Consider the following 55547-nt stretch of genomic DNA (forward strand, 5'->3'; position numbering starts at 1 on the left):
AGCGTTAGGGAAACGCCCGGTTACATTCCGAACCCGGAAGCTAAGCCTTTCAGCGCCGATGGTACTGCAGGGGGGACCCTGTGGGAGAGTAGGACGCCGCCGAACTCCTTTTAGAGCTCTGGCTCTTGGGCACGCAGCCCAAGAGCCAGAGCTTTTTTGCGTTGAGGTAGGGTCGGGGAGCACCATTGGTTCCTTTCTTCCAGGAGGCCCCCGCGTGGAGGTCCAGGAGACCCGCGTGCAGACTGACCGGGTCCTCACCATCCCGAACATCCTCAGCATGGCACGCCTCGCCGGCGTGCCCCTCTTCCTGTGGCTGATCCTCCGGCCCGAGTTCGGCGGCCCGGAGAGCGACGGCTGGGCGCTGTTGGTGCTGGCCCTGAGCGGAGTCAGTGACTACCTGGACGGAAAGCTCGCGCGGCGTTGGAACCAGATCAGCAGCCTCGGCCGGCTCCTGGACCCCGCGGCCGACCGGCTCTACATCCTGTCGACTCTGGTAGGCCTCACCTGGCGGGAGATCCTTCCGCTCTGGTTGACCCTCGTACTGCTTGCCCGCGAAGCGGTCCTGCTGGTGATGGTGGGCATCCTCCGCCGCCACGGCTATCCGCCGCCGCAGGTGAACTTCCTGGGGAAGGCCGCCACCTTCAACCTCATGTACGCCTTCCCCCTGCTTCTGCTCAGCGACGGCAGCGGATGGATCGCGTCACTCGCCGCAGTTTTCGGATGGGCGTTCGCCGGATGGGGTACAACCCTGTACTGGTGGGCAGGTGTTCTCTACGTGGTTCAGGTCCGCCGCTTGGTCCGTGCGGACACCATGGCCGATTGAACTCGCCCTTTGCGCGGCCGCCGTGGCCGGATGGCCCGCGCTGCAAAAGTGCGGCACGCTGGACGGGTGAAGTCGGCTTAACCGTCATCTCTTAGAGGAGGACGCTTCCGACATGAAGGCCGTCGTGATGGCCGGAGGCGAAGGCACACGCCTTCGCCCGATGACCTCGAGCATGCCCAAGCCGCTCCTGCCGGTGGCCAACCGGCCGATCATGGAGCACGTTCTGAGGCTGCTCAAAAGGCATGGGCTCAACGAGACGGTCGTCACCGTGCAGTTCCTGGCCTCCCTGGTCAAGAACTACTTCGGTGACGGCGAAGAGCTCGGAATGGAGCTCACCTATGCCAATGAGGAGAAGCCACTCGGTACCGCCGGAAGCGTCAAGAACGCCGAGGAGGCGTTGAAGGACGATGCCTTCCTCGTTATTTCCGGCGATGCCCTGACCGACTTCGACCTCACCGACCTGATCAACTTCCACAAGGAAAAGGGCGCGCTCGTCACCGTCTGTCTGACGCGCGTGCCCAACCCGCTGGAATTCGGCATCACCATCGTCGACGAAGAGGGCAAGGTCGAGCGCTTCCTCGAGAAGCCGACCTGGGGACAGGTCTTCTCGGACACCGTGAACACCGGCATCTACGTCATGGAGCCCGAGGTCTTCGACTACGTCGACCCCGACGTGCCCGTCGACTGGTCCGGCGACGTCTTTCCGCAGCTGATGAAGGAAGGCAAGCCGGTCTACGGCTATGTCGCCGAAGGCTACTGGGAGGACGTCGGCACGCACGAGAGCTACGTCAAGGCCCAGGCCGACGTCCTCGAGGGCAAGGTCGACGTCGACATCGACGGCTTCGAGATCTCACCCGGCGTGTGGGTGGCGGAGGGCGCCGAGGTGCACCCCGACGCCGTGCTGCGCGGCCCGCTCTACATCGGTGACTACGCCAAGGTCGAAGCCGGCGCAGAGATCCGCGAGCACACGGTCGTGGGGTCCAACGTGGTCGTCAAGAGCGGCGCCTTCCTGCACAAGGCCGTCGTCCACGACAACGTGTACGTCGGGCCGCACAGCAATCTGCGGGGCTGCGTCGTCGGCAAGAACACCGACATCATGCGTGCCGCGCGGATCGAGGACGGCGCGGTCATCGGTGACGAATGCCTGGTCGGTGAAGAATCGATCATCCAGGGCAATGTGCGGGTGTACCCGTTCAAGACGATCGAGGCCGGCGCCTTCGTCAACACCTCGGTCATCTGGGAGTCGCGCGGGCAGGCCCATCTCTTCGGCGCCCGCGGGGTGTCCGGCATCCTCAACGTGGAGATCACGCCGGAGCTGGCCGTGAGACTGGCCGGCGCCTATGCGACCACGCTGAAGAAGGGCTCCACCGTCACCACGGCCCGCGACCACTCCCGCGGTGCCCGTGCGCTGAAGCGCGCGGTGATCTCCGCGCTGCAGGCCAGCGCCATCGACGTACGCGACCTGGAGAACGTACCGCTGCCCGTGGCGCGGCAGCAGACCGCGCGGGGCAGCGCCGGCGGCATCATGATCCGGACCACGCCCGGGGTGCCGGACTCCGTGGACATCATGTTCTTCGACGGGCAGGGCGCCGACCTCTCGCAGGGCAGCCAGCGGAAGCTGGACCGGGTGTTCGCGCGGCAGGAGTACCGGCGCGCGTTCCCCGGCGAGATCGGGGACCTGCACTTCCCGTCCAGCGTCTTCGACTCGTACACCGGGTCCTTGCTGCGGAACGTCGACACCACCGGGATCGCCGAATCCGGGCTCAAGGTCGTCGTGGACGCCTCCAACGGCAGCTCCGGGCTCGTCCTGCCCAGCCTGCTCGGCAAGCTCGGCGTCGACTCGCTGACCATCAACCCCGGTCTCGACGAGTCCCGGCCGACCGAGTCGGCGGACATGCGGCGGTCGGGGCTGGTGCGCCTCGGGGAGATCGTGGCGTCCTCGCGGGCCGCGTTCGGCGTGCGGTTCGACCCGGTCGGCGAGCGGCTCTCGCTCGTCGACGAGAAGGGCCGCATCATCGAGGACGACCGGGCGCTGCTCGTCATGCTCGACCTCATCGCCGCCGAGCGGCGCAGCGGCCGGGTCGCGCTGCCGGTGACGACCACCCGGATCGCCGAGCAGGTGGCGGCGTACCACGGCACCCAGGTCGAGTGGACGACGACCTCGCCGGACGACCTCACACGGGTCGGCGGTGAGGAAGGCGCGATCTTCGGCGGTGACGGCAAGGGCGGCTTCATCGTCCCGGAATTCAGCAGCGTCTACGACGGCACGGCGGCGTTCGTGCGGCTCATCGGCCTGGTGGCGCGGACGCAGCTCACGCTCAGCCAGATCGACGCGCGGATTCCGCGGGCGCACGTCCTCAAGCGGGACCTGGCCACCCCGTGGGCCGTCAAGGGACTCGTGATGCGGCGGGTCGTCGAGGCGGCCGGAGACCGCTTCGTGGACACCACGGACGGCGTTCGCGTGGTGGAGACGGACGGGCGCTGGGTGATGGTGCTGCCCGACCCGGCCGAAGCCGTCACCCACCTGTGGGCCGAGGGACCCGACGACGCCTCCGCGCAGGCGCTGCTCGACGAGTGGTCCGCGGTGGTGGACAGCGCGGGCCGGTAAAACCCACCGCACGCGCGCGTGCCGGACAAGTGTCCCCAAGGGGGCCTGTCCGGCACGCCGGTGGGGCCGTTCGGAGGTAGTGGCCGTGGCGTGCGACGATGTGCGGCATGCCGCAGCAACCCCCCGTTCGGAGCACATCCACGCGGCCCGCACGCCCGGACGCGTCCATGTCGTTGCTCACCAACGTCATGGACCACAGTCTCGACGACGGATACGCAGAGGCCGCCGCGCGGAAGAAGGCCGAGGGTGCCGGTGGTATGCCCAGGACACTCCGCGCCAAGCTCGCCCTGGCGGCAGGACTGGTGCTCGCCGCCCTGGTGGTCACCGTCGGAGCGGCGCAGGCACGCGTCGCGGCCCCCGTCGTCGCCAAGGAGCGCGAGGAGCTGATCGACCGCATCGAGGGGGAGACCTCGGCGGCCGACAAGCTGGAGGAGAACGTCGACGAGCTGCGCGACGAGGTGAGCGCGCGGCAGCGCGAGGCGCTGGAGAAGAGCGGCGACGGTGAGCGGGCCGACCTGGTGAGCGTCCTGGCCGGCGCGGTCGAAGTGCACGGTCCCGGGGTGAAGCTCGTGGTGAACGACGCCAAGGAGGTCGGCACCGGCAGCGACGGCCAGCCGCGCGGCACCTCCGGGTTCTCCGACACCGGCCGGGTGCGTGACCGGGACATGCAGCGCGTGGTCAACGGACTGTGGGAGTCGGGGGCCGAGGCGATCTCCATCAACGGGCAGCGGCTGACCGCACTGTCGGCGATCCGCGCCGCGGGCGACGCGATACTGGTCGACAACAGGCCGCTCGTGCCGCCGTACACGGTGCTGGCGGTGGGGGACGGCGAGCAGCTCAGCAGCAGGTTCCAGGACAGCGCGGACGGGCTGTATCTGCATGCCCTCCAGGAGAGCTACGGCATCCGGACCGCCCTCTCCAGGGAGGACGAGCTCCGGCTCCCCGCCGCACCGAGTGTGATCGTACGAACAGCACAACCGATATCCGAGAAGGGCACATCGTGATCGCCGTACTGGGCCTCGTCGTGGGAGTCGTGGCCGGCCTCTTGGTCCGGCCCGAGGTGCCGGCGGCCGTCGAGCCTTATCTGCCGATCGCCGTCGTCGCGGCGCTCGACGCCGTATTCGGCGGACTGCGCGCCATGCTCGACGGCATCTTCGACGACAAGGTCTTCGTGGTGTCGTTCCTGTCGAACGTGGTCGTGGCCGCACTGATCGTCTTCCTGGGCGACAAGCTGGGCGTGGGCGCCCAGCTGTCCACCGGTGTCGTGGTCGTCCTCGGCATCCGCATCTTCTCCAACGCCGCGGCGATCCGCCGGCACGTCTTCCGGGCGTGAAGCCGATGAGCGACCACGACGAGCAGCCCGCGAACACGCTGCGCAGGGAACTCCCCGAAGAGGTGCCCCCGGCGGACTCCCCGGCGGCGGACGTGCCCGCAGGCCACGCCCCGCAGGAGGAGCGGACGGAGACGCAGACCACCGGGCTCACAGGCCGGCAGCGGCTGGTGAAGGGGCTGTGGCCACCGCGCGTCACCCGGGCCCAACTCATCGTCGCGCTGCTGCTGTTCGGCCTGGGCTTCGGTCTCGCGGTCCAGGTCGCGTCGAACAGCGACAGCGACAGCGCGCTGCGCGGCGCCCGGCAGGAGGATCTCGTGCGCATCCTCGATGAACTGGACGACCGAACTCAGCGTCTTGAAGACGAGAAGCAGGGCCTCGAGAAGCAGCGCGACGAGCTGGAGAACAGCTCCGACCAGGCCGAGGAGGCCCGCAAGCAGACGCTGGAGAAGGAGCGGCAACTCGGCATCCTCGCGGGCACGGTGGCCGCGCAGGGGCCGGGCATCACGGTGACGATCGAGGACACGAAGGGAACGGTCGAGGCGGACATGCTGCTCGACGCGGTCCAGGAACTGCGCGCGGCGGGGGCGGAGGCGATTCAGGTGAACGGCGTCCGGGTCGTCGCGGGCACCTACCTCACCGATGCCGACAAGAGCGTGAGCGTCGACGGGAACAAGATCAACGCGCCCTATCGTTTTCAGGTCATCGGCAAGCCGCAGGACCTCGAACCGGCGCTGAACATCCCTGGGGGCGTGGTGCAGACTCTGGAGAAGGAACAGGCCACCGTTACTGTGGAGCGGTCGAGCAAGATCGTCGTGGACGCCTTGCGAGCGGCGAAGCGGCCTGACTACGCTCGGTCGTCCTCCCAGTGAACCGGCGGTGCATGGGGGGCGTCCGGCGAGGGCATGAGGTTGCGGGGGGTCGGCGCACCGATTGGGTGGTGCGTGGTGGAAACTGTCTGGTGGAGACGGACGTTGTGAAGGTGTCCGGGTCGGTCAGTAGGTTCAGTCAGGGTTCGTCCTGCCCCACGGGCGGGTCTGTTTCGGTCAAGGGGAATCGCCCGTGAAGTTGTTTGCGAAGTTGTTCGGCAAGAGCGCGCGAGAGGGCAGCGACAACGCGACCGCTCGCCATCGCGCACAGCCTGACGCGGAGGGCCCGCGCCCGATGTTCCGGGACCAGGTGGCTGGTCAGGGCGCGCCGTCTGTTGACCCTGCGCAGTCCGGCGGCATAGGTTTCGGCCAGCCCTCGGCCTCGGGCACGGGTGGAGGGTTCCACCCCGACCCGTACGCGTCGAACGCCCCGGCGGGGCAGCCGCGGCAGGAGGATCCGTCCATGTCGGCCCTGGTGTGTACGAGGTGCGGCAACCGCAACGCGGAGAACAGCCGCTTCTGCTCCAACTGTGGCGCCCCCCTGCGCCCCGGGGCGGTTCCGGAGCGTGCGTCCGAGACGACCTCGACGATCTCCATCTCCGGTCTGGAGGCGTACGACGCCGAAATGACCGGTCAGACGGCGGTGCCGGCGCTCTCTCCCGAGGCGCAGGCGGCCGTGGACGCGCTGCCGCTGGGTTCGGCGCTCCTGGTCGTGCGCCGTGGGCCGAACTCGGGCAGCCGCTTCCTGCTGGACGGCGAGCTGACCACGGCCGGGCGTCACCCGCAGAGCGACATCTTCCTGGACGACGTGACGGTCTCGCGCCGGCACGTGGAGTTCCGCCGCAGTCCGGACGGCTCGTTCACGGTGGCCGACGTCGGCAGCCTGAACGGCACGTACGTCAACCGCGAGCGGATCGACCAGGTCGCGCTGTCGAACGGCGACGAGGTGCAGATCGGCAAGTACCGGCTGGTCTTCTACGCGAGCCAGCGGGGCTACTGACCGTCCCCGGACTCGTTCCGGGGGAGTCCCAGGGAAGGTCCATGCTTCGAACACCGAGCGGCGGTGCCGTGCCCGGCACCGCCGCCACGGACAGTGGGCTGATGAGCATCGGCTCGGTACTGAACACGCTGCGTGACGAGTTCCCCGACATCACGATCTCCAAGATCCGCTTCCTGGAGTCGGAGGGCCTGGTCGAACCGCGGCGTACCCCGGCGGGGTACCGGAAGTTCAGTGCGAACGACGTCGAGCGTCTCGGCCATGTCCTGCGCATGCAGAGGGACCACTACCTGCCGCTCAAGGTGATCCGCGAGCATCTGGACGCCATGGAGCGCGGTGAGGCGGTGCGACTGCCGAGCGTGGGCCGGCAGCGCGACGGGGAGGCCGTGCAGGAGCCCGACGAGGGACCCACGGCGGCCCGGATCGGACGGGACGAGCTGCTCGCCGCCGCCGGTATCGGTGAGCAGGAGCTGACGGAGTGGGAGTCCTACGGGCTCGTCGCTCCACTGGCCGAGGGCGTGTACGACGCCGAGGCGGTCACCGTCGCCTCGCTCGTGGTCCAGCTGGGACGGTTCGGGATCGAACCACGGCACCTGCGGCTGATGAAGGCCGCCGCCGACCGTGAGGCCGGGCTGGTGGACCAGGTGGTGGCTCCGCTCAGGCGTCACCGCAACCCGCAGACCAGGGCTCATGCCGAGGCCCGCACCAAGGAGCTGGCCGGGCTGGCGGTGAAGCTGCACGCGGCGCTGGTGCAGACCGCCCTCGGGGTGCGGCTGCCCTGAAAGCGGGTGGCCGGGGACCCGGATCGCCCACCCGTTCCCGGCCCGACTACCCAAACGTCCCGAGCACGGCCTAGGGTTGCTGTGTGAACGAGCTCGATGTCGTAGGTGTCCGGGTCGAGATGCCCTCCAACCAACCGATCGTGCTGCTGCGCGAAGTGGGAGGCGACCGCTACCTCCCCATCTGGATCGGGCCGGGGGAGGCGACGGCGATCGCCTTCGCCCAGCAGGGCATGGCTCCCGCGCGGCCGCTGACCCACGACCTGTTCAAGGACGTGCTGGAGGCCGTCGGCCAGGAGCTCACGGAAGTACGCATCACGGATCTGCGTGAAGGGGTCTTCTACGCCGAGCTGGTCTTCGCCAGCGGCGTCGAGGTGAGCGCCCGGCCGTCCGACGCCATAGCGCTGGCGCTGCGTACCGGAACACCGATCTACGGCAGCGACACGGTGCTCGACGACGCGGGCATCGCCATTCCGGACGAGCAGGAGGACGAGGTGGAGAAGTTCCGCGAGTTCCTCGACCAGATCTCGCCCGAGGACTTCGGCAGCAGCAACCAGTAGGCCCGCACGGGCCGCGAACGGGTGGCATCGTCGGCCGACCCCGTCCGAGCGCATTCGGCTAGCCTTTCCCCGCGACGGGGCACGCGAAACCACTCTTAGGGTGATTATCACTCGGCGTGCCGAGTGTGGCGATCGTTGACGCACCCTTGGTGACTGCCTACCGTCGAGGAGGCAGGTCAAGGACGGAGGTCGGCGTGAGAATGAGCGGCGACGGTACGGCTGGGGGTGGCCCCGGACGCGGCCTCGGGGTGGGCGGCTCGTACCCTTCCCCGAGCTCTCGGCTCCGCTCGAGCGGGGGGTATCCCCAGCACGGCAGCGCGGCCGAACATGCTCTTCAGCGGCCCGCGGCCGTGCCGAGCAGCGGAGGGGCGACGTCCATGGCGTCCGAGCAGATCGGCTACCGCGGGCCGACGGCCTGCGCCGCCGCAGGCATCACCTACCGGCAGCTCGACTACTGGGCCCGTACGGGTCTCGTCGAGCCCAGTGTGCGGCCCGCCCACGGGTCCGGCACCCAGCGCCTCTACAGCTTCCGCGACGTCGTCGTGCTGAAGATCGTCAAGCGGTTCCTCGACACCGGGGTGTCGCTGCAGAACATCCGCACCGCCGTCCAGCACCTCAGGGAACGCGGCTTCCGTGACCTGGAGCGCATGACGCTGATGAGCGACGGCGCCACGGTCTACGAGTGCACCTCGCCCGACGAGGTCCACGCCCTGCTCCAGGGCGGCCAGGGCATCTTCGGGATCGCCGTCGGTGTGGTGTGGCGGGACGTCGAGAGCGCGCTGTCCCAACTGCACGGGGAGCGGATCGACACGGGCGAGACCCTGGTCGGGCCCAATCCCGCGGACGAACTGGCACGGCGCCGCAACCGGGCGGTCTGAACACCGCCCGGGCCCGCGCGGCAGCGACGGCGCATTGTCAGTGGCGTAGGGCAGCATCGGAGATGTGAGAACCGCGCCCACGATCCTGCATCTCGACATGGATGCCTTCTTCGCCTCGGTGGAGCAGGCGTCGAAGCCGAGCCTGCGCGGGAAGGCCGTCGTCGTCGGCGGGCTCGGACCGCGGGGAGTGGTCGCCACGGCCTCCTACGAGGCCCGGGTCTTCGGTGTCCACTCGGCGATGCCCATGGGCCAGGCCCGTCGGCTCGCGCCCAACGCCGCCTATCTCGTCCCGCGCTTCGAGCTGTACCGGTCGATCAGCGAGCAGGTGATGCGGCTGCTGCGGGAGCTGTCGCCGCTGGTGGAGCCGCTGAGCCTGGACGAGGCGTTCGTGGACCTGGAGGCCGGCGGAGCTGCCTGGGACGCGGACTCGGCGCGGCTGGTGGGGGCGAAGCTGCGCGCGGACATCCGGGCCGTCACCGGCCTCACCGGTTCGGTGGGGCTCGCCGCCTCCAAGATGCTTGCCAAGATCGCCTCGGAGGAGGCCAAGCCGGACGGGATGGTGCTCATCGAGCCCGGGTCCGAGCGGGCCATGCTCGGCCCGAAGTCCGTCCGGATCCTCCCCGGGGTGGGACCGGCGACGGGAGACCATCTGCGGAGGGCCGGGATCACGACGGTCGAGGAGCTCGCCGAGGCGGGCGAGGACGAGCTGGTGCGGCTGCTCGGCAAGGCGCATGGGCACGCCCTGTACGCCATGGCGCTGGCGCGTGACGACCGTTCCGTGGTCGCCGAGCGGGAGACCAAGTCGGTCTCGGTCGAGGACACGTACGACGTGGACATCCACGACCGGGTGCGGGTCGGTGTGGAGGTGGCGCGGCTTGCCGACCGGTGCGTGCGGCGGCTGCGCGGCTCCGGGCTGTCCGGCCGGACCATCGTGCTCAAGGTGCGGCGGTACGACTTCTCCACGCTGACGCGCTCGGAGACCCTGCGCGGGCCCACGGACGACCCGGGGGTGGTGCGGGAGGCGGCGGCGCGGCTGCTGGACTCCGTGGACACCACGGGCGGCGTGCGGCTGCTCGGGGTCGGCGTCAGCGGGCTCGCCGACTACACGCAGGAGGACCTGTTCGCGCAGGCCGCGGGGGAACGGGTCGAGGAGCTCGCACAGGAGCCGGGCGACGAGCCCGCCGAGGAGCACCCGCACGCGCCCGTCGAGCGCCGCTGGCCCTCCGGGCACGACGTGCGGCACACGGAGCTCGGACACGGCTGGGTGCAGGGCAGCGGTCTGGGGCGGGTCACGGTGCGCTTCGAGACGCCGTATTCCGGGCCCGGCAGGGTGCGGACCTTCCCCGTCGACGATCCGCGGCTTACACCGGCCGAGCCGCTGCCGCTGGTCGCGTCGGCGCAGCGAAGACCCGGGGAGGAGGGGATGACGGCGGCCTCCGCCGGAGAGGGCGCCGAAGTGGCCTCCTCGGACTCCGCAGTCCGTTCGGCCGCCGGGCTCGCCGACCCGGGGGGTGCCGGGGCGGCCCCGTGAGCTGCGGCCGTCGGGTCGTGGTGTGAGGCGCCCTGACGGGGCCGCGGTCGTCGGTGCCGTGGACGTGAAGGACGCCCGGGCGAGGGCCGGTCGGGGCGGTGCGCCCGGCGGCAGGTCCGCGGCCGGCGTCGGGATGCCGGGGTCTCAGCCCTCCTCGTTGCCCGTGCCCGCCAGCTTGCCGAAGTCGTGGTCGGGGAGCGGGGGAGCCGCGGCCACGTCGAGGCCGTAGTGGTGGTAGAGCTGGAGCTCCTGTTCCGGCGAGAGATGACGTCCGACCCCGAAGTCGGGCGCCTCCCTGATCAGGGACCGGTCGAAGGGCACGCGCAGGGTGCCGTCGACCAGCTCGCTCGGCTCCAGGGGCACGAAGGCGTCCCTGCTGAACAGGCCCGTGCGTATGGCGGCCCACTCGGGGACGCCGGTGGCATCGTCGAGGTAGACCTCGTCGACGGTGCCGATCCTGGTGCCGTTGCGGTCGAACGCCTTGCGGCCTATCAGATTGCGCGGATCGATGTCGGTACGCACGGGCCCTCCACTAGGTCGCACTCCGGTCGCAAACCATCCGGCGAATCATCCGCCAGTACTACAAAAAGGCACATTGGGGAGAGCGGCCACTCGAAGGTGCGCTCAGTCACTCGAAGACCTGTGCGTCCGCCTCGCTGGTAGGCTGGCAAACGGCTGCTGACCCCGTGCGGGAGAGTCCTCCAGACATCATCGGAGGCGCCGAAGGAGCAAATCCTCCCCGGAATCTCTCAGGCCCACGTACCGCACGGACGAGGTCACTCTGGAAAGCAGAGCGGGTGCCGACGGCCCCTGCTCTCACCGACGGTGAAAGCCGGCAACCCTCGGGCGGCCCGGTGAAGCTCTCAGGTCGAGATGACAGAGGGGGAGGCCGTCCGGGCACCCGCGCCGTGGTGCCCCTCGCAGGTCGTCAGACCAGGAGGCCTCCGCAATGACCGCCCCTCGCATTCCGCTCTCCGAGCTCGAACAGGCAGCGCCCTTCGAGCAGCGCCACATCGGCCCCGACCACGAGGCCCAGGCCAAGATGCTCGCGCAGGTCGGCTACGGCTCGCTCGACGAGCTGACGGCCGCCGCGGTACCGGATGTGATCAAGAACGCCGACGCGCTGGACCTGCCGGGCGCCCGCTCCGAGGCCGAGGTACTGGCCGAGCTGCGCTCGCTGGCCGACCGCAACCAGGTCCTCGACTCCATGATCGGCCTGGGCTACTACGGCACCTTCACCCCGCCGGTCATCCTGCGCAACGTCATGGAGAACCCGGCCTGGTACACCGCGTACACGCCGTACCAGCCGGAGATCTCCCAGGGCCGCCTGGAGGCCCTGCTGAACTTCCAGACCATGGTCGCCGACCTGACCGGCCTGCCGACCTCCGGCGCCTCGCTGCTCGACGAGGGCACCGCGGCCGCCGAGGCGATGGCCCTGTCCCGGCGCATGGGCAAGAACAAGAAGGGCCTCTTCCTGGTCGACGCGGACGCGCTGCCGCAGACCATCGCCGTGATCCAGACCCGCGCCGAGCCCACCGGTGTCGAGGTCGTCGTCGCCGACCTGAGCGACGGAATCCCGGCCGAGGTCGCCGAGCGGGAGATCAACGGCGTCCTGATCCAGTACCCGGGCGCCTCCGGTGCCGTCCGCGACATCAAGCCGGTCATCGACCAGGCGCACGAACGCGGCGCGCTCGTCACCGTCGCCGCCGACCTGCTCGCCCTCACCCTGCTCACCTCGCCCGGCGAGCTGGGTGCGGACATCGCCGTCGGCACCACCCAGCGCTTCGGCGTGCCGATGGGCTTCGGCGGGCCGCACGCCGGCTACATGGCCGTGCACGAGAAGTTCGCGCGCAGCCTGCCCGGCCGCCTCGTGGGCGTCTCCGTGGACGCCGACGGCAACAAGGCCTACCGCCTCGCCCTGCAGACCCGCGAGCAGCACATCCGCCGCGAGAAGGCGACCAGCAACATCTGTACCGCGCAGGTGCTGCTCGCCGTCATGGCCGGCATGTACGCCGTGTACCACGGGCCGGACGGGCTGCGGGCCATCGCGCGCCGCACCCACCGGTACGCCTCGGTCACCGCCGCGGGCCTCGCGGCCGGCGGCGTCGAGATCGTCCACGGCGCCTACTTCGACACGGTCACCGCGCGGGTGCCGGGCCGGGCCGGCCACATCGTGCAGGCCGCCCGCGAGAACGGCATCAACCTGCGCCTCGTCGACGCCGACCACGTGTCGTTCGCCTGCGACGAGACCACCACGCGCGCCCAGGTCGGCGGCGTGTGGAACGCGTTCGGCGTCGAGGGCGACGTCGAGGCCCTGGACGCGAGCGCCGAGGACACGCTGCCCGAGGCGCTGCTGCGCACGGACGACTTCCTGACCCACCCGGTCTTCCACGCGCACCGCTCCGAGACGGCGATGCTGCGCTACCTGCGCCGCCTCGCCGACCGCGACTACGCGCTGGACCGCGGCATGATCCCGCTGGGCTCCTGCACCATGAAGCTCAACGCGACCACCGAGATGGAGCCGGTCACCTGGTCCGAGTTCGGGCAGCTGCACCCGTTCGCGCCCGCCGAGCAGGCGCAGGGCTACCTCACGCTCATCCGTGAGCTGGAGGAGCGGCTCGCCGAGGTCACCGGGTACGACAAGGTGTCGCTCCAGCCGAACGCCGGGTCGCAGGGCGAGTTCGCCGGTCTGCTCGCCGTCCGTGGCTACCACCGCGCCAACGGCGACGACCAGCGCACCGTCTGCCTCATCCCGTCCTCCGCGCACGGCACCAACGCCGCGAGCGCGGTCATGGCCGGCATGAAGGTCGTCGTCGTCAAGACCGCCGAGGACGGCGAGATCGACGTCGAGGACCTGCGCGCCAAGATCGAGAAGCACCGCGACGAGCTGGCCGTGCTGATGATCACGTACCCCTCGACGCACGGCGTCTTCGAGGAGCACGTCGCCGACATCTGCGCCCAGGTGCACGACGCCGGCGGCCAGGTCTACGTGGACGGCGCCAACCTCAACGCCCTGGTCGGCCTCGCCAAGCCCGGTCACTTCGGCGGCGACGTCTCCCACCTCAATCTGCACAAGACGTTCTGCATCCCGCACGGCGGCGGCGGTCCCGGCGTCGGCCCGGTGGCCGTGCGGTCGCACCTCGCGCCGTACCTGCCCAACCACCCGCTGCAGCCCGCGGCCGGTCCGAAGACCGGCGTCGGCCCGATCTCGGCGGCGCCGTGGGGATCGGCCGGCATCCTGCCGATCTCGTGGTCGTACGTCCGGCTGATGGGCGGCGAGGGCCTCAAGCGCGCCACCCAGGTGGCCGTGCTGTCCGCCAACTACATCGCCAAGCGCCTGGAGCCGCACTTCCCGGTGCTGTACACCGGCCCGGCCGGGCTGGTCGCGCACGAGTGCATCATCGACCTGCGTCCGCTGATCAAGGCCACCGGCGTGAGCGTGGACGACGTCGCCAAGCGGCTGATCGACTACGGCTTCCACGCGCCGACGATGTCCTTCCCGGTGGCCGGCACGCTGATGATCGAGCCGACCGAGTCCGAGGACCTGACCGAGCTGGACCGGTTCTGCGACGCGATGATCGCCATCCGCGCGGAGATCGAGAAGGTCGGCGCCGGCGCCTGGCCCGCGGAGGACAACCCGCTGCGCGGCGCCCCGCACACCGCCGGTGCGCTGGGCGGTGACTGGGATCACGCGTACACGCGCGAGGAGGCCGTGTTCCCGGCCGGAGTGTCGGTGGCCGACAAGTACTGGCCGCCGGTCCGCCGCATCGACCAGGCCTTCGGCGACCGGAACCTCGTGTGCTCCTGCCCGCCGCTGGACGCCTACGAGGACTGAGCCGGTCCGTGGCGAAGGCCCCGCCCCCCTTTTCCGGGGACGGGGCCTTCGCCCTTGCTACGCCGTGGCGAGCGCGACCTCGGTCGCCTTGATCAGGGCGACGACGTCGGAACCCACGAAGAGGCCCAGATCCTCGGCCGCTTCCTTCGTGATCACCGCGGTGAGCTCGGTGTCGTCCATGGTGATGTGCACGGCCGCCATGGCCTCGCCGAGCGCGAGCCGGGTGACCGTGCCGGGTAGCCGGTTGCGGATCGACAGGCCGTCGGTCCGGCCGGTGGCGAGGGAGACCTCCGTCGACTTCACCAGGGCGCGGACGGCCGCTCCGGCGCTCAGACCGAGCTCGTCGGCGGCCTCCCGGGTGATGGCCGCGGTGAGGTCCTGGCCCCCGGTCAGGCGGACCCTGACCGTCGCCATGGCCTCGCCCGGGGTGACGCCGGTGACGGTGCCGGGGAGCTGGTTGCGGATGCTCAGGCTCATGGAGGCACCGTAGCCCGGGGACGCCGTCATGCCGGGTATGCGTGGGTCTGCGTCGCTTTGACCGTCGCCCACACCGGTGCGCCCGGGTGCAGGCCGAGCTCGGCCGCGGCGACCGTGGTGAGGTCGGCGGCGAGTGCGAGTTCGCCGGTCAGGTCCACGCGGATCTGGTCGCCGTGGGTCTCCAGGCCCGCGACCTCGCACCGCCACAGGTTGCGCGCGCTGGAGCCGGCGGGGCGTTCCCCGTACAGGGTCACGGCGCCCGGCGGGAACGCCACGAAGACCGGTCCGGAGAGGTCCTCGGTGGTCGTGATGGCCGGACCGGCGTCGAGCCGGACGGTGTGGCCCTCGGCCCGCCCCCGGTAGAGGTTCAGGCCGACCAGCTGGGCGATGTAGTCGGTGCGGGGCCGGCGGGCGATGTCGGCGGGGCTGCCCTCCTGGACGACGGTGCCGTGCTCGACGACCACCAGACGGTCGGCCAGCACCATGGCGTCCAGCGGATCATGGGTGACCAGGACCGCGACGGCCTCGAAGCCGGCCAGGTGACGGCGGAGCTGGGCGCGCACCTCGAGCCGCGTGCGGGCGTCCAGCGCGGCGAGCGGCTCGTCCAGGAGCAGCAGCCGGGGGTTGGTCGCCAGGGCGCGGGCGAGGGCGACGCGCTGCGCCTGGCCACCGGAGAGGCGGCGCGGCTTGGCGCCCGCGTGCTCGGCCAGGCCCATGCGGTCCAGCCACGTGGCGGCCAGGGCCCGGGCCTCGGCCTTGGTCGCGCCCCGGCAGCGCGGGCCGAAGGCCACGTTGTCGAGCGCGGTCAGGTGCGGGAAGAGCAGGTAGTCCTGGAAGACGACGCCGACCGGACGGGACTCGGGCGGCGTACGGTCCAGCGCGACCCCGTCGAGACGCAGATGACCACCGGTGGGCGCCAGCAGGCCGGCCAGGGCGCGCAGTGCGGTGGTTTTCCCGGCTCCGTTGGGGCCGAGCAGGGCGACGACCTCGCCGGGCGCAGCGGCCAGCGACACGTCCAGGCGGAAGCCGCCGCGGTCCACGACGAGCCGCGCGTCGAGGCCGTCGCCGGGCGCGGTGCCGGTGGCCGCGGTGGTGGGCTCCGGTTCGTTCATGCCGCCCTCATCCATCGGTCCCGCAGACCGGCCAGTACGGCGATGGAGACGGCCAGCAGCACCAGGCTGAGGGCGATCGCCGCCGCCGGATCGTTCTGCAGCGCGAGGTAGACCGCGAGCGGCATGGTCTGGGTCCGCCCGGGGAAGTTGCCCGCGAACGTGATCGTCGCCCCGAACTCTCCCAGCGCCCGCGCCCACGCCAGGACGGAGCCCGCCGCGATGCCCGGCGCGATCAGCGGCAGCGTGACCCGGCGGAACGCGGTGAAGCGGGAGGCACCGAGCGTCGTGGCGGCCTCCTCGTACCGCGGGTCGGCGGCCCGCAGGGTGCCCTCCACGCTGATGACCAGGAACGGCATCGCCACGAACGTCTCCGCGAGGACGACGCCGGTCGTGGTGAACGGCAGCGTGATCCCGAACCACGCGTCCAGCCACTGCCCGATCACGCCGTTGCGGCCGAAGGCGAGCAGCAGCGCCACGCCGCCCACCACCGGGGGCAGCACCAGCGGCAGCGTCACCAGCGCGCGCACGAGGCCGCGGCCGGGGAAGTCCGTGCGGGCCAGCAGCCAGGCCAGCGGGACGCCGATCAGCAGGCTCAGCGCGGTCGCCGAGGTGGCGCACACCAGCGACAGCCGCAGGGCCTGCCACACCTCGGCGCTGGTCAGCTGATCGGGCAGGCTCCGCCAGGGAGCTCGCACCAGCAGGGCGATCAGTGGGAGCAGCAGGAACGCCAGGCCGACCAGGGCGGGCACCAGCAGGGGCACCGGCACGCTACGGGTGCCCCTGCGGGAACGCTCCCGGCGCGATCCGCCCTCCACGGTGTCCGCCCCGGGCCCTGCGGACTTGGTCACCGTCGGCCTCGTCACGGCGTGCGGAACCCGGCCTCGGTGAGCACCTTCTGACCCTCGGCGGACTTCACGAGCTCGATGAAGGCCTTGCCCGCGTCCGCGTTGGGCGCCTGCTTCAGCAAGGCGATCGGGTAGTCGTTGACGGCCTTGGCCGACTCGGGGAAGTCCACGCCCTCCACCTTGTCGCCGGCCGCCCGCACGTCGGTCTTGTAGACGACGGCGGCGTCGGCCTCCTTCAGCTCGACCTTCGTCAGGGCGCTCTTGACGTCCTGCTCGTACGAGGCGGGGGTGAGCTCGACGCCGCTCGCGTCCAGGGCCTTCTGCGCGGCGGCGCCGCACGGCACGGTCCTGTCGCAGAGCACGACCTTCAGTCGGGAGCGGGTGAGGTCCTGGAGGGAGGAGATCTTGTCGGGGTTGCCGGGCAGCGTGGCGATCTCCAGCTGGTTGCGGACGAAGGTCGCCGGGGTGCCGGCCGCGTCCCCGGCGTCGGTCACCGTGGCCATCGTCCTGGGGCTGGCGGAGGCGAACACGTCCGCGGGCGCGCCGCTGGTGATGCTGGCGGCCAGGGTGTCGCTGCCGCCGAAGTTGAAGGTGACCCGGGTACCCGGGTGCTCCTTCTCGAACGTCCTCCCGAGCGCGGTGAAGCTCTCCTCGAGCGAGGCGGCGGCGAACACGGTGACGGTGCCGGAGACCTCCGTGGCCGAGGACGAGGAGGCACCGGCCGCGTCGGAGCCGGAGTCCGAACCGGAGGACGACGAGCAGGCGCTCAGGACCAGCAGCGCGGCGACTCCCGCACCGGTCACCGGCAAGGTCCGGATGATGCTGCGGGTCCTGCGCACGGAACGGGTCATCACGGGCCACTCCCTCTGTCACGGGGCGGGAGCCCGGCGGGCCCGGCGGCCGGGCGCACGTCGGCCTCCCCGATGCGCAGATCATACTTCCGCATCTGCGAGGGATAAGTCTCCTGTCTCATCGCATGAGCGAGCCCATGTGATCGAAAGGCTTGCATGTGCGTTCGTACGGGCGCCGGGGCGGCGCGTCTCGGAGACGGGTCACGTTCTGTCGATATGGACATTCGTCGACTTCACGCGGGCGGTGGCCTCCATCCCGACCTCCAGGCCGAGTTCCTCGACCGCCTCGCGGGTCAGCAGGGAGACGAGCCGGTGCGGGCCGGCCTGGATCTCGACCTGGGCCGCGACGTCGCCGAGCTTGATCGCGGTCACGATCCCGGGGAAGGCGTTGCGGACCGAGGTGTGGGGGGTGTCGTCGTCGGCGGCGCCCGACCGGGCCAGGTCGACCGAGAACGCTGCCAGGTCCCGCCCGTCGACGAGCCGCCGTCCGCCCTCGTCGCGGTGTGTGGTGATCCGGCCCGCGTCGGCCCAGCGGCGGGCGGTGTCCGGGCTGACGCCGAGCAGCCGCGCCGCCTGGCCGATCGTGTAGGACTGCATGCCGGTCACGATAGGTGGCGGCGACGGTCCGGTGGGCGCAGGGGCCGCGCGGACGCCCCGCTGGTATGGGGCAGGTGCGACGAACGTTCGCGGCCTCAGCCGAATGTTTCGGCCATCTCCTGCCCTTCTGGGGCTCGTCGTGGCCCCTCGAGCGGGGCCGATCACAGATTCCTTCGGTACAAGGGCTTGCCACCGTTTATGGGCTGTCTCTAGGGTGCGGCAACAACGCAGCTTTCTGAATTCCTTCCGAAACTTTCGGAATTACTCGAGGAGCGCAAGATGGGCGACCCGGCACTGTCCCGCCGCGGCTTCATGGCGGCCTCCGCCGCGGCCGGTCTGGGAATGACGGCACTGAGCGGCTGTGGCGGCGACTCCGAGGGAGGTTCGTCGGGAACCACCACGATCGAGTGGTGGAACATCTCCACCACCCAGCCGACCAAGGACGTCTGGGCAGCGCTCGCGAAGCAGTTCGAGGCGCAGAACCCCAAGGTGAAGGTGAAGATCGTCCAGCTGGAGAACGACGCCTACAAGTCCAAAATGACGGCGCTCACCGCCTCCGGGAAACTCCCCGACATCTTCCACACCTGGGGCGGCGGCGTCCTCAAGCAGCAGGTCGAGGCCGGTCTCGTCGAGGACCTCACGGACCGGACGAAGGAGTGGGGCGACGGCCTGCTGCCGGTCGCCAAGGAGCCGTACCTCATCGAGGACAAGGTGTACGGCATCCCGTTCGACATCGGCATGGTCGGCTTCTGGTACAACAAGGCGCACTTCAAGAAGGCGGGCATCGCCGCGCCGCCGACCACCTGGAGCGGCTTCCTCGACGCCGTGCGCGCGCTGAAGGCCGCGAGGATCACGCCCATCGCCCTGGCCGGCAAGGAGAAGTGGCCCGGGATGTACTACTGGGCGTACCTGGCGATGCGCACCGCCGGAGCCGGTGCCCTGGAGAAGGCCAACGACGACAAGGACTTCACCGGGGACGAGTTCGTCCAGGCCGGGCAGCACCTGCAGGAGCTGGCGGACCTCCAGCCGTTCCAGAAGGGCTTCCTCGGGGCCGCCTACTCCACTCCCAGCGGCCAGGCCGCGGCCGTCGGCAACGGCAAGGCCGCGATGGAACTGATGGGTCAGTGGGCCCCGGTGGTGGAGGCCGACTCGGGCAAGGGCCTGGGGAAGGACCTCGGCTTCTTCCCGTTCCCGGCCGTCGAGGGCGGCAAGGGCGCGATCACCGAGGTGTTCGGCGGCGGCGGAGGACACGCGCTGCGCCAGGGCGCCCCGCAGGCCGCCGTCGACTTCCTGAAGTTCTTCGCCTCGGCCGCCACCGACCGCGAACTGGTCAAGAAGACCGGAGTCCTCCCGGTGGTACCGGCCGCCGAGGACGTCCTGACCGACCCCAACCTCCAGGCCGTGCAGAAGCAGCTCAAGGGAACCACCGGCTTCCAGCTCTACCTCGACCAGGCCTACGCGCCCGCCCTCGGCCAGGAGATCAACGACAGCGTCGCCGCGCTCATCGCCGGCTCCAAGTCGCCGCAACAGGTCGCCGAGTCGATCACGAAGACCGCGAAGGAAGAGCAGTAGGCCCGATGACCTCCACGTTCCTGCCGGACAAGCGGACCGGCCCCGACGCCGACCGCCCGCCCCCGCCCGCCGACGCGGGCCGGGGCCGGGCCCGGCGCCGTACGTACCACTGGCTCACCGCGGTCGGCTTCCAGGTGCCCGCGCTGGTGCTGTTCATCGTCCTGGTGCTGCTGCCCATCCTGTTCGCGCTGTACGCCGCCTTCTTCCGCTGGGGCGGCTTCGGGATGCCCTCGGAGTACATCGGCACCGAGAACTTCACCCGCGCGTTCGACGACCCGGTCTTCCTCGGCGACCTGTGGCGCTGCCTGCTCCTGGTCGTGCTCAGCCTCGTGCTGCAACTGCCGTTCGCGCTCGCCATGGCGGTGCTGCTGAACCAGAGGATGCGCGGCCGGGCCGTGTACCGGATGCTCTTCTTCGCACCGTACGTGCTCTCCGAGGCCATCACCGGCGTGCTGTTCGCCATGATCTTCGCTCCGGGCGACGGCCTCGCCGACCACATCCTGGGCCGCATCGGCCTGGAAGGACTCGGCGGTGAGTGGTTCGCCGACCCGTCGATGGTCATGGCGACCCTCTTCCTGGCGATGACCTGGAAGTACTTCGGCTTCCACATGATGCTCTACCTGGCCGGTCTCCAGTCGATCCCCAAGGAGCTGAACGAGGCGGCGCTCATCGACGGCGCGAACGCCTGGCAGCGCTTCCGCGGCGTGACCCTGCCGCTGCTCGCGCCCACCCTGCGCATCAGCGTCTTCCTGTCGGTCATCGGCGCGATCCAGCTGTTCGACCTGGTCTGGGTGATCACCCAGGGCGGCCCCGACCACCACTCCGAGACCATGGCCGTGACCATGTTCCAGTTCGGCTTCAAGCGCTACCAGGTCGGCTACGCCAGCGCGATCAGCGTGGTCATGTTCGGCATCAGCCTCGTCTTCGCCCTCGCCTACCAGCGATTCGTGCTCCGGCGCGACCTGGAGGGAGCCACCACGACCATGCGAGGAGGCGGGAAGTGACCGTGCGTTCCAAGTCCCGTGCGAGGCGGGTCCTTCCCGTGCACGTCGTCCTGATCGTCGTCGGCGCCGTGATGGCCGTACCGCTGCTGTACGCGGTGCTGTCCGGCTTCAAGTCCACCGACCAGCTCTCCAGCAACCCCGTCGGGCTGCCCGACCCGTGGGTGACCTCCAACTACACCGACATCCTGGCGTCGGGCTCCTTCTGGCGGCTCGTCGGCAGCAGCACGCTGATCGCGGTGGCGACCACCGTCCTCGTGGTCGTGGTGTCCGCGCTGGCCGCGTTCTCCTTCGCCCGGTTCGCCTTCCGCGGGCGGGAGTTGCTGTTCACCCTGTTCACCATGGGGTTGATGTTCCCCTTCGCGGTAGCCGCCCTGCCGCTGTTCCTGCTGCTGCGCTCCCTGGGCCTGCTGGACAACCCGCTGGGCGTCATCCTGCCGCAGGCGGCCTTCGGACTGCCGATGACGATCATCATCCTGCGCGGCTTCTTCCGGGAGATCCCCGGGGAGCTGGAGGAGGCGGCCACGCTCGACGGCTGCGGTCCGCTCGGCTTCTTCTGGCGGGTGCTGCTGCCCATGGCCCGGCCCGCGCTCGGCACCGTCTCGGTCCTGGCGGTGGTCACCAGCTGGAACAACTTCTTCCTGCCGCTGCTGGTGTTCACCGACTCCACGTGGTGGACGATCCCGATCGGCGTCCAGCAGTTCCAGGGGCAGTACTCGGCCGACACGGCCCGCGTCTTCGCCTACCTGGTCCTGGCGATGGTGCCGGCCCTCGCCTTCTACTCCGTCGCCGAGCGCCAGCTCGTCGGCGGTCTGACCGCGGGCGCCACGAAGGGATGACCCGCGCCGCGGACGCGAACGTGTCACACCCGCACCCGAACGTGAGGAGTCGCAGCATGCGTACGTCCCGCACGACCATCCGCTCCCGTACCCGGCTCAGACTCGCCGGCGCGCTGGCCGTCGCGCTGGTCGCGGCCGGCGTCGCCACCGGGCCCGCGGCCAGTGCCGGTGAGGAGCGGCACGGCAAGGACCGCGGTACGCTCGCCGACCTGGCCCAGCGGCACGGCCGGTACTTCGGCAGCGCCACCGACAACCCCGAGCTCACCGACGGCCCCTACACCGCGCTGCTGGCCAGCGAGTTCGACCAGATCACGCCCGGCAACGGGATGAAGTGGTACGCCACCGAGCCGCAGCAGGGAGTCTTCGACTGGTCGGCGGGCGACGAGATCGTCGACCTCGCCCGCGCCGGCCACCAGAAGGTGCGCGGCCACACCCTGGTCTGGCACAGCCAGCTGCCGGGCTGGATCACGGACCGTGACTGGACGGCCGACGAGCTCAGGGCGGTACTGAAGAAGCACATCCAGGCCGAGGTACGGCACTACCGGGGCAAGGTCTTCGCCTGGGACGTCGTCAACGAGGCCTTCAACGAGGACGGCACCTACCGGGAGACCGTCTTCTACAGAACACTCGGCCCCGGCTACATCGCCGACGCGCTGCGCTGGGCCCACCAGGCCGACCCGCACGTCAAGCTCTACCTGAACGACTACAACATCGAGGCCGTCGGCCCGAAGAGCGACGCCTACCTGCGGCTGGCGAAGGAGCTGAGGGCCGAGGGCGTGCCGCTGCACGGCATCGGTCTGCAGACCCACCTGGCCCTGCAGTACGGCTACCCGACCAGCTTGGAGGAGAACCTCCGCCGCTTCGCGCGGCTGGGTCTGGACACCGCCCTGACCGAGGTCGACATCCGCATGGAGCTCCCCGCGGACGAGGCGAAGCTCGCCACGCAGGCCGACTGGTACCGGCAGCTCACCGAGGACTGCCTGGCCGTGCGGCGGTGCGTGGGCATCACGCTGTGGGACTACACGGACAAGTACTCGTGGATCCCGGCGTTCTTCGAGGGCGAGGGTGCGGCCCTGCCCTGGGACGAGAGCCTGCGTCCGAAGCCGGCGTACTACGCGATCAGGGAGGCACTCGGCGGGAGGTGAGCGCCCCGTACGCGCCGGGGCCGGCCCGCGGGAGCATCCGCGGGCCGGCCCCGGAGTGCCGGGCGGAGCGGCGCCGTACCGCCCGGCGGGTGCTCAGGCGGCGGTCATCAGCCCGGTGCCGAGCGGACGGTGCGGAGCGATGATCCGGCCGTCCGGCAGAAGCTCACCGGTGTCCTCGAAGAGGACGACGCCGTTGCACAGCAGGCTCCATCCCTGTTCCGGGTGGTGCGCCACGAGACGGGCGGATTCCCGGTCGGCGGAGTCGGCTGGAGGACACGGTGGCTGGTGCTGACACATGAGTGGGGTCTCTCGGTCCGTCGTGATGGATGAGTACGCTGTCTGGTCTGTCCCGCGGCGTGAAACGTCGTCCATGGCCGCCCCCCCGTTTGATAGGTCGGTCCGAACCCAGTGTTGCCCCACGGGCGCCGTTCCGCAGGTATTTCGCAGCACCGCTTCTCACGGGTTTCAGACGCGTCACCCACGCGGGCGGTTCATCGCAACTGCATTGTCACTTCGGATGATTCAGCATGGCCGGATAGGACTAGTCCGCCCGGGACGGCCCGGACGGACGAGCGGTCAGGCGGGGGAGCGCAGCAGCCGCGTCGGCGTCACCCGGTGGGTCAGGAGGGGGAGCAACTCGGCTACCCGGTGCGGCCGGTGGGCCGCGATACCGGGCGGTGCCGGCGCGAGCGGCACCAGCAGGTCGGTGCCGGCGGGGTACCCCTCGGCCGGGTCGGCGGCGCAGTCGCCGTGCAGCCACAGCGTCAGCATGTAGAGGCCCGGCACCGACAGCAGACGCGGCTGGTAGGGCTGCGGCAGCGTCTCCGCCTGGCGCAGTGCCCGTTCGGTCGACGCGATGTAGGGGCCCTCGAAGAAGCGGGAGAAGGCCCACCCGTCCGGGGTCGGCATGGTCTCCGCCGCCGCCACCGCCCGGTCGCCGGAGCGGATCAGGAACCGCCAGCCGGTCAGCCGGGTGGCCGTCACGCCCTCGGCGGAGACCCCGTCCAGGACGTGCACGGGCAGGGGCAGTTCGGGGGTGGTCGGCCCCTGGGCGCCGAGCAGGGACGGGGTCCGGGCCTCGCGGACCGCGGTGGGAGACGAGAGTGCGGTCAGGACGGAGCGCAGGGCGGGCGCGGGAGCCGGGGGGACATGCAGCGGCATGGTGGGTCGCCTCTCATTCGAAGGCACGGTGGCGCGAGGGCGGTGCGTGACAGGGCGGGGTGGGGCGTGCGGGGCGGACGACGCTGTCAGCTCACGGGGTGGAGAGGCAGGGGCCGGGGTCCGAGAACCGAGAAGTGGGGTGAGGCCTGCCGTGCGTCAGCTCGGCGGCAGGATCCATCGACCGTGGACGCCGGTCTTCTGCCTTGTTCGCGGAGTTTATACGACATGTGTTCAGACTGTGTTTCGTCTAGCCGTCCGCGGCAAGCAGAACAAGGGCACATTCGGTCGTGGAAATGCGGTAATCCTCCGGATTTCACGCCCGGCGCACGACGCTGACCTCGGGGAATCCTCACCGAGCGGTCGGCCCGTTCTCGTCGGCGTTTTTCACGAGTTGGCGGGCCCTGAAACTGCGGGGTGCGCCATGCCCGGCGAATGTGCCACCGGTCACATCGGTTCAGCGTAGCGGGTGCCGGGGCCGTGCGGGGACGTTATCGATCGCTTCGGCTGGGCATCATCCCACCTGACCGGCACACCGGCGGCCGGATCTTCAACCCACCGCTCCGAGAAGGGACTCTTCCATGGGGGAGAAGGTCGTGGCAGGTCAGTTCGACCTGTCCGATCGCCAGCGCTACCGCGACAAGCTCCAGCGGTGCCTGACGGGCCTGGAGCGACTGCTGGCGGAGAAGCGGTTCGACCGTCCGAAGAACCTGATGGGGCTGGAGATCGAATTGAATCTCGTCGGTTCCGACGGGATGCCGAAAATGTTGAATGCGCAAGTCCTCGAGCGCATCGCGAGCCGCGACTTCCAAACAGAGCTCGCCATGTTCAACCTGGAAGTCAACATCGCACCGCACCGATTGGGCGGCCGGGTATTCGACCGGCTCGCCGAGGAGATCCGCACGTCACTGGCGTATGCGGACCGGAAGGCCGGCGAGGTCGACGCGGGAATCGCGATGATCGGAATTCTGCCGACCCTCGACCGGGACGACCTGGTCTCGTCCAACCTCTCGGCCGTCGACCGCTACGCGCTGCTCAACGAACAGATCGTGGCGGCCCGCGGCGAGGACTTCACGCTCGACATCGAGGGCGTCGAGCGCCTCACCTGCACGTCCAAGTCGATCGCCCCGGAGGCCGCCTGCACCTCGGTGCAGCTGCATCTCCAGGTCACCCCGGACCGCTTCGCCGACGTGTGGAACGCGGCCCAGGCGGTCACGGCCGCGCAGATCGCCCTCGGCGCCAACGCGCCCTTCCTGTTCGGCCGCGAGCTGTGGCGCGAGTCGCGGCCCCCGCTGTTCCAGCAGTCCACCGACACCCGCCCGCCCGAGCTCCAGGCCCAGGGGGTGCGTCCGCGCACCTGGTTCGGGGAACGGTGGGTGACCTCGGCGTACGACCTGTTCGAGGAGAACCGGCGCTACTACCCGGCACTGCTGCCGATCTGCGACGACGAGGACCCGCTGGAGGTCCTGGACGCGGGCGGCGTGCCCAAGCTCGCGGAACTCGTCCTGCACAACGGCACGGTCTACCGCTGGAACCGCCCCGTCTACGACATCGCCGACGGCGTCCCGCACCTGCGGGTGGAGAACCGCGTCCTGCCCGCCGGCCCCACCGTCACCGACGTCATCGCCAACGCGGCCTTCTACTACGGCGTCGTCCGCGCGCTCGCCGATGAGCCCCGGCCGGTGTGGACCCGGCTGCCGTTCGAGGCCGCCGCCGCCAACTTCGAGGCCGCGTGCCGCCACGGCATCGACGCCCGCTTCGAGTGGCCCCGGCGCGGCAGGCTCGGCGGCACCACCGAGGTCGACGCCGCCGTCCTCGTACGCGAGGAACTGCTGCCGCTCGCCGAGGCGGGGCTGGACGCGTGGGGCGTGGAGCCCGCCGACCGGGACCTGTACCTCGGGGTGATCGAGGAGCGGTGCCGGCGCCGGGTCAACGGCGCGTCCTGGCAGGCGGCCACGTTCCACCAGGCGCTGGAGGCGGGTCTGTCCCGGGACGCGGCGCTGGCCGCGACGACCAGGCGCTACGTCGAGCTCATGCACCAGGGCGATCCCGTGCACCTGTGGCCGGTGGGCCTGCCGGAGCCGGCACCGCTGGGCTGACGGCCACCGGGGCCCGCCCCCGCCGCGCGCCGCCTCATACTGATCGGGCAAGCTGTGACGTCCCAGCTGGAGGCAGGTGTGCATGGCGGAGGCGGGCCCGGTGGACGATGCGTTCCCTCAGCAGCCACTCGACGAGGAACCCCCTCGCGAGGGGCGGCTCTCGCGGCGGATCCTGCGTGACGAGACGCTGCTCGTCCTGGCGCTGTCGCTCGGCGCGAGCGGAGTGTCCGCCCTCATCAGCTTCATCGGCTCGCTCACCCGGCCCGGCGGTCTCAAGGACCAGGCGGCCACCCTCAACGCCTCGGCCGCGCCCGGCCGCCCCTGGCTGGACCTGGCCTGGCAGCTCTTCGGGATCACCACCGCACTGGTCCCGGTCGCCCTGGTCGCGCACTTCCTGCTGCGCGAGGGCCGCAGTCTGCGCGCCCTCGGCTTCGACCGCACCCGCCCGTGGCCGGACCTGGCTCGCGGGGCCGCCGTGGCCGCCGTCATCGGCAGTACCGGCATCGCCTTCTACCTGGCCGCCCGGGGTCTCGGATTCAACCTGACCGTGGTGCCCGAGGCGCTGCCCGAGGTGTGGTGGAAGTACCCCGTGCTCATCCTCTCGGCGGTGCAGAACTCCGTCCTGGAGGAGGTCATCGTCGTCGGCTATCTGCTGCGCCGGCTCGACCAGCTGGGCTGGAGCCGGGGCGCCTCGATGGCGGCCAGTTCGGTGCTGCGCGGGTCGTACCACCTCTACCAGGGCGTCGGCGGCTTCGTCGGGAACATGGTGATGGGCGTGGTGTTCGTGTATCTGTACCGCCGCTGGGGCCGGGTGGGTCCGCTGGTGGTGGCGCACTCGCTGCTCGACATCGGGGCCTTCGTGGGCTACGCGCTGCTGGCCGGAAAGGTCGACTGGCTGCCGACGGCGTGACGGGGACCCGGGAGCCTCCCGCGCCCCCGTCACGCGGGGCCTAGGCCAGCAGCTCGCCCTCGATCACCGTCACCGCGCGTCCGCTCAGCAGCGTGCGGTCGCCGCGCACCTCCGTGCGGACGCGGCCGGAGCGGGGCGAGGCCTGGAGCCCGGTGAGGACGGGGCGGCCCAGGCGCTCGGCCCAGTAGGGCGCGAGCGCCGTGTGGGCGCTGCCGGTTACCGGGTCCTCGTCGATGCCGACGTTCGGGAAGAAGCAGCGGGAGACGTAGTCGTAGCCGCGGGAGGGGTCCTCCGCGCGGGCCGTGGCGATGATGCCGCGCCGGGAGTGGGCGGCCAGGGCCTTGTGGTCCGGGGTCAGTCCCCGGACGGTCTTCTCGTCGGCGACCTCCACCAGCAGGTCACCGACGTCCGGACCGGTGTCGAGGGCCGCGTGCGGCTGCGCGCCCAGCGCTTCGGCGACGCCCGCGGGGACGTCGACCGGCGTGAGCGGCGCGGTCGGGAAGTCGAGGGTGATCGAGCCGTCCTCGCGGGGCGTGGCGATCAGGACGCCGCTGCGGGTGGCGAACCGCACCGGACCCTCGTGGGCCCCCGTGGTGTGCAGGACGTGGGCCGTGGCGAGGGTCGCGTGGCCGCACATCGCGACCTCGGTGGCGGGCGTGAACCAGCGCAGCGCCCAGTCGGCCGCACCGCCCGCGGGCAGCGGGTGGGCGAACGCGGTCTCGGCGTGGTTGACCTCCAGGGCGACCTCCTGGAGCCGGTCGTCCTCCGGGAACGCGTCGAGGAGGAGTACCCCGGCGGGGTTGCCGGCGAAGGGCCGGTCGGTGAAGGCGTCGACGATTCGGATGCGCATGCGCTGACGCTAGATGCCCGGCCGAGCAGCGGGCCAAGGCCAATTCGCGAGTTCTGGCCCGACTTCCGGGGTGCCGGGCTGTCGGCAGGGGCTTGTCGAACGACAGCTTCCGATATATCGTTGAAGCATCGCGACAGATCAACGACTGAATGGAGTGATGGCGATGCGTACCCACGGATACGAGCGTGGACACGGTGGACACGGGCGTGGAGAGGGCGGTCCCTTCGGCCGTGGCGGCTTCGACGGCCGGCGCGCGGCGTTCGGCCCCTTCGGGCCGGGCGGTCCCGGCGGCCCCGGCGGTCCCTTCGGACCGGGCTTCGGTCCCGGCCCGTGGGGTGGCCGAGGGCGGGGCGGACCCAGGGGGAGGGCGCGGCGCGGCGACGTACGGGCGTCGATCCTCGCCCTGCTCAAGGAGCGTCCGATGCACGGCTACGAGATGATCCAGGAGATCGCCGAGCGCAGCGGCGGGGCGTGGAAGCCCAGCCCCGGTTCGGTGTACCCCACCCTCCAGCTGCTGGAGGACGAGGGCCTGATCGCCAGCGAGAGCGAGGGCGGCAAGAAGCTCTTCTCGCTCACCGAGGCGGGCCGCACCGCGGCCGAGGACGGCCCCGAGGCGCCCTGGGAGGAGGCCTCCCGCGGCGTCGACTGGGAGGCGCTGAACGACATCCGGCAGGCCGGCTTCGGTCTGATGGAGGCCTTCGGGCAGGTCTGGAAGACCGGCAGCAAGGAGCAGCGGGAGAAGGCGCTCGCCGTCATCGGCGACGCCCGCAAGAAGCTGTACCTGATCCTCGCCGACGAGGACTGACGGGACAGACCGGTACGGCACGGCCGGGCGCCCCGCGGAGTGATCCGCGGGGCGCCTTCGTGCGCGTGCCGACGCGCCGCGTTCAGTCCATCCGCCGTATCACCGCCGCGTCGAAGAGATCCCACGCGCGCGGGAGGGCGCTCTCGTCGTGACAGTGCCAGGCCTCCCAGAACAGATCGGCGGCCAGCGCGTCCTCGGGGGCGTACACCCGGTACACGTACTGCCGGCCGTCGACCGCCGGCAGTCCCACCAGCCAGCACTCGCACCTGCTCCTCATGCCCCTGTCGGACTCCCGACGGCACGCCGGGGTTGTACCCGGAGACGTTCCGCAAGGCGGCGCGCGTCCGACGGGGAGGAACGGCGTGATCTCATCCGTAAGGAGGAGATTCCGGCACCCCGGGTCCACTCTGTGTGGGACGCGGAAATGCTCCCCTTCGGGGATGACCCGCGTCGCAGGGGCTGATGTGCTGGGTGTTGTGCAACCCCGTATCCCCCGGCAGTCGGCCGGTGAGCAAGGCGACCGGCGCCCGGACGGTGTCGACGCCGACGCCCGGTTCAGCGCGGAACTGGCGCCGGTGGTCTCCGGTGCCCGCCGCAGAGCGGTGCGGGACGGGGACCGGCAGATCGACACGGCCCATCTGCTGCACTCGCTCCTGGAGTACGACCCCGAGGCGCGGGCCGTCCTCGGCGAGGGGCCGCGGCTCGCCCGCCTGCTCGGCTACCTCGTGCAGCGCAGCATCGGATACGGCCTGCGCTGGCAGAGCACCGTCGAGGACTCCGGCTCCGTGCCCGTGGTGGGCGGGGCCGCCGGGTTCTCGCCCCTGGCCGCGGCGGCCATGGAGGACGCCCGCGCCCGCGCCGCGCGGCGGGGGGCGGCCGAGGCGTGCGGCATCGACCTGCTCGCCGCCCTCGTCGCGGATCCGCAGGCGCGGGCCGTCGAGGTGCTCGGCCGTGCCGCCGTCGATCCCCGTGCGGTCCTCGCCCGGGTGGACAACCACTTCGAGCCGACGCCCTGACCCAGGCCCCGGCCCCGTGACCGGTGCCGCGCCGGATGTCCAGCCGGTGAGACAGGTGTCATCGGGGGTGACGGTCATGTCGTCCCCTGTCATCATGTGCCGGTGCAGACGACTGACAGCCCTCGCGCCGGCCATGGAAAGGGCGCCGGACTCGGACTCGCGCTCGCCTCGGCGGTCGCCTTCGGAGGATCCGGCGTCGCGGCCAAGCCGCTGATCGAGGCGGGCCTCGACCCGCTCCACGTGGTCTGGCTGCGGGTGGCCGGCGCGGCGCTGGTGATGCTGCCGCTCGCCGTGCGCCACCGCGGGCTGCTGCGCCGCCGCCCGGGGCTGCTGGCCGGCTTCGGCCTCTTCGCCGTCGCGGGCGTACAGGCCTGCTACTTCGCCGCGCTCTCCCGGATCCCCGTCGGCGTCGCCCTGCTCGTCGAGTACCTGGCCCCGGCCCTGGTCCTCGGCTGGGTGCGGTTCGTGCAGCGCCGGCCGGTGACGCGGGCGGCCGCGCTCGGCGTGGTCCTCGCGGTCGGCGGGCTCGCCTGCGTCGTGGAGGTCTGGTCCGGCCTCGGCTTCGACGCCCTCGGGCTGCTGCTCGCGCTGGGCGCGGCCTGCTGCCAGGTCGGCTACTTCGTCCTGTCCGACCAGGGCAGCGACGCGGGCGACGACGCGCCCGACCCGCTGGGCGTCATCGCCTACGGGCTGCTCGTAGGGGCGGCCGTGCTCACCGTGATCGCCCGTCCCTGGACCATGGACTGGTCCCTCCTCGCGGACACCGCGCCCATGAACGGCACGCCCGTCGCCGCCGCGCTGCTGCTCGCCTGGATCGTCCTCGTCGCCACGGTCCTCGCCTACGTCACCGGCGTGCTCTCCGTGCGCCGCCTGTCACCGCAGGTCGCGGGCGTCGTGGCGTGCCTGGAGGCGGTCATCGCGACCGTCCTGGCCTGGGTCCTGCTCGGCGAACACCTCTCGGCGCCGCAGATCGTCGGGGGCGTGGTGGTCCTCGTGGGCGCCTTCATCGCCCAGTCGTCGGCGCCCGCCAAGGGCTCCGCGGACCCGGTGGCCAGCGGCGGGCCCGAAAGGGAGTTGTCCAGCCGCGGGACGGCGACCTAGAGTGCCGATCATGCACGCGACCGCACTCGTCCTCCCGCCTCCGGCCGCCTGAGGCGGGCCCTCCGCAAGCCGCCCGGCCCGTAGTGGCCGGGCCGGTCGGTGCTGCCCGCAGACGCCAGTCCACCCACCCCCGCCCGAGGGGTGGACCCCGACGTCCGCGCCCCGTGCGCGTCTGCGGAGAGAACTCGTGTCGAATGCCGTCTCCGGCCTGCCCGTAGGGCGTGGCCTCCTCTATCTGATCGTCGCCGGTGCCGCGTGGGGCACTGCCGGTGCCGCCGCCTCGCTGGTCTACCGGACCAGTGACATGGGGCCCGTGACCCTGTCCTTCTGGCGCTGCGCCGCCGGTCTCGTGCTGCTGCTCGCCGCCCGCCCGCTGCGCCCGCGGGTGCGGCCCGCCGTACCGGAGCCGCGGCGCCGCAAGGTGCTGCGGGCCGTCCTCACCGGCCTCGGTCTCGCCGTGTTCCAGACCGCCTACTTCGCCGCGGTGCAGGCGACCGGGCTCGCCGTGGCCACCGTCGTCACCCTCGGCGCCGGCCCGGTGCTCATCGCGCTCGGCGCGCGCCAGGCCCTCGGGGAGCGGCTGGGCGGGGGTGGGGCGGCCGCGGTCGTCGGCGCCCTCGCCGGGCTCGGGGTGCTCGTCCTCGGCGACGGCAGGACGTCCGTCGAACCCCGGGGTGTACTCCTCGCCCTGGTGTCGGCAGCCGGGTACTCCGCGATGACGCTCCTCACCCGCTGGTGGGGGCGCGACGGTTCGGCGGACGCGGCCAGTACGTCCGTCGGGGCGTTCGCCGTCACGAGCCTGTGCCTGCTGCCCTTCGCCCTCGCCGAGGGGCTGGTGCCGCACAGCGCCGAACCGGTCCGGCTGCTGTGGCTCCTGGCGTACGTCGCGGCCGTCCCGACCGCCCTCGCCTACGGCCTCTACTTCGCCGGCGCGGCCGTCGTCCGGTCGGCCACCGTGTCCGTGATCATGCTGCTCGAACCGGTCAGCGCGGCGGCGCTGGCCGTCGTCCTGCTCGGTGAGCACCTCACCGCGGCGACCCTGGCCGGCACCGTGCTGATGCTCGGCTCGGTCGCGGGACTCGCGGTGGCGGAGGCGCGGCAGGCGCGGACGCCCACGGCGCTCGCCTGACGACGGTCCCTTCCGCGCGGGGGCTCCACCCGGCGCCCTCGCGCGGGCGTCCTATCGGTGGACCGGCATCACGGCGCGGTCAGGTAGGCGGGCAGCCCGGTGCCCGGCTCCAGGCCCGGGTCGGCGACCGGGGCGTCGTAGCCCTTGCGCAGCGGGACGAGGCCGGCCCAGTGGGGGAGGGCGAGGTCCTCCGGCTCGTCGTTCACGCCGCCGGTGCGGAGCTTGGCGGAGACCTCGTCCAGGTCGAGGCGGATCACGGCGGTGGCGGCCAGCTCCTTCTTGTTGGCCGGCCGGGAGTCGTGCGAGCGGCCGGGTACGACATGGTCGACCAGGGCGTCCAGAGCGGTGCGCTTCTCCTCCGGGTCCGTCACGTCGTAGGCCGTGCCGTGCACCACGACCGACCGGTAGTTGATCGAGTGGTGGAAGGCCGAGCGGGCCAGCACCAGCGCGTCCACGTGCGTCACCGTCAGGCACACGGGCAGGCCCGGGTCCGCCTGGCCCGTCATTCGCAGCGGGCGCGAGCCCGTGGAGCCGTGCACGTAGAGGCGCTCGCCGACCCGGCCGTACAGCGTGGGCAGGACGACGGGGGCGCCGTCGCGGACGAAACCGAGGTGGCAGACGTAGCCCTCGTCGAGTATCGCGTGCACCAGCTCCTTGTCGTAGGAGGCCCGGTCGGCGGAGCGGGTGGGGACGGTGCGGTCGGTGGGCGAGTAGGCGGTGGCGGGCTGCGACGGCGTCTGCGTGGTCCCCTGCATGGCGCTCTCCATTGCACTAGTGCATAATCGGGTTTGTGCTAGGAGAGTATCGGATCACGGGACGTGGTGCAGCGGAGATTTCCGCGAGCGTCGAACGCGCGGTGGGCGCGGGCGAGCTGGTGCCGGGGCAGCCCCTGCCGCCGATGCGGGAGTTGGCCGAGCGGCTGGGGGTGAATCCCAACACCGTCGCCGCCGCCTACCGCACCCTGCGGGAGCGCGGGGTCATCGAGACCGCCGGACGCCGGGGCAGCCGGGTGCGCGCGAAACCGGCCACCACGGGGCGCGAGTTCATCCGCGTCGAGGTGCCCGAGGGCGTGCGCGACATGTCCGAGGGCAATCCGGATCCGGCGCTGCTGCCCGCCCTCGGCCCGGTGTTCGCCGCGGCCGCCGGGCAGGGCGACCGGGAGCCGGTGCTGTACGGGCACGCGCCCGTCGAGCCGGAGCTGGCGCGGCTGGCGCGGGCCGGAATGGACGCCGACGGGGTGCCGGACGGACCCCTGGCCGTCACGTCCGGCTCCCTGGACGCGATGGAACGCGTGCTCGCGGCACACCTGCGGCCCGGCGACGCCGTCGCCGTCGAGGACCCGGGCTGGGGCAGCCTGCTCGACCTCGTGCCCGCGCTCGGCCTGCGCACGGTCCCCGTCGGCGTCGACGACGAGGGGCCGCTGCCCGACGACGTGCACCGGGCCCTGGCCGCCGGTGCCCGCGCGCTGGTCGTCACGGACCGCGCGCAGAACCCGACGGGCGCCGCACTCAGCGCCACGCGCGCGCGTGCCCTGCGGTCCGTCCTGCGGGACCACCCGGAGACACTGCTGATCGAGGACGACCACGGCCACCGCATCGTCGACCTGCCGCTGCACCCGCTCGCCGGTACGACGCACAGCTGGGCCTTCGTCCGCTCGGCGGCCAAGGCCTACGGGCCCGACCTGCGGCTCGCCGTGCTCACCGGCGACGCGGTCACGCTCGACCGGGTGCGCGGCCGGCAGCGCCTGGGCCCCGGCTGGGTCAGCCGCATCACCCAGCGGGCGGTGGCGCTGCTGTGGGCCGAGGGCGCGGTGGACGCGCGCGCGGTGGCGGCGGCGTACGGGCGGCGCCGGGACGCGCTGCTCGGCGCGCTCGGACAGTGCGGCGTCGAGGCGCACGGACGCAGCGGCATGAACGTGTGGATCCCCGTGCCGGACGAGACCGGCGCCGTCGCCCGCCTGCTGCACGCCGGCTGGGCCGTGGCACCCGGCGCCCGCTTCAGGATCGGCGCCCCGCCCGGCATCCGCATCACCGTCTCGACCCTGGCCGACGGAGAGGAACGGCCCCTGGCGGACGCGGTCGCGAGGGCGCTGGGGCCGGGGCAGGGGCGGCGCTACGCCTGACGCGTCCAGGGCGGCGGCGGTACGCGGTACGCGGTACGGGCTACGCGGCCGGACCGGGCCGGGCGGCGCTCCACCGGACCGTTTCTGATCGGACCGGTCCGGGAACAGTGCCGGATACCGCGTGGCCGGGCCGTGCCGGCGTATACCGACGGTGCAGGGGGTCCCGCTCGGCCGGGGCGGCGCCGCGTCCGCCGCGGGCGGCCGGCGCGTGGTCAGACCGTCGCCTTCCGGGGTTCCCGGGCCGGACGCGCCGGCTCGGCGGGGCGAGGTGTCCTGGGCCGTGCCTGGGTCAGTGCCGCGCCCGCGAGGACGACGACCGCGCCGACCGGGGTCGACCAGGACAGCGACTCGCCCAGCAGGGCGACGCCCGCGGCCGTGGCGATGACCGGGGTGAAGTACGTGACCATCTGGGCCGTCGTCGGGCCCACTTCGGCCACCAGGTCGTACTGGATCAGGAAGGCGAGCCCGGTGCCGAGCGCGCCCAGCGCCGCGACCGCCAGCACGGGCAGCACCGGAAAGTGCGTCGGCGCCGACGTGACCAGCGGCGTCACGACCGCCAGTTGCAGCGTCGCGAGCAACAGCTGCGCTCCCGTCAGGGACAGGTGCGAGTGGCTCGAGCCGGCCAGGGTGCGGCGGACGTAGATCCAGCCGACCGGATAGCTCAGCGAGGCGAGCAGAGCCAGCGCCGTGCCCGTGACGTCCAGGCCGTGGAAGCCCTGCCAGACACCCAGCACCGTCAGGACACCCAGGAAGCCGATGCCGAGGCCGGCCACCCGCAGCCGGGTCGGCCGGTCCTCGGACAGGGCGACCAGCGACAGGGCCATGCCCCACAGGGGCGAGGTCGCGTTGCAGATGCCCGCCAGGGACGACGGGATCGTCAGCTCGGAGTAGGCGAAGAGGGAGAACGGCAGCGCGTTGAGCAGGAGACCGGCGACCGCCAGATGCGCCCACGTCCGCGCCCCGCGCGGCAGCCGCTCCCGCTTCACCGCCATCACCACGGCGAGGACCGCCGTACCGAACACCAGCCGGCCCAGCGTGACCTGGAACGGGGCGAAGCTCTCCGTGCCCACCTTCATGAAGAGGAAGCTGAAGCCCCAGATCAGGGCGAGGACCCCGAAGCGCAGGCGCCAGTCGAGGACGCGGCGGACCCGGCGGGGTGCGGGGGAGGACGTGACGCTGCTCATGGAGGCAACGATGCGGCAGCTTTTCTCGTAGCACAATCGATATTTCACGCCCGGTATCTCGTAGCATCGCTTATATGTTGAACCTGGAGCGCCTGCGCACCCTCGACGCCCTCGCCCGGCACGGATCGGTCAGCGGCGCCGCCGAGGGCCTGCACATCACCACCTCGGCCGTCTCCCAGCAGATGTCCAAGCTGGAGCGCGAGGTCGGCCAGCAGCTCCTGGCCAAGAACGGCCGGGGCGTGCGGCTGACGGACGCGGGCCGCCTCCTCGCCGAGCACGCGGCGCGCATCCTCTCGCAGGTCGAGCTCGCCCAGTCCGACCTCGAGGCGCACCGCGGGCAGGTGGTGGGCGAGCTCCGGCTGTCGGCGTTCCCGACCGCCGCCCGCGGGCTGTTCCCCGCCGCACTGTCCGCCCTGCGCGCCGGGCATCCCGCCCTGCGCATCCGCTCCAGCGAACTGGAACCGGAACGCGGCATCCGGGGGGTGGTGCGCGGCGACCTCGACCTGGCCGTCGTGCTCGACTGGTACAACAAGCCGATGCCGCTGCCCGACGGCCTGGTCAAGGCTCCGCTCCTGGACGATCCCGCCGACGTGGCCATGCCGGCCGGCCACCGGCTCGCCGGACGGGACGAGGTGGACCTCACCGAGTTCGCCGAGGACGAGTGGATCACGTGGGCCGAGGGCGAGTTCTGCCACGAGTGGCTGATGTTCACGCTGCGCTCGAAGGGCATCGAACCGATCATCGGCCACCGTGCCGCCGAGACCCACACCCAGCTCGGCCTGGTCGCCGCGGGGCTCGGCGTGTGCATCGCCCCGCTGCTCGGACGCCATCCGATGCCCTCCGGCGTCGTCACCGTGCCGCTGCGGCAGCGGGCGCGCCGGCACGTGTACGTCGTCTGGCGCGCGGACGCCGACCGCCGCCCGTCGATCCGGGCGGCGGTGGAGGCGCTGCGGGCGGCGGCGGGACGGCTCGGCTGACCCTTCCGGCCTACCGGGACGACAGTTTGCGGAAATCCCAGGTGACGATCTTCTCGGGCGTCAGCCGCAGCCAGGCGTGGCGGCCGTCGTGCGGCATCTCGTCCAGGCCGAAGTTCTTCCGCGCGAACAGCGTCTCGGGAAGGTCCAGTTCGGCACAGAGCTCGCCGGTGCGCGGTGCCTCGCCCACGAACTCGGCGCGGCCGGACAGCTCCGCGCCCCGCAGCTCGTTGTACTCCTCCCCGGTGTCGACCACGATCGCCACCCGCGGGTCGCGCCGCAGGTCCGCCCAGCGCCTGCTGCGCACGACCGAGTACAGCCACATCGAGGAGCCGTCCCAGGCGAACCAGAGCGTGCTCACGTGGGGCGCGCCGTCCGCCGAGACCGTGGCGACCCGGCAGGTGCGCTGGGCGGTGAGGAACGCGTCCAGCTCACCGGACGTCATCATGATCTTCCGGCCCCGGCGTTGCGCGACGGTCATGCGATCCCTTCTTCACACGTCGTGTCGGTCGACCGTGTCTCCGCTGTCCCCTTCACGCCGGCGTGATCGAGTCCCCGCTGACCGTGATCTGCACGGCGGGCAGCGGCTTGGTGGCCGGGCCGCCCTGCACACTGCCGTCCGTGATGGAGAACCTGCTGTTGTGGCAGGGGCAGTTGATGACGCCGTCGGAGACGTCCTTCACGGCGCACCCCTGATGGGTGCAGACGGCCGAGAAGGCCTTGAACTCGCCCGCCGTGGGCTGGGTGACCACGATCTTCCGGTCGGCGAAGACCTTCCCGCCCCCTTCGGGGATGTCCGCGGTCGCCGCGAGCGCGCCACCGGCTCCGGCGTTCTCGCCCCCGCCGGTCGCGGACTCGCTCGACGCGTCGTCGTCCGAACCGCCGCACGCGGTCAGGGCGACGGCGAGTCCCGCGGCCCCGGCCGCCGCCACGACCGTACGACGAGCCGGTCCGGACGCGGGGTGAAACGATGCGCTGGTCATGCTGATGACGTTCCCTTCCGGGGCTGGATGCGTGATCTGCCGAGAGGTACGGCCGTGGAGCACGTGCTGTTCAGTCCTGTCGTGATGCCGTCGGGTCCGTTGTCACCGGCCGTTTCGCGGGGCCGTGCCGGCCGGTACGGAGGGCAGGTACCGGGGGGCCCGCCAGGCGTCCAGCCGGTGCTCCACCGCCGCACCCAGCGACAGCAGTTCGGCGTCCTGACGGTCGCCGGCCATCAGCAGCAGTCCGACCGGCAACTCGTCCACGAATCCGGCGGGCACGGACAGCGAGGGGTACCCGGCCACGGCGGCCGGGGTGGAGGACGGGATCACGTCGTTGTCGCCGCGCGCGCAGTCGGTCGTCCAGGCGGGCGGGTTCGCCGGGGAAGCGATGGCGTCCAGGCCGTGCGCGTCCATGGTCTCGTCGATGGACCGCCGGGACAGGTCCCGCAGCTCGGCGCGCATGGCCCGGTATCGCGGGTCGGTGGTCGACGGCGCGACCAGGGCCTGCTCGAACAGTTCCTGGCCGGCGAAGCACGTCTGCTCGGCCGGGTGCGTGCGGTTGAACGCGATCAGCTCGGCGAGGTCCCGGGGCCCGCCGCGGGTGGCGAGGTTGCGTCGATGTCCCGGTGGAACTCGCTCAGCAGCGCTGGGAATTCGAGTGCGGCGAGTCGGTCCTGGTACGGCGGCGTCACCTCGACGACCTGGGCGCCCGCGGCACGCAGGTCCGCCGCGGTACGGGTCATCAGGGCGTCCACCGCGGTGCCGAGGGACGGCAGCCGCCACAGGCCGATCCGCTTGCCGCGCAGGGCGCCGGGGCGGGTGGCCGCGTCCACGAGGCCGGAGGTGCCGGCGGTGCGCCGCCCGCTGAGCACCGAGAAGGTGAGCGCGGCATCGACCACGTTGCGTGCCATGGGACCCGCCGTGTCCTGCTCGGCGGAGATCGGGACGACGCCCGACTGGCTGACCAGGCCGAGACTCGGCTTGTGGCCGACCACTCCGTTCATCCCGGCCGGGCACACGATGGAGCCGTCCGTCTCGGTGCCGATCGCCACCTGCGTCAACGACGCGGCGAGCGCGGCAGCCGAGCCGGAGGACGATCCGCACGGATTCCGGTCCAGGACGTACGGGTTGTTCGTCTGGCCGCCCACCGCCGACCAGCCCGAGGTCGGCTTCGCCGCGCGGAAGTTGGCCCACTCGGACAGATTGGCCTTGCCGAGGACCACCGCGCCCGCCTCCCGCAGCCTGCGCACCAGCTGCGCGTCCTTGTCCGGCGGACTGCCGGCGAGAGCCGTCGACCCGGCCGTCGTCGGCATGTCGCGGGTGTTCACATTGTCCTTCAGCAGCACGGGGATGCCGTCGAGCGGGCCGCGGGTCCTGCCGAGCCGGTGCCGGACGTCGCTCGCAGCGGCCTGTCGCAGGGCCGTCGGACTGGTGCGCAGGACCGCGTTGATCTTCGGGTCGATGGCCTTGATCCGTCGGAGGTACTCCATGGTCAGCGCCGACGAGGTGAGGGACCCGCGGTTCATGCGCGCCTGTAACTCGGGGATGGTGACCGTGTCGAGGTCCACCCCCCGCGGCAGGGGCGATGCGGAAGGTCTCGGGGAGCCGCCGGCACCCGGTTCGGCGGCTTCGGCGCGGTGGCCGGGCGCGCCCGCCAGAAGGGCGGGCATCACCAGGGCAGTGGTCAGTAGCGCGAGGCTTCTTCTGCTCATGGGGGCCAGCCCACTGCATGGGTTCGTTCCGGCGCAAGAGGCCGCCACTTCGCCGCCGTCGGACCGATGACGCCCCTGCCGCTTCCCGCGAGCGCTCCGTGGCCGACACCGGCAGGCTGGAGGCGTGAGCGGAAACGGAGACGGCCCGGACGGTCTGCGTCTGGCGTCGGCGCGCGGGCGCTGGGTCATGGCCTGTGTCGTGCTCGCGTCCGGCATGGCCATGCTCGACGGCACGGTCGTCAACGTGGCCCTGCCCAGGATGGGGCGTGACCTCGGCGCTTCGCTGTCCGTGCTCCAGTGGGTCGTCAACGCCTACATGCTGACGCTGTCCGCCCTGATCCTCTGGGGCGGCGCGCTCGGCGACCGGATGGGCAGACGGCGCACCCTGCTGCTGGGCGTCGCCTGGTTCGCCGGGGCCTCGGCACTGTGCGGCCTCGCGCCCAACGAGTACGTGCTGATCTGCGCCCGTGCCCTCCAGGGGGTGGGCGGCGCGTTGCTCACACCCGGCTCGCTGGCGCTGGTACGGGCGTCCTTCCACCCCGACGACCAGTCGCGCGCGGTGGGAGCCTGGTCCGGCCTGACCGGTGTGGCGGGCGCCCTCGGGCCGTTCCTCGGGGGCTGGCTGATCGACGGGCCGGGGTGGCGGTGGATCTTCCTCATCAACGTGCCCCTCGCGGTCGCCGTCGTGCTGATCGCCGTCGCCTTCGTACCGGAGAGCCGCGACCCCGCCGCGGCCGGACGCCCCTTCGACACGCTGGGCGCGTGTCTCGCGGCAGTGGCGTTGGGCGGCGTGAGCTATGCGCTGATCAGTGCCTCGTCGGGCAGTCCGGTCGTCCGCGTCGTGCTTCCGGCGGTGGTCGCCGTAGCCGCCGGGGCGGCCTTCCTCGGGGTCGAACGCCGGGCGAGGAACCCGATGATGCCGCTCTCCCTGTTCTCCTCCCGGCTCTTCTCGGCGACCAACGGGATGACGGTGTACCTGTACGCGGCCATCGGCGGAGTCCTGTTCCTGCTGCCTGTCCAACTGCAGACGGCGCTCGGGTACGACGCGCTGGAGGCCGGTCTCGCGACGATGCCCATCACCGTGCTGATGCTCCTGCTCTCCGCCCGGGCGGGCGCCCTGGCCAAACGCATCGGGCCCGCGGTTCCGCTGATCACGGGGCCACTGGTGGCCGCGGCCGGAGCGTCGCTGCTGCTCCGGGTCGGGCCCGACTCCGCCTACGTACCGGACGTTCTCCCCGCGGTACTGGTGATGGGCCTGGGCATGAGCCTGTTCGTGGCGCCGCTCACGGCGACCGTCCTGGCCTCCGTCGACGCCGAGCACGCCGGGCTGGCGAGCGGGGTGAACAACACCGCGGCACGGGTGGCCCAACTGCTGATCGTCGCCGCGCTGCCGCTCCTGGTGGGCCTCTCCGGCGACGCCTACACCTCCGGTGCCGCGGTGAACCGCTCCTTCCACCGCGCCGCCGTCGTGACCGTCGTGCTCTTCCTCGCCGCCTCGGCGACGGCTGCCCTGTTCGTCCGGCCCCGGCGCGTACGCCACCGGGTCGAGACCGCCCCGCCTCCCGTCTGCCGCTCCCACCTCTCCCTCACCTGCCCGCCCCTGGAACCCGGGCCGGACGCCTCCCGGCAGCATCCACGCCGGTGATCACCCTCGGTTACTATGCTCACTTCATGCCCGAGGCCGGAAGCAAGGGGCCGACGGCCCGTGACGGCTGCACGGCTGAAGAGACGGATGGCCCGGGAGAATGCTGAAAGAGGTCACCGCGACCCGCTACATCACGCCCCTGCGTGAGGGGGGTTCGCTGCCGGGACTCGTCGAGGCCGACGACCTCGGGACGTACGTCCTCAAGTTCACCGGCGCGGGGCAGGGCCGCAAGACGCTCGTCGCCGAGGTGGTCTGCGGCGAACTCGCCCGCCGCCTCGGCTTCCGGGTGCCGCGGCTGGTGACCGTCGACCTCGACCCGGTGCTGGGGCTCGGCGAGCCGGACCAGCAGGTGCAGGAACTCCTCAAGTCCAGCGGCGGCACCAACCTCGGCATGGACTTCCTCTCCGGCGCGCTCGGTTTCGACCCGCTGGCCTTCGAGGTGAGCCGGGAGGAGGCCGGGCGGATCGTGTGGTTCGACGCGCTGGTGAACAACGTCGACCGCTCCTGGCGCAACCCGAACCTGCTGCGGTGGCGGGGCGACGTGTGGCTCGTCGACCACGGCGCCACCATGATCTGGCACCACAACTGGCCCGGCGCCGAGGCCTCGGCCGCCCGTCCGTACGACGCCCGCGACCACGCCCTCGCGCCGTTCGCGCCCGACGTCCGCTCGGCCGCCGCCGCGCTCGCGCCCCTCGTCACCGAGGACCTCCTCGCCGAGGTCACCGCCGAGATCCCGGACGTCTGGCTGGCGGACGAGCCCGGCTTCGCGACGCCCGACGACCTGAGGCGGGCCTACGCCCGGCCGCTGCTCGCGCGGGCCGCCACGATCCACGACCGCATCGAGGGGGGCCGGTGAACGACCGTCACGTCTACGAGTACGCGCTGCTGCGCGTCGTGCCGCGGATCGAGCGCGGCGAGTGCGTCAACGCGGGCGTGCTCGTGTACTGCCGGGCCGAGTCCTACGTCGGTGCCCGCACCCATCTCGACGAGGGCCGATTGCTCGCCCTCGACCCGCACGTGGACCTGCCCGGCGTGCGCGCCGCGCTGCGCGCCGTCGAGGGCGTGTGCGCCGGCGGGACCGCCGCGGGGCAGGCGGCCCCCGACGATCCCGGCCGCCGCTTCCGCTGGCTGATCGCCCCCCGCTCCACGATCGTCCAGCCGGGCCCCGTGCACACCGGCCTCACGACCGACCCGGCCGCCGAGACGGAACGGCTCCTCGGCCTGCTGGTGCGGTAGGCGTCCCGCGTGCCCGGGGGTCAGGCGCGCCGGCGGCGCTTCAGCACGTAGGCCGAGGCGAGCGCGGCGCTCGCGACGCAGCCCACGCCGATGCCGACGTCCCAGCCGGTCGGCCCGGTACCGGAGGCGCCGCCCAGTCCGCCCCGGGTGCCGAGCGTCGGCGTGACGGCCGGGGAGGTCGCGGGACCCGGTACGGCGGTGGTGACCGGAGCCGGTGTGGTGCGGGCGGGACGCGGTGTGGAGGTCGCGGAGACCGTCGGGAACGAGTCCCGCCGCGGCGACACCCCACCGGCCGCCCCGCCGTCGGCCTCCCTGGCAGCGTCGATCCGGCCGATGCCGTTTCCGCCTTGGCCGTTGCCACCCTGGCCGTGTCCGCCTTGGCCGTTGCCACCCTGGCCGTGTCCGCCTTGGCCGTTGCCACCCTGACCGTTTCCGCCTTGGCCATTTCCACCTGGGTCGTTTCCCCCCAGGCCGTTTCCGCCCTGGTCGAGACGCCCCTCGTCGGGGCTGCCCGGGTCGAATCCGCCCTGGCCGGTCCCGCCCTGGTCGAGCCGTCCCCCGTCGGGGCTGCCCTGGTCCGGGCGGTACTCGTCGAATCCGCCCTGCTCGGGCCGGTACTCCTCGAATCCGCCGGCGTCGGGACGGCCGGGATCGGCTCCGCTTCCGTCGGGCCGTCCCTCGCCGGACGGGCCGTCGCCGAGCGCGTCCGCAGAGAGCCCGTCCGGGGAGAGCGGTTCAGGGGTGAACGGGCCAGGGGCGAACGGGTCCTGGTCGCCCGGATCGCTGTCGAAGACGGACTGGGCCGCCCTCTGGTGGGTGAGAGTCCAGGAGTCCAGCTCCTGGGGGTGTGCGGGGTCGGCCAGCGGCACGATCGCGGCGATCGCGACGGCTATGCCTGCGGCACCGGTACGACGGCGCATGGACGCCTCCTTTCCGGCCACGAAGGGCTCGGCCTCCGACGCTAGGGGCCCAGCGCCGCGCGGGCCCGCAGCGCTGGGCCGTCCGGGGGAGTCCGGCGCGGCCGGTGCGCCGGGGAACGAGGTAATGGATCACACCGGCCCGGTGTCCCGTTGACACCGGGTGCCAGGGCTTCTAGCGTCACGTCTGCGGAAGGTACTAAGCGGTCGCTCACCCATGGGCGTGCCGAGGGGCCCCGCACGGGCCGCATCCCCAGGACGAGGAGAAGCAGCAATGTCCACCAATGAGCAGCGGGTCGCCGTCGTCACCGGAGCCGCGCGCGGCATCGGTGCCGCCACCGCCGTACGACTGGCCGCCGAAGGCCGCGCCGTCGCCGTGATCGACCTCGACGAGGCCGCCTGCAAGGACACCGTGGAGAAGATCACCGCGGCTGGCGGCAAGGCGATCGCGGTCGGCTGCGACGTCTCCGACGAGGCGCAGGTCGAGGCGGCCGTCGCCCGGATCGCCGAGGAGCTGGGCGCGCCCACGATCCTCGTCAACAACGCGGGCGTGCTGCGCGACAACCTGCTGTTCAAGATGAGCGTCTCCGACTGGGACACCGTCATGAACGTGCACCTGCGCGGCGCCTTCCTGATGTCGAAGGCGTGCCAGAAGCACATGGTGGACGCCGGCTTCGGCCGCATCGTCAACCTCTCCTCCTCCTCCGCGCTCGGCAACCGCGGCCAGGTCAACTACTCCGCCGCCAAGGCCGGTCTGCAGGGCTTCACCAAGACCCTCGCCAAGGAGCTCGGCAAGTTCGGCGTCACCGCCAACGCCGTCGCCCCCGGCTTCATCGCCACCGAGATGACCAAGGCCACCGCCGACCGCGTCGGCATGGGCTTCGACGACTTCAAGGCCGCCGCCGCCACCCAGATCCCGGTCGCGCGCGTCGGCGAGCCCGAGGACATCGCCAACGCCATCGCCTTCTTCACCGGCGAGGCCGCCGGCTTCGTCTCCGGCCAGGTGCTGTACGTGGCCGGCGGACCGCTCGACTAGGGAACACGGACATGACTGAACTCCCCGCACTCTCCGGCAAGGTCGCGCTCGTCACGGGCGCCAGCCGCGGCATCGGCTACGGCGTCGCCGAGGCGCTCGTCGCGCGCGGCGACCGCGTCTGCATCACCGGCCGCAACGAGGACGCCCTGAAGGAGGCCGTCGAGAAGCTCGGCGCCGACCGCGTCATCGGCGTCGCCGGCAAGGCGCACGACGAGGCCCACCAGGCCGCCGCCGTCGACCGCACGATGGAGGCCTTCGGCCGCGTCGACCACCTGGTCAACAACGCCGGCACCAACCCGGTGTTCGGGCCGATCGCCGACCTCGACCTGAACGTCGCGCGCAAGGTCTTCGAGACCAACGTGATCTCGGCGCTCGGCTTCGCCCAGCGCACCTGGCACGCCTGGCAGAAGGACAACGGCGGCACGATCGTCAACATCGCCTCCGTCGCGGGCCTGTCGCCCTCGCCCTTCATCGCCGCCTACGGCGTCAGCAAGGCCGCGCTGATCAACCTCACCGCGCAGCTGGCGCACGAGTTCGCGCCCGGGGTCCGGGTCAACGCGATCGCCCCGGCCGTCGTGAAGACCAAGTTCGCCGCCGCCCTGTACGAGGGCCGTGAGGAGGAGGCCGCCGCGGCCTACCCGCTGGGCCGGCTCGGCGTGCCCTCCGACATCGGCGGCGCCACCGCGTTCCTCACCTCGGAGCAGTCCGCCTGGGTCACCGGCCAGACCCTCGTGGTCGACGGCGGCATCTTCCTGAACGCCGGCGTGGCCTGACACGACCCCCGCGGCACGTCACCGCGGCACGGGCGCCATGGACAGTGATGGCGCCCGTGTCCGCGTGGTGAGATCATCCGGGCCATGACAACGTAGTCATCGCGAAAATGATCAAAACCCCTGTTCACAGGGGAGTTCAGGGAGCCCGGTGCTGCGGTATGGTCTGCCGACCCTTGGTACGGCGGATCGAGGAGCGTGCGCGTGTTCAACCGGAACCGATGCCTGCGGAGTGCCGCGGCCATCGCGTCCATATCGTCGCTGATCACCGGATGCGGCATCCTGTCGTCCGACAGCTCCGAGGACGAGGGACCGATCGTCGTGGGTACGACCAGCGCGCCCAGCACGCTGGATCCGGCGGCCTCGTGGGACGGCTCCTGGGAGCTGTTCCGCAACATCTACCAGACGCTGCTCAGCTACCCCAACGGCGCGACCGCGCCCCAGCCCGACGCCGCCAAGAGCTGCGCGTTCACCGACGCGGCGAACCAGGTCTACCGCTGTGAGCTGCGCGACGGCCTGACCTTCTCCAACGGGCACGCGCTGGACTCGCAAGCGGTCAAGCACTCCATCGACCGGATCAAGCAGATCAACGTCAACGGCGGTCCCGCCGGTCTGCTGGGCAGCCTCGACCGGGTCCAGGCGCCCAGCGAGCACGAGGTGGTCTTCCACCTCAACAAGCCCGACGCCACCTTCCCGTTCGTGCTCGCCACGCCGGCGATGTCCATCGTCGACCCCGCCGGGTATCCGGCGGACGCGCTGCGCGAGGGCGACGGGATCGTCGGCTCCGGTCCGTACACGCTCCAGTCGTACCAGGACGGGGAGCGGGCCGAACTCGTCCGCAACGACCGCTACCGGGGTTACGCGGAGCGCCACAACGACGCGGTGACCATCCGGTACTTCAAGGACTCCGCCGGCATGGTGAAGGCGCTGCGCGACCATGAGATCCAGGCCACCTACCGGGGTCTGGCGGCCGACGACATCATCACGCTCCAGGGCAAGGCCGCCAAGGAGGAGGACCTCCAGCTGGTCGAGGGCACCGGTGCGGAGATCAGCTACCTGGTGTTCAACCCGAAGGACCCATGGGCGAGCCGCAAGCCCGTGCGCCAGGCCGTCGCCCAGGTGATCGACCGCGCGGCGATCGCGCACAAGGTCTACCAGGACACCGTCGACCCGCTGTACTCCATGGTCCCCAAGGGCCTGACGGGCCACACCACGGGCTTCTTCGACGACTACGGCGACCCCAGCATCTCCAAGGCCCGCGGCATCCTCTCCGACGCGGGCATCACCGAGCCCGTCCCGCTCACCCTCTGGTACACCACCGACCGCTACGGCTCGGAGACCGAGGGCGAGTTCAAGGAGCTCAAGCGGCAGCTGGACGACTCCGGCCTGTTCACGGTGACCCTCAAGAGCCGGCCCTGGAAGACGTACGTCGAGGGGTACCAGAAGGGTGAGTACCCGGTGTTCGGCCGCGGCTGGTCCCCGGACTTCCCGGACGCCGAGAACTTCATCGCCCCCTTCGTCGGCGAGCAGAACGCGCTCGGCACGCCGTACCCGGCCCCGGAGATCACCGGCGAGCTGCTGCCCCGGTCCCGGCGCGAGAGCGACCGCGCCAACGTGGAGAAGGACTTCGAGCGGGCGCAGCAGATCCTCGTGAACGACGCGCGGCTGCTGCCGCTGTGGCAGGGCAAGCAGTACGTGGCCGCGAGCAACGACATCTCGGGCGCGGAGCGGGCGCTGGACCCGTCGACGATCATGATGATGTGGCAGCTGTCGCGGAAGACCAGCTGGTAGGCGACCTGCTCCCGGCCCGGCCCAGCGCCCCCGGGAGCTGATTGTCAGTGGTCGCCGGTAGGTTCTGAGGACTGGAAGCGACCGCACACCGTAAGGAAGTTGACGTGACCGACATCGCCATGCTGCCCGAGTCCTGGCGCGAGGTGCTGGGCGACGAACTGCAGAAGCCCTACTTCAAGGAGCTGACGGAGTTCGTCGAGGAGGAGCGGGCGAACGGCCCCGTCTATCCCCCGCGCGAGGAGGTCTTCACCGCGCTGGAGGCCACGCCGTACGACCAGGTGAAGGTGCTGGTCCTCGGGCAGGACCCGTACCACGGCGAGGGGCAGGGCCACGGGCTGTGCTTCTCGGTCCGGCCGGGGGTGAAGGTGCCGCCGTCGCTGCGCAACATCTACAAGGAGATGCACGCGGAGCTGGACATCCCGATCCCGGACAACGGCTACCTCATGCCCTGGGCGAAGCAGGGCGTCCTGCTGCTCAACGCGGTGCTCACGGTCCGGGCCGGCGAGGCGAACTCGCACAAGTCCCGGGGCTGGGAGCTGTTCACCGACGCGGTGATCCGCGCGGTCGCCGGCCGGCCCGACCCGGCGGTGTTCGTGCTGTGGGGCAACTACGCCCAGAAGAAGCTGCCGCTGATCGACGAGACGCGGCACGTCGTGGTCAAGGGCGCGCACCCCTCGCCGCTGTCGGCGAAGAAGTTCTTCGGTTCCCGCCCGTTCACGCAGATCAACGAGGCGGTCGCCGAGCAGGGCCACGAGCCGATCGACTGGTCCCTCCCCAACCTGGCCTGACCCGGGGGACGCCCCGACGGACGGGGACCGGTCGTCCGCCGCCGGCCCGCGAGTCACGGGCCGCCTGACCTGGAAGACCGGTGCCTGCCGTTAGCGTCGTCGGGGACAGCCGACGAGGGGCACGGAGGACGTGGTGGCCAAGGGACAGGAGCAGGCGGCGCCGGACGCGGTACTGACGCGGATCGGGCAGGTCGTCATGCTGCACCATGCCGGCGACCGCGAGGAGGCCCGGCACCGCTATCTCGTCCTGTGGGCGGAGATCGGTGAGCACGGCGACCCGCTGCACCGCTGCACCCTGGCCCACTACCTGGCCGACACCCAGGACGATCCGGGGGACGAACTGGCGTGGGACTTGAGGGCCCTGTCCGCCGCCGAGGAACTCGCCCAGGACGACGCCGCCGAGCGGCACGGGGACAGGGCCGCCGCACGCGCCCTGTATCCCTCGCTGCACCTGAACCTGGCCGCGGACTACGACCGGCTCGGTCACCGCGAGGCCGCCCGGCTGCATCTGCGGCGGGCCCGCGGCGCGGCCGAGGCGCTGGCCGACGACCGCTACGGCGAGGGTGTGCGGGCGGCGATCCGCCGGCTGGAGACGCGGCTCGGCGACCCGGGTCCCGCGACGGACGGCCCATGGGGGCCACCGCGCCGGCGGCCGTAGGCGGCGAGGTCTCAGCGGCCGTACGTCTGCTCGCAGATGGCCGCCTCCGGGCTGCCCGGCCGCCAGCCCCCGTACTGCCTGCCCAGGGAGCACACGTCCGACTGCGTGCCGGTGCCTCCGCCGGTCAGACTCGGAACGTCGGGGGCCTCGACGCGGGGCTTCTGAGAGGTGCCGCCCGGCCGCCGGGGTGCCTCGGGGCGTGCGGGCCGTGACCGCGGCTCCGGACGGGCGGCCGGAGGTTCGCTCCGCGCCGGGGCCGTCGGGCGTGCCGTGCGGCGCGGTTCCTCCGAGGCGTCGCCGGGGGACGGGGTGGGGCCGATCATCTCCAGCGCCTCACGGGCGGGGGCCTGCACCACCCGCGGGTCGGCCGGGCCGTCCGGGCGGCCGGCGGACGGGCGGGCGCCGTCCGCCGGGCCGGATGCGGGCTGGACCGTCGTACAGCCGGACAGGGCCGAGACAGCCACGGTCACCAGAAGCGTTGCGGTGGTCGTCGTTCGATGCACCCGCGTCACTCTGGCGGGTCGGGCCCGCTCCGCGACGGCGGACGAGCGGAGGTTGCCCCGCACGGGTGATCTCCCGCCCCGTACGGAGGCCTCGCGCCCGCCGCGGGTGACGTCAGTCGCCGGTGGCGCCGTCGAGGCACTCGCGGATCAGGTCGGCGTGGCCGTTGTGCCGCGCGTACTCCTCGATCAGGTGCGTGTGGATCCAGCGCAGGTTGTACCGCTCGCCGGTACGCCGGTGCTTCCCCCGGGACATCTCGTCGAGGCGGAAGGCGGCCGCATGGCGCCGGGCGGCCTCGATCTCGGCTTGCCAGGTGGCGTACGCGTCCTGCCAGGTGTCCGCCTCGGTCAGGTGGAACTCGCCGTCGGGGTCCTCGTCGCTGTAGTAGATCGGCTCGGCCTCCTCGGCCGCCAGCACCCTGCGGTACCAGCTCCGCTCCACCTCGGCCATGTGCCGCACCAGTCCCATCAGGGACAGGGAGGAGGGGGCCACGGCGGCGGTCCGCAGCTGCTCGTCGGTCAGGCCTTCGCACTTCCAGGCGAGGGTCTGCCGGTGGTAGTCCAGCCAGCCCTCCAGCATGGCGCGTTCGTCGGCGTCGGTCGCGGGTTCGCGGCGGTCGGTACTCATGTCCGCATCCTCGCCCAACCCCGCGTGATCCACCAGGGAATTGTGCGGGTCAGCGGCCCAGCATCCCGTCCATCAGCTCCCGCAGACCCGCCCGCACCTCGTCCGGCCCCGGCACCTCGGCACTGAAGGACCCGGCCACGCAGGAGAACATCAGCCCGTCCGCCCAGGCGACGAGGGACAGCACATGACGGGCCGGGTCGGCCGAGCCCATCGCCGTGACGAGGGCGCCGAGCTGCTCGCGGAAGCGGGCGCCGGTGGCGTCGAAGTAGGCCCGCAGTTCGGGTCGGCGCGTGGCTTCCAGGGCCAGTTCGTAGCGGGCCAGGGTGAGTTCGCGGTTGCGGGTCAGGGCACGGTGTGTCGCCAGCGCCAGCGCGTCCACCAGCGCGTCGAGGCCGTCGCGCGGGTCCGGCATCTCGTGCAGGGCCAGTACCCGCGCCTCCCGCTCGGCCAGCCGCCGCACCGCCAGCTCCAACAGGGCCTGCCGGGTCCGCGCGAGGTTGGACGTGGAGCCCTGGGGGAGTCCGGCCGCCTCGTCGACCGCGCGGTGCGTGAGCCCGCGCATCCCGCGCTCTGCGAGCAGGGCGAGCGCGGCGTCGGCTACGAGGCCGGCGCGGGCGGCGCCGGTGGCGGGTGCGGTGCGGACAGGCATACGGCCAACCTACCTGGCGCACTACGGCTGTAGTACAGTCGAGGCATCGGCTCACTACAGCTGTAGTGGCAGCCGGGGCGGACGCGAGGAGAAGCCATGGACAGGACCAAGCAGGCCGTCGTGATCGGCGGCGGGATCGGCGGACTCACCGCGGCGGCGGCCCTGCACGCCGCCGGCCTGCGGGTCACCGTCCTGGAGCGCTCCCCGCGCCTGGAGCCCGTCGGCGCGGCCATCTCCCTGTCGCCCAACGCCCTGCGGGCCCTGGACGTCATCGGCCTCGGCGACGAGATCCGCGGCCTCGCCGCCTGGCAGGGCGACGGCGGTCTGCGCACCCCGGGCGGGCGCTGGCTCTCCCGCTCCAGCGCCGAGGCCGCGGCGGACAGGTTCGGCGGCCCGCTCGTGCTCCTGCACCGGGCCACCCTCATCGACCGCCTCGCCGCACAGCTGCCGCCCGGCGCGGTCCGCACCGGCGCCGCCGCGACCCTCGTCGACCCCGGCGACGGCGACCGGCCGGCCCGCGTGCGCACACCCGACGGCGAGCTGGAGGCCGACCTGGTCGTGGCCGCCGACGGCATCCGCTCCGCCGTACGCCGGACGCTGTTCCCGGGCCACCCCGGACCCGTCTACTCCGGCTTCACCACATGGCGGGTGGTCATCCCGCTGCCCGGCGTCGCGTTCGCCTCGCACGAGACCTGGGGCCGGGGCCGCATCTGGGGCACGCACCCGCTGAAGGACGGCCGGGTCTACGCGTACGCCGCCGCCGTCACCCCGGCGGGCGGGCACGCCGCGGACGAGAGGGCGGAGCTGCTGCACCGGTACGGCGACTGGCACGACCCGATCCCCGCCGTCCTCGCCGCCGCCCGCCCCGAGGACGTCCTGCGCCACGACGTGCACCACATCGCCGAGCCGCTGCCCGCCCACCACCGCGGCCGGGTCGCCCTCCTCGGGGACGCGGCCCACGCCATGCCGCCGACCCTCGGCCAGGGCGGCAACCAGGCGATCGAGGACGCGATCGTGCTCGCCCACCACAGGGACGACCTCGCCGCCTACACGGCCGCCCGGCTGCCCCGGACGACCGCCGTCGCGCGGCAGGCCGTCAGGGTCGCCCGGCTGAACATGGCGGGCAGCCGCGCCGTGACCGCCGTACGCGACGCCGTGATCACCGCGCTGTCCAGGACCGGCCCCGCACTGTTCCTGCGGAGCTTCGACGGCATCGCCGACTGGCGGCCTCCGCAGGCGCCGTATGCTTCGCAGCGGACCCGGGCCGGCGAGCGTTAGAGGAGTACACCCCGTGAAGGTCGGTTGCATCGGACTCGGCGACATCGCGCAGAAGGCCTACCTGCCGGTGCTCGGCGTCCTGCCCGGTGCCGAGCTGCACCTGCAGACACGCACCCCCGCGACCCTCACCCGCGTCGCCGACGGCCTGCGCATCCCGGAAGGGCAGCGCCACGCCGACCTCGACTCCCTCCTCGCCCAGGACCTCGACGCCGCCTTCGTGCACGCGCCGACGGCGGTCCACCCCGAGATCGTGACGAGGCTCCTGGAAGCGGGCGTACCCACCTACGTCGACAAGCCCCTCGCCTACGAACTCGCCGACTCCGAGCGGCTGGTGGAGCTCGCCGAGCAGCGCGGCACGAGCCTCGCCGTCGGCTTCAACCGGCGCCACGCCCCCGGGTACGCGCAGTGCGCCGAGCACCCGCGCGAGCTGATCATCATGCAGAAGAACCGCACGGGGCTCCCGGAGGAGCCGCGCACGATGATCCTCGACGACTTCATCCACGTCGTCGACACCCTGCGGTTCCTGGTCCCCGGCCCGGTCGACGACGTCACCGTGCGCTCCCGCGTCGAGAACGGCCTGCTCCACCACGTCGTGCTCCAGCTCGCCGGGGACGGCTTCACCGCGCTCGGCGTGATGAACCGGCTCAGCGGCTCGGCCGAGGAGATCCTCGAGGTCTCCGGGCAGGACACCAAGCGCCAGGTGGTCAACCTCGCCGAGGTGATCGACCACAAGGGCCAGCCGACCGTGCGGCGGAGCGGCGACTGGGTGCCGGTGGCCCGGCAGCGCGGCATCGAGCAGGCGGTGCTCACCTTCCTCGACGCCGTGCGGGCGGGCAAGGTGCTCAGTGCCCGGGACGCGCTGGAGACCCATGAGCTGTGCGAGCGGGTGGTACGCGCGGTGCTGGATCCGACCGCCTGAGCCGCAGCGTCCGCACCCCTTCGGTGGCGGCCCAGGCCGCGAGGATCAGCAGTGCCGCGTGCACCGTCCAGTCGCCGAAGCGGACGTACAGGGTGGTCCCCTGGGCGAGCGGCACGTCGTACACCTGCGCCGCGCTCGCGTCGGTGCCGAGCCAGGGGCCGATGCGCGCACCCGTCGCGTCGTGCACGGCGGAGACCCCGGTCAGCGTCGCGTGGACCATCGGGCGGCCGGTCTCGGCGGCGCGCAGCGCGGCGAGCGAGGCGTGCTGCTCGGGCGCCCAGGTGTCCTGGAACGTCGAAGTCGACGACTGGGCGAGCAGCACCTCGGCGCCGTCGGCGGCCAGATGGCGGCTCATGTCGGGGAAGGCGCTCTCGAAGCACACCATCGGACCGATCCGCAGCCCCTTCCCCACGTCCATCACGACCTGCTCCGAGCCGCGCCTGCGGTCCTCGCCCGCCGCCTTGCCGACGGAGGTGGCCCAGCCGAGCAGTGAGCGCGCCGGAACGTACTCCCCGAAGGGCACCAGCCGCATCTTGTCGTAGCGGTCGCCGGTCGGGCCGTCCGGGCCGACGAGCACCGAGCTCTTGTAGATGCCGGGCTTGTCCGAGCGCCGCGCGTCCACGTTGACCAGGATGTCCGCACCCGTCTCCCGGGACAGGGCCGCCAGCCGCCGGGCCAGGTCCGGCCGGTCGTCCAGGTCGAAGCCGACGCTGCTCTCGCCCCAGACGATCAGGTCGGCGCCCCGGTCCGCCAGTCCGCGGGTCAGCTGCTCCTCCCGGTCGAAGCGCCGGTCGGCGCTGTCGCGGCCGGCGACGACACCGGGCTGCACCACGGCCACGGCGACCCGCTCGCCCGTATCGGGGCGCGGCGCCCACACCCAGGCGGCGGAGGTGGCGGCGGCGGTGGCGACGAGCCCGGCCACGGCGGGCACCCGGGCCCGGCGGACGGCGACCAGAACGGCGACGGCCACGTTGACGGCCACCACCAGGAAGCTGAGCAGCCACACCCCGCCGACCGAGGCGAGCCGCAGCGTCGGCGAGACCTGCCACTGGCTGGCACCGATCATCCCCCAGGGGCCGCCGAGCCCCTGCCAGGACCGGACCAGCTCCACGGCCAGCCAGCCCGACGGCAGCACCAGGAGCGCCGCCGCGACCCGGCGGCCCGACGGGGCCCCGCCCAGCAGCCGCCGCACCAGCCATCCCCACGGCGCCCACAACGCGCCGAGCAGCGCGGCGATGACGAACGTGAACACGTGCAGGCTGGGAAGCAGCCAGTGGTGCATGGCCAGCATGAACCCGAACCCCGCGCACCAGCCGTCGTACGCGGCCCGCCTGCCGGTCGGCGCGCTGCGGGCCAGCAGCAGCCACGGCACCAGCGCGGCCCAGGCCCACCACCACAGCGACGGGGCGGGGAAGGCGAGGACGGGCAGCGCGCCGGCGAGTACGGCGACCGCCGAGCGCCGCCGGGGAGAGATGAGCCAGTGGCCGAGCGTCTTCATGGGCGGCTCCCTACCCCGTGGTGCTTTCAGTGTGCGCTCTCGACGCGGACCCGTTCAGTTGATCACACCGGCAGCGCGCCGGCCGGGCAGGCGTCCGCCGCCGTTCGGATCACCCGGGGTGGCCCTTCAGGTGATTGCCGGACGCCTCGTGAGCCGGACAGCCGTCGCGGGGGTACGACAGCCCAGCAGAGGACGAACCCGGAATGGCGTGAGGAGCTCGGGGATGTACGCAGCAGTCCGACGGTACGAAGGGGTGACCGATTCGGCCGAGGCGGCGCGTCTCGTGAACGAGGGGTTCCTGCCGCTGCTGCATCAGGTCTCCGGCTTCGTGGCCTACTACTGGATCGATGCCGGGGGCGGGGTGATGGTCTCGACCAGCATCTTCCAGGACCGGGCCGGTGCCGAGGAATCGGTCCTGCGGGCCGCGGGCTTCGTGCGGGACCACCTCTCGTCGGTGCTCCCCAACCCGCCCGAGGTCATGGCCGGCGAGGTGGTGGCCTCCGTGTGACGGTCCGTGACTGTCCGGCCGTGCCGTCAATTCCGTCGGTCCGGCCTGGCGGAAGGTGGATCATGGGGGCGTGAAGCAGCGGACGCAGAGCGTGGCCCCGGTCGGACAGTCGGAGCACGAGCCGGAACTCTCGGCGTACCAGAGGGCGATGCGGGACCGGCTTATGGCGGCCCCCGTGGTGCCCGCGCCCGAGCCCTGGCGGCCTGTCTTCGCGGCCACGTACGGCGTGCCGGTCGGCGGGCTGCTCGGGATCGGCTTCGCGTCGGATCCCGGCACCGGCCACGATCTCGTGATGGTCGTCTCGCACGACGGGCGCGGGCTCTTCGACGCCGTCACCGGCGAGAAGATCGCCCGGGACCGCGACCCCGACGCCGAGCACAGCACCCCCGACGCGGCCGCCGACCTGTCCTGCCCGGGGCTGGGGCCGATCGCCGGGAGCCGCGTGCACATCGCCGGGCTCTTCGGCGGGGGACTGCACCGCACCACCGAGGACGGCTGGTGCCTCGAGGTGGTCACTCCGGCCTGGCCGAACGAGCGTGTCCTGCTCTCCCGCGACGGCGGGCCGCCCCACGCGGGTCCGCACGGAGAGCGGTGGTGGCACATCGTGCACGTGAACTACTCCACGTTCCGCGCAGCCGGCTTCTCGCCCTCCGGACGCACCATCGCCGTGGCGACGAGCAGCGACCTCGCCCTGTGGACACGGAGCACTTCACGCCTAGGATGATCGATGATCGATCAAATACCTGTCGCAGGAGGTTCTCATGACGCGTCCCGTCACCGTCGTCACCGGAGGCAGCCGGGGGATCGGCGCGGCGACCTGCCTGCGCCTCGCCTCCGACGGGCACGACGTCGTCATCGGCTACGTCCGCGACGAGGCGGCCGCCGGGGCGGTCGCGGCCGGGGTACGGGAGGCGGGCGGCCGCGCCCTCGCCGTGCGGGCGGACACATCAGTCGAGGCCGACGTCGAGCACCTCTTCGAGGCGGCCGAGCGGGAGCTCGGCCCGGTGACGGGCCTGGTGAACAACGCGGCGGTGACCGGCCCACTGGGGCGCCTCGCCGACAGCGACACCGCGGACCTGCGCCGGGTCCTCGACGTCAATCTGCTGGGCGCGCTGCTGTGCGCCCGCCGCGCCGCGCAGCTGATGACGGCGCGGGGGAGCGGCGTGATCGTCAACGTGTCGTCGGGCGCCGCGACCCTCGGCAGCCCGGGGGAGTACGTCCACTACGCGGCGTCCAAGGCGGGCGTCGACGCCCTGACCGTGGGCCTGGCCAAGGAACTCGGCCCGGCAGGCGTCCGCGTCAACGCCGTCGCGCCGGGCGTCACCGACACCGACATGCACGCCGCCATGGGCGACCCGGACCGGGCCCGGCGGATGGGGGCGGCCGTGCCGCTGGGGCGCGCGGGCCGGGCCGAGGAGGTCGCCGCGGCCATCGCCTGGCTGATGTCGCCGGACGCGTCGTACACGACGGGGACGGTGCTGCGCGTCGCGGGTGGCCGCTGAGGCGTCAACGCGGCGCGTGCTGCGGGAGGTTGCTCGCGGGCCGGCCTACCGGGCCGCTCAGGCGGCCTCGATGATCTCGCAGCGGATCGCGGCGGCCCATTCGACCACCAGCAACTCGTACTCCACGCGCTCCTGAGCCGACAGGGATCCGCCCGCACGTCGCCACAGGGCGCGGATCTGGTCGTTCAGCTCCGCGGCGGAACGCACGGAACCAGGGGTCACGTAATCGGGGGACATGCGGACAAGCCTAGGGGCAAGCACTGACACTGCGCTACCGGACGGCTACGCAGGCATATGCCCGTCAGCCGGCGGACTCGGCGGCGTGCGGGCTGAGGACACCGGCCGCGACCAGGGCGATGATGAGGACGCCGAGCGCGATGCGGTACCAGACGAACGGCATGAAGCTCTTGGTCGAGATGAACTTCATGAACCAGGCGATCACCACATAGCCCGTGCCGAAGGCGATGACCGTCGCGAACAGCGTCGGGCCCCAGGAGACGTGGTCGCTCTCCATCGCGTCCTTGAGCTCGAA

General features: G+C 72.1%; 57 protein-coding genes, 1 rRNA gene, 1 pseudogene and 1 riboswitch (1 of these 60 running past the window's edge). Of the genes and pseudogenes, 37 read left to right on the forward strand and 22 right to left on the reverse strand.

What is annotated here, in order from left to right; all coding sequences use genetic code 11:
* From rrf to IEZ05_RS17705, 11 genes are all read left to right on the forward strand, one after another.
* Positions 1-105 (forward strand): 5S ribosomal RNA (rrf, locus tag IEZ05_RS17655); the annotation flags it as partial.
* 109 nt (positions 106-214) lie between these two features.
* Entirely contained in the window at positions 215-823 is a 609-nt protein-coding gene (locus IEZ05_RS17660; RefSeq protein ID WP_189231095.1) for a CDP-alcohol phosphatidyltransferase family protein, read from the forward strand.
* A 112-nt stretch (positions 824-935) separates the two neighbouring features.
* The gene (locus IEZ05_RS17665) at positions 936-3431 is read left to right on the forward strand and encodes a mannose-1-phosphate guanyltransferase (RefSeq protein ID WP_189231096.1); all 2496 of its coding nucleotides are present in this window, start codon (positions 936-938) and stop codon (positions 3429-3431) included.
* A 98-nt stretch (positions 3432-3529) separates the two neighbouring features.
* Positions 3530-4435, forward strand: coding sequence for a DUF881 domain-containing protein (locus IEZ05_RS17670; protein WP_189231097.1), 906 nt, complete (start codon positions 3530-3532; stop codon positions 4433-4435).
* The gene (locus IEZ05_RS17675) at positions 4432-4764 is read left to right on the forward strand and encodes a small basic family protein (RefSeq protein ID WP_003977440.1); all 333 of its coding nucleotides are present in this window, start codon (positions 4432-4434) and stop codon (positions 4762-4764) included. The genes IEZ05_RS17670 and IEZ05_RS17675 overlap by 4 nt, the downstream gene beginning before the upstream one ends.
* 5 nt (positions 4765-4769) lie before the next feature.
* Positions 4770-5633: a DUF881 domain-containing protein gene (locus IEZ05_RS17680; protein WP_189231098.1), complete on the forward strand. Its 864-nt coding sequence runs from the start codon at positions 4770-4772 to the stop codon at positions 5631-5633.
* 190 nt (positions 5634-5823) lie between these two features.
* On the forward strand, positions 5824-6630 hold the full coding sequence (locus IEZ05_RS36940; protein ID WP_189231099.1) for an FHA domain-containing protein: 807 nt from the start codon (positions 5824-5826) through the stop codon (positions 6628-6630).
* Positions 6631-6671: 41 nt separating this feature from the next.
* Entirely contained in the window at positions 6672-7409 is a 738-nt protein-coding gene (gene ftsR, locus IEZ05_RS17690; protein WP_189231100.1) for a transcriptional regulator FtsR, read from the forward strand.
* 83 nt (positions 7410-7492) lie between these two features.
* Entirely contained in the window at positions 7493-7966 is a 474-nt protein-coding gene (locus tag IEZ05_RS17695; protein WP_030833746.1) for a bifunctional nuclease family protein, read from the forward strand.
* A gap of 194 nt (positions 7967-8160) precedes the next feature.
* Positions 8161-8844, forward strand: a complete 684-nt coding sequence (locus IEZ05_RS17700) for a MerR family transcriptional regulator (protein WP_189231101.1) — start codon at positions 8161-8163, stop codon at positions 8842-8844.
* A gap of 64 nt (positions 8845-8908) precedes the next feature.
* Positions 8909-10375, forward strand: a complete 1467-nt coding sequence (locus IEZ05_RS17705) for a DNA polymerase IV (RefSeq protein ID WP_189231102.1) — start codon at positions 8909-8911, stop codon at positions 10373-10375.
* A gap of 144 nt (positions 10376-10519) precedes the next feature.
* Here IEZ05_RS17705 and IEZ05_RS17710 read toward each other — a convergent pair whose 3' ends face one another.
* The gene (locus IEZ05_RS17710; protein WP_189231103.1) at positions 10520-10897 is read right to left on the reverse strand and encodes a PRC-barrel domain-containing protein; all 378 of its coding nucleotides are present in this window, start codon (positions 10895-10897) and stop codon (positions 10520-10522) included.
* A gap of 157 nt (positions 10898-11054) precedes the next feature.
* Positions 11055-11150: riboswitch (glycine riboswitch) on the forward strand.
* Positions 11151-11324: 174 nt separating this feature from the next.
* Here IEZ05_RS17710 and gcvP point away from each other — a divergent pair.
* Positions 11325-14210 (forward strand): aminomethyl-transferring glycine dehydrogenase, encoded by a 2886-nt coding sequence (gcvP, locus tag IEZ05_RS17715; protein WP_189231104.1) that lies wholly within the window; start codon positions 11325-11327, stop codon positions 14208-14210.
* A gap of 57 nt (positions 14211-14267) precedes the next feature.
* Here the strand turns inward: gcvP and IEZ05_RS17720 are convergent, their stop codons facing one another.
* From IEZ05_RS17720 to IEZ05_RS17740, 5 genes are all read right to left on the reverse strand, one after another.
* The gene (locus IEZ05_RS17720; protein ID WP_189231105.1) at positions 14268-14687 is read right to left on the reverse strand and encodes a TOBE domain-containing protein; all 420 of its coding nucleotides are present in this window, start codon (positions 14685-14687) and stop codon (positions 14268-14270) included.
* Between the two features lie 26 nt (positions 14688-14713).
* The gene (locus IEZ05_RS17725) at positions 14714-15799 is read right to left on the reverse strand and encodes an ABC transporter ATP-binding protein (protein ID WP_189231106.1); all 1086 of its coding nucleotides are present in this window, start codon (positions 15797-15799) and stop codon (positions 14714-14716) included.
* Positions 15796-16614: a molybdate ABC transporter permease subunit gene (modB, locus tag IEZ05_RS17730; protein ID WP_229869756.1), complete on the reverse strand. Its 819-nt coding sequence runs from the start codon at positions 16612-16614 to the stop codon at positions 15796-15798. The genes IEZ05_RS17725 and modB overlap by 4 nt, the downstream gene beginning before the upstream one ends.
* Positions 16615-16658: 44 nt before the next feature.
* Entirely contained in the window at positions 16659-17495 is an 837-nt protein-coding gene (gene modA / locus IEZ05_RS17735) for a molybdate ABC transporter substrate-binding protein (protein WP_189231432.1), read from the reverse strand.
* A gap of 201 nt (positions 17496-17696) precedes the next feature.
* Positions 17697-18092 carry a TOBE domain-containing protein gene (locus IEZ05_RS17740; RefSeq protein WP_189231108.1) on the reverse strand — a complete coding sequence of 132 codons (396 nt, stop codon included), beginning with the start codon at positions 18090-18092 and terminating at the stop codon, positions 17697-17699.
* A gap of 279 nt (positions 18093-18371) precedes the next feature.
* Here IEZ05_RS17740 and IEZ05_RS17745 point away from each other — a divergent pair, with 279 nt between their 5' ends.
* From IEZ05_RS17745 to IEZ05_RS17760, 4 genes are read left to right on the forward strand one after another with little or no spacing between them, the layout of a single operon-like run.
* Positions 18372-19664 carry an extracellular solute-binding protein gene (locus IEZ05_RS17745; RefSeq protein ID WP_189231109.1) on the forward strand — a complete coding sequence of 431 codons (1293 nt, stop codon included), beginning with the start codon at positions 18372-18374 and terminating at the stop codon, positions 19662-19664.
* A gap of 5 nt (positions 19665-19669) precedes the next feature.
* Positions 19670-20668, forward strand: a complete 999-nt coding sequence (locus IEZ05_RS17750) for a carbohydrate ABC transporter permease (protein WP_189231110.1) — start codon at positions 19670-19672, stop codon at positions 20666-20668.
* Positions 20665-21504, forward strand: coding sequence for a carbohydrate ABC transporter permease (locus IEZ05_RS17755; RefSeq protein ID WP_189231111.1), 840 nt, complete (start codon positions 20665-20667; stop codon positions 21502-21504). The genes IEZ05_RS17750 and IEZ05_RS17755 overlap by 4 nt, the downstream gene beginning before the upstream one ends.
* 56 nt (positions 21505-21560) lie before the next feature.
* The gene (locus tag IEZ05_RS17760) at positions 21561-22649 is read left to right on the forward strand and encodes an endo-1,4-beta-xylanase (protein WP_189231112.1); all 1089 of its coding nucleotides are present in this window, start codon (positions 21561-21563) and stop codon (positions 22647-22649) included.
* A gap of 93 nt (positions 22650-22742) precedes the next feature.
* On the opposite strand, the gene IEZ05_RS17765 is transcribed toward IEZ05_RS17760, so the two are convergent.
* A complete protein-coding gene (locus IEZ05_RS17765) occupies positions 22743-22946 on the reverse strand; it encodes a DUF5999 family protein (protein WP_189231113.1) in 204 nt (67 codons plus the stop codon).
* Between the two features lie 279 nt (positions 22947-23225).
* Positions 23226-23810 carry a hypothetical protein gene (locus IEZ05_RS17770; protein WP_189231114.1) on the reverse strand — a complete coding sequence of 195 codons (585 nt, stop codon included), beginning with the start codon at positions 23808-23810 and terminating at the stop codon, positions 23226-23228.
* Positions 23811-24388: 578 nt separating this feature from the next.
* Here IEZ05_RS17770 and IEZ05_RS17775 point away from each other — a divergent pair.
* Together IEZ05_RS17775 and IEZ05_RS17780 are read left to right on the forward strand one after the other, a co-directional pair.
* Positions 24389-25906 carry a glutamate-cysteine ligase family protein gene (locus IEZ05_RS17775; protein WP_189231115.1) on the forward strand — a complete coding sequence of 506 codons (1518 nt, stop codon included), beginning with the start codon at positions 24389-24391 and terminating at the stop codon, positions 25904-25906.
* Positions 25907-25988: 82 nt separating this feature from the next.
* Positions 25989-26816 (forward strand): CPBP family intramembrane glutamic endopeptidase, encoded by an 828-nt coding sequence (locus tag IEZ05_RS17780; RefSeq protein WP_189231116.1) that lies wholly within the window; start codon positions 25989-25991, stop codon positions 26814-26816.
* Positions 26817-26856: 40 nt separating this feature from the next.
* Here the strand turns inward: IEZ05_RS17780 and IEZ05_RS17785 are convergent, their stop codons facing one another.
* Positions 26857-27666, reverse strand: a complete 810-nt coding sequence (locus IEZ05_RS17785) for a PhzF family phenazine biosynthesis protein (RefSeq protein WP_189231117.1) — start codon at positions 27664-27666, stop codon at positions 26857-26859.
* Between the two features lie 163 nt (positions 27667-27829).
* Between IEZ05_RS17785 and IEZ05_RS17790 the strand changes: the two genes are divergently transcribed.
* Positions 27830-28471, forward strand: coding sequence for a PadR family transcriptional regulator (locus IEZ05_RS17790; RefSeq protein WP_189231118.1), 642 nt, complete (start codon positions 27830-27832; stop codon positions 28469-28471).
* 82 nt (positions 28472-28553) lie between these two features.
* Here the strand turns inward: IEZ05_RS17790 and IEZ05_RS17795 are convergent, their stop codons facing one another.
* Positions 28554-28748, reverse strand: a complete 195-nt coding sequence (locus IEZ05_RS17795; protein ID WP_189231464.1) for a hypothetical protein — start codon at positions 28746-28748, stop codon at positions 28554-28556.
* A 199-nt stretch (positions 28749-28947) separates the two neighbouring features.
* On the opposite strand from IEZ05_RS17795, the gene IEZ05_RS17800 reads away from it, so the two are divergent.
* The 3 genes from IEZ05_RS17800 (at position 28948) to IEZ05_RS17810 (ending at position 31717) form a co-directional block, all read left to right on the forward strand.
* Complete coding sequence (locus IEZ05_RS17800) at positions 28948-29487, forward strand: Clp protease N-terminal domain-containing protein (protein WP_189231119.1); 540 nt, start codon at positions 28948-28950, stop codon at positions 29485-29487.
* A gap of 96 nt (positions 29488-29583) precedes the next feature.
* Positions 29584-30588 carry an EamA family transporter gene (locus IEZ05_RS17805; protein WP_189231120.1) on the forward strand — a complete coding sequence of 335 codons (1005 nt, stop codon included), beginning with the start codon at positions 29584-29586 and terminating at the stop codon, positions 30586-30588.
* Positions 30589-30775: 187 nt separating this feature from the next.
* Entirely contained in the window at positions 30776-31717 is a 942-nt protein-coding gene (locus IEZ05_RS17810; protein ID WP_189231121.1) for a DMT family transporter, read from the forward strand.
* Positions 31718-31785: 68 nt separating this feature from the next.
* Here the strand turns inward: IEZ05_RS17810 and IEZ05_RS17815 are convergent, their stop codons facing one another.
* On the reverse strand, positions 31786-32472 hold the full coding sequence (locus IEZ05_RS17815; RefSeq protein ID WP_189231122.1) for a pyridoxamine 5'-phosphate oxidase family protein: 687 nt from the start codon (positions 32470-32472) through the stop codon (positions 31786-31788).
* Between the two features lie 35 nt (positions 32473-32507).
* Between IEZ05_RS17815 and IEZ05_RS17820 the strand changes: the two genes are divergently transcribed.
* Positions 32508-33839, forward strand: a complete 1332-nt coding sequence (locus IEZ05_RS17820; protein WP_189231123.1) for an aminotransferase class I/II-fold pyridoxal phosphate-dependent enzyme — start codon at positions 32508-32510, stop codon at positions 33837-33839.
* Between the two features lie 212 nt (positions 33840-34051).
* Here IEZ05_RS17820 and IEZ05_RS17825 read toward each other — a convergent pair whose 3' ends face one another.
* Positions 34052-35059, reverse strand: coding sequence for a DMT family transporter (locus IEZ05_RS17825; RefSeq protein WP_189231433.1), 1008 nt, complete (start codon positions 35057-35059; stop codon positions 34052-34054).
* Positions 35060-35097: 38 nt separating this feature from the next.
* Between IEZ05_RS17825 and IEZ05_RS17830 the strand changes: the two genes are divergently transcribed.
* A complete protein-coding gene (locus IEZ05_RS17830; protein ID WP_189231124.1) occupies positions 35098-36000 on the forward strand; it encodes a LysR family transcriptional regulator in 903 nt (300 codons plus the stop codon).
* Between the two features lie 10 nt (positions 36001-36010).
* On the opposite strand, the gene IEZ05_RS17835 is transcribed toward IEZ05_RS17830, so the two are convergent.
* The 3 genes and pseudogenes from IEZ05_RS17835 to IEZ05_RS17845 form a co-directional block, all read right to left on the reverse strand.
* On the reverse strand, positions 36011-36478 hold the full coding sequence (locus tag IEZ05_RS17835) for a pyridoxamine 5'-phosphate oxidase family protein (protein WP_189231125.1): 468 nt from the start codon (positions 36476-36478) through the stop codon (positions 36011-36013).
* A gap of 52 nt (positions 36479-36530) precedes the next feature.
* A complete protein-coding gene (locus IEZ05_RS17840; protein WP_189231126.1) occupies positions 36531-36980 on the reverse strand; it encodes a Rieske (2Fe-2S) protein in 450 nt (149 codons plus the stop codon).
* Positions 36981-37082: 102 nt separating this feature from the next.
* A pseudogene (locus tag IEZ05_RS17845) lies at positions 37083-38692 on the reverse strand (amidase family protein).
* A 187-nt stretch (positions 38693-38879) separates the two neighbouring features.
* Between IEZ05_RS17845 and IEZ05_RS17850 the strand changes: the two are divergent.
* The 3 genes from IEZ05_RS17850 (at position 38880) to IEZ05_RS17860 (ending at position 41573) form a co-directional block, all read left to right on the forward strand.
* The gene (locus IEZ05_RS17850; RefSeq protein ID WP_189231434.1) at positions 38880-40337 is read left to right on the forward strand and encodes an MFS transporter; all 1458 of its coding nucleotides are present in this window, start codon (positions 38880-38882) and stop codon (positions 40335-40337) included.
* A gap of 100 nt (positions 40338-40437) precedes the next feature.
* The gene (locus IEZ05_RS17855; RefSeq protein ID WP_189231127.1) at positions 40438-41193 is read left to right on the forward strand and encodes a HipA family kinase; all 756 of its coding nucleotides are present in this window, start codon (positions 40438-40440) and stop codon (positions 41191-41193) included.
* Positions 41190-41573: a DUF3037 domain-containing protein gene (locus IEZ05_RS17860; protein ID WP_189231128.1), complete on the forward strand. Its 384-nt coding sequence runs from the start codon at positions 41190-41192 to the stop codon at positions 41571-41573. Before IEZ05_RS17855 ends, IEZ05_RS17860 begins: the two co-directional genes overlap by 4 nt.
* 20 nt (positions 41574-41593) lie before the next feature.
* Here the strand turns inward: IEZ05_RS17860 and IEZ05_RS17865 are convergent, their stop codons facing one another.
* The gene (locus IEZ05_RS17865) at positions 41594-42493 is read right to left on the reverse strand and encodes a hypothetical protein (protein WP_189231129.1); all 900 of its coding nucleotides are present in this window, start codon (positions 42491-42493) and stop codon (positions 41594-41596) included.
* A 271-nt stretch (positions 42494-42764) separates the two neighbouring features.
* Between IEZ05_RS17865 and fabG the strand changes: the two genes are divergently transcribed.
* From fabG to IEZ05_RS17890, 5 genes are all read left to right on the forward strand, one after another.
* Entirely contained in the window at positions 42765-43526 is a 762-nt protein-coding gene (fabG, locus tag IEZ05_RS17870; RefSeq protein ID WP_189231130.1) for a 3-oxoacyl-ACP reductase FabG, read from the forward strand.
* 11 nt (positions 43527-43537) lie between these two features.
* Complete coding sequence (locus IEZ05_RS17875) at positions 43538-44299, forward strand: SDR family oxidoreductase (RefSeq protein WP_189231131.1); 762 nt, start codon at positions 43538-43540, stop codon at positions 44297-44299.
* 201 nt (positions 44300-44500) lie between these two features.
* Positions 44501-46087, forward strand: a complete 1587-nt coding sequence (locus IEZ05_RS17880; protein ID WP_189231132.1) for an ABC transporter substrate-binding protein — start codon at positions 44501-44503, stop codon at positions 46085-46087.
* Between the two features lie 104 nt (positions 46088-46191).
* Positions 46192-46875, forward strand: a complete 684-nt coding sequence (ung, locus tag IEZ05_RS17885; protein WP_189231133.1) for a uracil-DNA glycosylase — start codon at positions 46192-46194, stop codon at positions 46873-46875.
* Positions 46876-47008: 133 nt separating this feature from the next.
* Positions 47009-47533 carry a hypothetical protein gene (locus tag IEZ05_RS17890; RefSeq protein WP_189231134.1) on the forward strand — a complete coding sequence of 175 codons (525 nt, stop codon included), beginning with the start codon at positions 47009-47011 and terminating at the stop codon, positions 47531-47533.
* An 11-nt stretch (positions 47534-47544) separates the two neighbouring features.
* Here IEZ05_RS17890 and IEZ05_RS17895 read toward each other — a convergent pair whose 3' ends face one another.
* The 3 genes from IEZ05_RS17895 to IEZ05_RS17905 all read right to left on the reverse strand — a co-directional run bounded on the left by IEZ05_RS17895 (position 47545) and on the right by IEZ05_RS17905 (position 49310).
* Positions 47545-48036, reverse strand: a complete 492-nt coding sequence (locus IEZ05_RS17895) for a hypothetical protein (RefSeq protein ID WP_373298801.1) — start codon at positions 48034-48036, stop codon at positions 47545-47547.
* A 112-nt stretch (positions 48037-48148) separates the two neighbouring features.
* On the reverse strand, positions 48149-48661 hold the full coding sequence (locus IEZ05_RS17900) for a DinB family protein (protein WP_189231135.1): 513 nt from the start codon (positions 48659-48661) through the stop codon (positions 48149-48151).
* Between the two features lie 49 nt (positions 48662-48710).
* Entirely contained in the window at positions 48711-49310 is a 600-nt protein-coding gene (locus IEZ05_RS17905) for a TetR/AcrR family transcriptional regulator (RefSeq protein WP_189231136.1), read from the reverse strand.
* A gap of 96 nt (positions 49311-49406) precedes the next feature.
* Here IEZ05_RS17905 and IEZ05_RS17910 point away from each other — a divergent pair, with 96 nt between their 5' ends.
* Positions 49407-50588 (forward strand): FAD-dependent monooxygenase, encoded by a 1182-nt coding sequence (locus tag IEZ05_RS17910; protein ID WP_189231137.1) that lies wholly within the window; start codon positions 49407-49409, stop codon positions 50586-50588.
* A gap of 13 nt (positions 50589-50601) precedes the next feature.
* Positions 50602-51507, forward strand: a complete 906-nt coding sequence (locus tag IEZ05_RS17915; RefSeq protein ID WP_189231138.1) for a Gfo/Idh/MocA family protein — start codon at positions 50602-50604, stop codon at positions 51505-51507.
* Here IEZ05_RS17915 and lnt read toward each other — a convergent pair.
* A complete protein-coding gene (gene lnt, locus IEZ05_RS17920) occupies positions 51431-53005 on the reverse strand; it encodes an apolipoprotein N-acyltransferase (protein WP_189231139.1) in 1575 nt (524 codons plus the stop codon). The two genes, IEZ05_RS17915 and lnt, sit on opposite strands and share 77 nt — an antisense overlap.
* 223 nt (positions 53006-53228) lie before the next feature.
* Here lnt and IEZ05_RS17925 point away from each other — a divergent pair, with 223 nt between their 5' ends.
* The 3 genes from IEZ05_RS17925 (at position 53229) to IEZ05_RS17935 (ending at position 55015) form a co-directional block, all read left to right on the forward strand.
* Entirely contained in the window at positions 53229-53513 is a 285-nt protein-coding gene (locus IEZ05_RS17925) for a hypothetical protein (RefSeq protein ID WP_189231140.1), read from the forward strand.
* A gap of 148 nt (positions 53514-53661) precedes the next feature.
* Positions 53662-54237, forward strand: coding sequence for a hypothetical protein (locus IEZ05_RS17930; protein ID WP_229869758.1), 576 nt, complete (start codon positions 53662-53664; stop codon positions 54235-54237).
* Between the two features lie 37 nt (positions 54238-54274).
* Entirely contained in the window at positions 54275-55015 is a 741-nt protein-coding gene (locus tag IEZ05_RS17935; RefSeq protein ID WP_189231142.1) for an SDR family oxidoreductase, read from the forward strand.
* A 57-nt stretch (positions 55016-55072) separates the two neighbouring features.
* On the opposite strand, the gene IEZ05_RS17940 is transcribed toward IEZ05_RS17935, so the two are convergent.
* Together IEZ05_RS17940 and IEZ05_RS17945 are read right to left on the reverse strand one after the other, a co-directional pair.
* Positions 55073-55252 carry a hypothetical protein gene (locus tag IEZ05_RS17940; protein ID WP_189231143.1) on the reverse strand — a complete coding sequence of 60 codons (180 nt, stop codon included), beginning with the start codon at positions 55250-55252 and terminating at the stop codon, positions 55073-55075.
* Between the two features lie 64 nt (positions 55253-55316).
* Positions 55317-55547: the end of an undecaprenyl-diphosphate phosphatase gene (locus IEZ05_RS17945; protein ID WP_189231144.1), read on the reverse strand. It continues 645 nt past the right edge of the window; 231 of the gene's 876 nt are visible here — the last part of the coding sequence; its start codon lies beyond the right edge, outside the window; it ends in the stop codon at positions 55317-55319.

The sequence above is a fragment of the Streptomyces flaveolus genome, assembly GCF_014648815.1.
In the GTDB taxonomy this organism is placed as follows: Bacteria; Actinomycetota; Actinomycetes; order Streptomycetales; family Streptomycetaceae; genus Streptomyces; species Streptomyces flaveolus.

Coding starts and splice junctions, on each gene's coding strand:
- IEZ05_RS17795 (WP_189231464.1), bottom strand. CDS start 28,748: ATGAGGAGCAGGTGCGAGTGCTGGCTGGTGGGACTGCCGGCGGTCGAC.
- IEZ05_RS17910 (WP_189231137.1), top strand. CDS start 49,407: ATGGACAGGACCAAGCAGGCCGTCGTGATCGGCGGCGGGATCGGCGGA.
- IEZ05_RS17850 (WP_189231434.1), top strand. CDS start 38,880: ATGGCCTGTGTCGTGCTCGCGTCCGGCATGGCCATGCTCGACGGCACG.
- IEZ05_RS17745 (WP_189231109.1), top strand. CDS start 18,372: ATGGGCGACCCGGCACTGTCCCGCCGCGGCTTCATGGCGGCCTCCGCC.
- IEZ05_RS17760 (WP_189231112.1), top strand. CDS start 21,561: ATGCGTACGTCCCGCACGACCATCCGCTCCCGTACCCGGCTCAGACTC.
- modA (WP_189231432.1), bottom strand. CDS start 17,495: ATGACCCGTTCCGTGCGCAGGACCCGCAGCATCATCCGGACCTTGCCG.
- IEZ05_RS17670 (WP_189231097.1), top strand. CDS start 3,530: ATGTGCGGCATGCCGCAGCAACCCCCCGTTCGGAGCACATCCACGCGG.
- IEZ05_RS17775 (WP_189231115.1), top strand. CDS start 24,389: ATGGGGGAGAAGGTCGTGGCAGGTCAGTTCGACCTGTCCGATCGCCAG.
- IEZ05_RS17665 (WP_189231096.1), top strand. CDS start 936: ATGAAGGCCGTCGTGATGGCCGGAGGCGAAGGCACACGCCTTCGCCCG.
- IEZ05_RS17780 (WP_189231116.1), top strand. CDS start 25,989: ATGGCGGAGGCGGGCCCGGTGGACGATGCGTTCCCTCAGCAGCCACTC.
- IEZ05_RS17875 (WP_189231131.1), top strand. CDS start 43,538: ATGACTGAACTCCCCGCACTCTCCGGCAAGGTCGCGCTCGTCACGGGC.
- IEZ05_RS17865 (WP_189231129.1), bottom strand. CDS start 42,493: ATGCGCCGTCGTACCGGTGCCGCAGGCATAGCCGTCGCGATCGCCGCG.
- IEZ05_RS17935 (WP_189231142.1), top strand. CDS start 54,275: ATGACGCGTCCCGTCACCGTCGTCACCGGAGGCAGCCGGGGGATCGGC.
- fabG (WP_189231130.1), top strand. CDS start 42,765: ATGTCCACCAATGAGCAGCGGGTCGCCGTCGTCACCGGAGCCGCGCGC.
- IEZ05_RS17855 (WP_189231127.1), top strand. CDS start 40,438: ATGCTGAAAGAGGTCACCGCGACCCGCTACATCACGCCCCTGCGTGAG.
- IEZ05_RS17940 (WP_189231143.1), bottom strand. CDS start 55,252: ATGTCCCCCGATTACGTGACCCCTGGTTCCGTGCGTTCCGCCGCGGAG.
- IEZ05_RS17770 (WP_189231114.1), bottom strand. CDS start 23,810: ATGCCGCTGCATGTCCCCCCGGCTCCCGCGCCCGCCCTGCGCTCCGTC.
- IEZ05_RS17840 (WP_189231126.1), bottom strand. CDS start 36,980: ATGACCAGCGCATCGTTTCACCCCGCGTCCGGACCGGCTCGTCGTACG.
- gcvP (WP_189231104.1), top strand. CDS start 11,325: ATGACCGCCCCTCGCATTCCGCTCTCCGAGCTCGAACAGGCAGCGCCC.
- IEZ05_RS17925 (WP_189231140.1), top strand. CDS start 53,229: ATGTACGCAGCAGTCCGACGGTACGAAGGGGTGACCGATTCGGCCGAG.
- IEZ05_RS17680 (WP_189231098.1), top strand. CDS start 4,770: ATGAGCGACCACGACGAGCAGCCCGCGAACACGCTGCGCAGGGAACTC.
- IEZ05_RS17815 (WP_189231122.1), bottom strand. CDS start 32,472: ATGCAGGGGACCACGCAGACGCCGTCGCAGCCCGCCACCGCCTACTCG.
- IEZ05_RS17930 (WP_229869758.1), top strand. CDS start 53,662: ATGCGGGACCGGCTTATGGCGGCCCCCGTGGTGCCCGCGCCCGAGCCC.
- IEZ05_RS17720 (WP_189231105.1), bottom strand. CDS start 14,687: ATGAGCCTGAGCATCCGCAACCAGCTCCCCGGCACCGTCACCGGCGTC.
- ftsR (WP_189231100.1), top strand. CDS start 6,672: ATGCTTCGAACACCGAGCGGCGGTGCCGTGCCCGGCACCGCCGCCACG.
- IEZ05_RS17900 (WP_189231135.1), bottom strand. CDS start 48,661: ATGAGTACCGACCGCCGCGAACCCGCGACCGACGCCGACGAACGCGCC.
- IEZ05_RS17905 (WP_189231136.1), bottom strand. CDS start 49,310: ATGCCTGTCCGCACCGCACCCGCCACCGGCGCCGCCCGCGCCGGCCTC.
- IEZ05_RS17785 (WP_189231117.1), bottom strand. CDS start 27,666: ATGCGCATCCGAATCGTCGACGCCTTCACCGACCGGCCCTTCGCCGGC.
- lnt (WP_189231139.1), bottom strand. CDS start 53,005: ATGAAGACGCTCGGCCACTGGCTCATCTCTCCCCGGCGGCGCTCGGCG.
- IEZ05_RS17835 (WP_189231125.1), bottom strand. CDS start 36,478: ATGACCGTCGCGCAACGCCGGGGCCGGAAGATCATGATGACGTCCGGT.
- IEZ05_RS17725 (WP_189231106.1), bottom strand. CDS start 15,799: ATGAACGAACCGGAGCCCACCACCGCGGCCACCGGCACCGCGCCCGGC.
- IEZ05_RS17765 (WP_189231113.1), bottom strand. CDS start 22,946: ATGTGTCAGCACCAGCCACCGTGTCCTCCAGCCGACTCCGCCGACCGG.
- IEZ05_RS17830 (WP_189231124.1), top strand. CDS start 35,098: ATGTTGAACCTGGAGCGCCTGCGCACCCTCGACGCCCTCGCCCGGCAC.
- IEZ05_RS17790 (WP_189231118.1), top strand. CDS start 27,830: ATGCGTACCCACGGATACGAGCGTGGACACGGTGGACACGGGCGTGGA.
- IEZ05_RS17750 (WP_189231110.1), top strand. CDS start 19,670: ATGACCTCCACGTTCCTGCCGGACAAGCGGACCGGCCCCGACGCCGAC.
- IEZ05_RS17740 (WP_189231108.1), bottom strand. CDS start 18,092: ATGCAGTCCTACACGATCGGCCAGGCGGCGCGGCTGCTCGGCGTCAGC.